The 56,707-nt window shown below is 64.3% G+C and carries 51 protein-coding genes (2 of these 51 cut by a window edge); 31 read left to right on the forward strand and 20 right to left on the reverse strand.

Annotated elements, in window-relative coordinates; genetic code table 11:
- Positions 1-380: the final stretch of an aminoacyl-histidine dipeptidase gene (locus AC5WNI_RS01315; RefSeq protein WP_487886081.1), read on the forward strand. The gene continues 1,087 nt to the left of window position 1, outside the view; only the last 380 of its 1,467 coding nucleotides appear in the window; its start codon lies off the left edge, out of view; it ends in the stop codon at positions 378-380.
- Between the two features lie 122 nt (positions 381-502).
- Here AC5WNI_RS01315 and AC5WNI_RS01320 read toward each other — a convergent pair whose 3' ends face one another.
- Together AC5WNI_RS01320 and AC5WNI_RS01325 are read right to left on the reverse strand one after the other, a co-directional pair.
- On the reverse strand, positions 503-928 hold the full coding sequence (locus AC5WNI_RS01320) for a hypothetical protein (protein WP_487886082.1): 426 nt from the start codon (positions 926-928) through the stop codon (positions 503-505).
- 405 nt (positions 929-1,333) lie between these two features.
- Positions 1,334-1,921, reverse strand: a complete 588-nt coding sequence (locus tag AC5WNI_RS01325) for a type 1 glutamine amidotransferase domain-containing protein (protein ID WP_487886083.1) — start codon at positions 1,919-1,921, stop codon at positions 1,334-1,336.
- Positions 1,922-2,136: 215 nt separating this feature from the next.
- Between AC5WNI_RS01325 and AC5WNI_RS01330 the strand changes: the two genes are divergently transcribed.
- The 5 genes from AC5WNI_RS01330 (at position 2,137) to AC5WNI_RS01350 (ending at position 7,050) form a co-directional block, all read left to right on the forward strand.
- Positions 2,137-4,014: a DNA recombination protein RmuC gene (locus AC5WNI_RS01330; protein WP_487886084.1), complete on the forward strand. Its 1,878-nt coding sequence runs from the start codon at positions 2,137-2,139 to the stop codon at positions 4,012-4,014.
- Between the two features lie 323 nt (positions 4,015-4,337).
- Positions 4,338-4,634 carry a BufA1 family periplasmic bufferin-type metallophore gene (locus AC5WNI_RS01335; RefSeq protein ID WP_175090049.1) on the forward strand — a complete coding sequence of 99 codons (297 nt, stop codon included), beginning with the start codon at positions 4,338-4,340 and terminating at the stop codon, positions 4,632-4,634.
- 104 nt (positions 4,635-4,738) lie between these two features.
- On the forward strand, positions 4,739-5,665 hold the full coding sequence (gene bufB, locus AC5WNI_RS01340; RefSeq protein ID WP_487886085.1) for an MNIO family bufferin maturase: 927 nt from the start codon (positions 4,739-4,741) through the stop codon (positions 5,663-5,665).
- Positions 5,662-6,468: an HvfC/BufC N-terminal domain-containing protein gene (locus AC5WNI_RS01345; RefSeq protein WP_175090048.1), complete on the forward strand. Its 807-nt coding sequence runs from the start codon at positions 5,662-5,664 to the stop codon at positions 6,466-6,468. The genes bufB (AC5WNI_RS01340) and AC5WNI_RS01345 overlap by 4 nt, the downstream gene beginning before the upstream one ends.
- 108 nt (positions 6,469-6,576) lie before the next feature.
- Positions 6,577-7,050 (forward strand): DoxX family protein, encoded by a 474-nt coding sequence (locus tag AC5WNI_RS01350; protein ID WP_285460577.1) that lies wholly within the window; start codon positions 6,577-6,579, stop codon positions 7,048-7,050.
- A gap of 122 nt (positions 7,051-7,172) precedes the next feature.
- Here the strand turns inward: AC5WNI_RS01350 and AC5WNI_RS01355 are convergent, their stop codons facing one another.
- The 3 genes from AC5WNI_RS01355 to AC5WNI_RS01365 form a co-directional block, all read right to left on the reverse strand.
- Positions 7,173-8,285, reverse strand: a complete 1,113-nt coding sequence (locus AC5WNI_RS01355) for an App1 family protein phosphatidate phosphatase (protein ID WP_487886086.1) — start codon at positions 8,283-8,285, stop codon at positions 7,173-7,175.
- 199 nt (positions 8,286-8,484) lie between these two features.
- Entirely contained in the window at positions 8,485-8,964 is a 480-nt protein-coding gene (locus AC5WNI_RS01360) for a Dps family protein (RefSeq protein WP_166019656.1), read from the reverse strand.
- A 364-nt stretch (positions 8,965-9,328) separates the two neighbouring features.
- Positions 9,329-11,326: a BCCT family transporter gene (locus AC5WNI_RS01365; protein WP_285460576.1), complete on the reverse strand. Its 1,998-nt coding sequence runs from the start codon at positions 11,324-11,326 to the stop codon at positions 9,329-9,331.
- Positions 11,327-11,813: 487 nt separating this feature from the next.
- On the opposite strand from AC5WNI_RS01365, the gene AC5WNI_RS01370 reads away from it, so the two are divergent.
- The 6 genes from AC5WNI_RS01370 to AC5WNI_RS01395 all read left to right on the forward strand — a co-directional run bounded on the left by AC5WNI_RS01370 (position 11,814) and on the right by AC5WNI_RS01395 (position 18,657).
- A complete protein-coding gene (locus AC5WNI_RS01370; RefSeq protein WP_495928572.1) occupies positions 11,814-12,362 on the forward strand; it encodes a hypothetical protein in 549 nt (182 codons plus the stop codon).
- A 5-nt stretch (positions 12,363-12,367) separates the two neighbouring features.
- Entirely contained in the window at positions 12,368-12,799 is a 432-nt protein-coding gene (locus tag AC5WNI_RS01375) for a hypothetical protein (protein WP_487886087.1), read from the forward strand.
- Between the two features lie 124 nt (positions 12,800-12,923).
- Positions 12,924-14,975 (forward strand): sensor histidine kinase, encoded by a 2,052-nt coding sequence (locus AC5WNI_RS01380; RefSeq protein WP_285460574.1) that lies wholly within the window; start codon positions 12,924-12,926, stop codon positions 14,973-14,975.
- A 16-nt stretch (positions 14,976-14,991) separates the two neighbouring features.
- Positions 14,992-16,521 carry a sigma-54-dependent transcriptional regulator gene (locus AC5WNI_RS01385; protein WP_175090041.1) on the forward strand — a complete coding sequence of 510 codons (1,530 nt, stop codon included), beginning with the start codon at positions 14,992-14,994 and terminating at the stop codon, positions 16,519-16,521.
- Between the two features lie 122 nt (positions 16,522-16,643).
- A complete protein-coding gene (locus AC5WNI_RS01390; RefSeq protein WP_487886088.1) occupies positions 16,644-17,405 on the forward strand; it encodes a DUF1007 family protein in 762 nt (253 codons plus the stop codon).
- Positions 17,395-18,657, forward strand: a complete 1,263-nt coding sequence (locus tag AC5WNI_RS01395; RefSeq protein ID WP_487886089.1) for a nickel/cobalt transporter — start codon at positions 17,395-17,397, stop codon at positions 18,655-18,657. The genes AC5WNI_RS01390 and AC5WNI_RS01395 overlap by 11 nt, the downstream gene beginning before the upstream one ends.
- 149 nt (positions 18,658-18,806) lie before the next feature.
- Here AC5WNI_RS01395 and AC5WNI_RS01400 read toward each other — a convergent pair whose 3' ends face one another.
- Positions 18,807-19,235 (reverse strand): HIT domain-containing protein, encoded by a 429-nt coding sequence (locus AC5WNI_RS01400; RefSeq protein WP_175090038.1) that lies wholly within the window; start codon positions 19,233-19,235, stop codon positions 18,807-18,809.
- Between the two features lie 404 nt (positions 19,236-19,639).
- Between AC5WNI_RS01400 and AC5WNI_RS01405 the strand changes: the two genes are divergently transcribed.
- The 8 genes from AC5WNI_RS01405 (at position 19,640) to AC5WNI_RS01440 (ending at position 26,956) form a co-directional block, all read left to right on the forward strand.
- Positions 19,640-20,647: a TAXI family TRAP transporter solute-binding subunit gene (locus AC5WNI_RS01405; protein ID WP_175090037.1), complete on the forward strand. Its 1,008-nt coding sequence runs from the start codon at positions 19,640-19,642 to the stop codon at positions 20,645-20,647.
- Positions 20,648-21,010: 363 nt separating this feature from the next.
- On the forward strand, positions 21,011-23,083 hold the full coding sequence (locus AC5WNI_RS01410; protein ID WP_254627132.1) for a TRAP transporter permease: 2,073 nt from the start codon (positions 21,011-21,013) through the stop codon (positions 23,081-23,083).
- 204 nt (positions 23,084-23,287) lie between these two features.
- Positions 23,288-24,067 carry a sulfite exporter TauE/SafE family protein gene (locus AC5WNI_RS01415; protein ID WP_254627115.1) on the forward strand — a complete coding sequence of 260 codons (780 nt, stop codon included), beginning with the start codon at positions 23,288-23,290 and terminating at the stop codon, positions 24,065-24,067.
- 179 nt (positions 24,068-24,246) lie between these two features.
- Entirely contained in the window at positions 24,247-25,242 is a 996-nt protein-coding gene (locus tag AC5WNI_RS01420) for a zinc-dependent alcohol dehydrogenase family protein (RefSeq protein WP_487885853.1), read from the forward strand.
- Positions 25,243-25,307: 65 nt separating this feature from the next.
- Positions 25,308-25,439, forward strand: coding sequence for an entericidin A/B family lipoprotein (locus AC5WNI_RS01425; RefSeq protein WP_084589348.1), 132 nt, complete (start codon positions 25,308-25,310; stop codon positions 25,437-25,439).
- Positions 25,440-25,462: 23 nt separating this feature from the next.
- Positions 25,463-25,594, forward strand: a complete 132-nt coding sequence (locus tag AC5WNI_RS01430; protein ID WP_107335644.1) for an entericidin A/B family lipoprotein — start codon at positions 25,463-25,465, stop codon at positions 25,592-25,594.
- A gap of 151 nt (positions 25,595-25,745) precedes the next feature.
- Positions 25,746-25,877 (forward strand): entericidin A/B family lipoprotein, encoded by a 132-nt coding sequence (locus AC5WNI_RS01435; RefSeq protein WP_043333217.1) that lies wholly within the window; start codon positions 25,746-25,748, stop codon positions 25,875-25,877.
- 191 nt (positions 25,878-26,068) lie between these two features.
- A complete protein-coding gene (locus AC5WNI_RS01440; protein WP_285460570.1) occupies positions 26,069-26,956 on the forward strand; it encodes a LysR family transcriptional regulator in 888 nt (295 codons plus the stop codon).
- Positions 26,957-27,067: 111 nt separating this feature from the next.
- Here the strand turns inward: AC5WNI_RS01440 and trhO are convergent, their stop codons facing one another.
- Positions 27,068-28,180, reverse strand: coding sequence for an oxygen-dependent tRNA uridine(34) hydroxylase TrhO (gene trhO, locus AC5WNI_RS01445; protein WP_285460569.1), 1,113 nt, complete (start codon positions 28,178-28,180; stop codon positions 27,068-27,070).
- A 336-nt stretch (positions 28,181-28,516) separates the two neighbouring features.
- Between trhO and AC5WNI_RS01450 the strand changes: the two genes are divergently transcribed.
- From AC5WNI_RS01450 to AC5WNI_RS01465, 4 genes are all read left to right on the forward strand, one after another.
- Positions 28,517-29,308 carry a formate dehydrogenase accessory sulfurtransferase FdhD gene (locus AC5WNI_RS01450; protein WP_175090033.1) on the forward strand — a complete coding sequence of 264 codons (792 nt, stop codon included), beginning with the start codon at positions 28,517-28,519 and terminating at the stop codon, positions 29,306-29,308.
- A 31-nt stretch (positions 29,309-29,339) separates the two neighbouring features.
- Positions 29,340-31,733: an FdhF/YdeP family oxidoreductase gene (locus tag AC5WNI_RS01455; protein WP_487885854.1), complete on the forward strand. Its 2,394-nt coding sequence runs from the start codon at positions 29,340-29,342 to the stop codon at positions 31,731-31,733.
- A gap of 171 nt (positions 31,734-31,904) precedes the next feature.
- Positions 31,905-32,345, forward strand: coding sequence for a VOC family protein (locus AC5WNI_RS01460; RefSeq protein ID WP_175090031.1), 441 nt, complete (start codon positions 31,905-31,907; stop codon positions 32,343-32,345).
- A 285-nt stretch (positions 32,346-32,630) separates the two neighbouring features.
- Positions 32,631-33,857, forward strand: coding sequence for a GGDEF domain-containing protein (locus AC5WNI_RS01465; protein WP_487885855.1), 1,227 nt, complete (start codon positions 32,631-32,633; stop codon positions 33,855-33,857).
- A 52-nt stretch (positions 33,858-33,909) separates the two neighbouring features.
- Here the strand turns inward: AC5WNI_RS01465 and AC5WNI_RS01470 are convergent, their stop codons facing one another.
- Positions 33,910-34,656: a phosphatase PAP2 family protein gene (locus tag AC5WNI_RS01470; RefSeq protein ID WP_487885856.1), complete on the reverse strand. Its 747-nt coding sequence runs from the start codon at positions 34,654-34,656 to the stop codon at positions 33,910-33,912.
- A 460-nt stretch (positions 34,657-35,116) separates the two neighbouring features.
- On the opposite strand from AC5WNI_RS01470, the gene AC5WNI_RS01475 reads away from it, so the two are divergent.
- The gene (locus AC5WNI_RS01475) at positions 35,117-35,617 is read left to right on the forward strand and encodes an META domain-containing protein (RefSeq protein WP_487885857.1); all 501 of its coding nucleotides are present in this window, start codon (positions 35,117-35,119) and stop codon (positions 35,615-35,617) included.
- A 110-nt stretch (positions 35,618-35,727) separates the two neighbouring features.
- On the opposite strand, the gene AC5WNI_RS01480 is transcribed toward AC5WNI_RS01475, so the two are convergent.
- A complete protein-coding gene (locus AC5WNI_RS01480) occupies positions 35,728-38,571 on the reverse strand; it encodes a valine--tRNA ligase (protein WP_175090028.1) in 2,844 nt (947 codons plus the stop codon).
- 263 nt (positions 38,572-38,834) lie between these two features.
- Here AC5WNI_RS01480 and AC5WNI_RS01485 point away from each other — a divergent pair, with 263 nt between their 5' ends.
- Positions 38,835-41,789 (forward strand): cache domain-containing sensor histidine kinase, encoded by a 2,955-nt coding sequence (locus AC5WNI_RS01485; RefSeq protein ID WP_487885859.1) that lies wholly within the window; start codon positions 38,835-38,837, stop codon positions 41,787-41,789.
- Between the two features lie 15 nt (positions 41,790-41,804).
- Here the strand turns inward: AC5WNI_RS01485 and AC5WNI_RS01490 are convergent, their stop codons facing one another.
- The 3 genes from AC5WNI_RS01490 to AC5WNI_RS01500 form a co-directional block, all read right to left on the reverse strand.
- Positions 41,805-42,275 (reverse strand): DNA polymerase III subunit chi, encoded by a 471-nt coding sequence (locus AC5WNI_RS01490; protein WP_175090026.1) that lies wholly within the window; start codon positions 42,273-42,275, stop codon positions 41,805-41,807.
- A 206-nt stretch (positions 42,276-42,481) separates the two neighbouring features.
- Positions 42,482-43,576: a branched-chain amino acid aminotransferase gene (locus AC5WNI_RS01495; RefSeq protein ID WP_175090025.1), complete on the reverse strand. Its 1,095-nt coding sequence runs from the start codon at positions 43,574-43,576 to the stop codon at positions 42,482-42,484.
- Between the two features lie 145 nt (positions 43,577-43,721).
- Positions 43,722-45,242, reverse strand: coding sequence for a leucyl aminopeptidase (locus AC5WNI_RS01500; RefSeq protein WP_175090024.1), 1,521 nt, complete (start codon positions 45,240-45,242; stop codon positions 43,722-43,724).
- Positions 45,243-45,653: 411 nt separating this feature from the next.
- Between AC5WNI_RS01500 and lptF the strand changes: the two genes are divergently transcribed.
- The 3 genes from lptF to AC5WNI_RS01515 are packed head-to-tail and all read left to right on the forward strand — an operon-like array spanning position 45,654 to position 48,287.
- Positions 45,654-46,748: an LPS export ABC transporter permease LptF gene (gene lptF, locus AC5WNI_RS01505; RefSeq protein ID WP_175090023.1), complete on the forward strand. Its 1,095-nt coding sequence runs from the start codon at positions 45,654-45,656 to the stop codon at positions 46,746-46,748.
- Complete coding sequence (gene lptG, locus AC5WNI_RS01510; protein WP_175090022.1) at positions 46,748-47,830, forward strand: LPS export ABC transporter permease LptG; 1,083 nt, start codon at positions 46,748-46,750, stop codon at positions 47,828-47,830. Before lptF ends, lptG begins: the two co-directional genes overlap by 1 nt.
- Complete coding sequence (locus tag AC5WNI_RS01515) at positions 47,823-48,287, forward strand: RDD family protein (RefSeq protein ID WP_282627884.1); 465 nt, start codon at positions 47,823-47,825, stop codon at positions 48,285-48,287. The genes lptG and AC5WNI_RS01515 overlap by 8 nt, the downstream gene beginning before the upstream one ends.
- 146 nt (positions 48,288-48,433) lie before the next feature.
- Here AC5WNI_RS01515 and AC5WNI_RS01520 read toward each other — a convergent pair whose 3' ends face one another.
- Positions 48,434-49,258, reverse strand: a complete 825-nt coding sequence (locus AC5WNI_RS01520) for a hypothetical protein (RefSeq protein ID WP_175090021.1) — start codon at positions 49,256-49,258, stop codon at positions 48,434-48,436.
- A gap of 617 nt (positions 49,259-49,875) precedes the next feature.
- Between AC5WNI_RS01520 and AC5WNI_RS01525 the strand changes: the two genes are divergently transcribed.
- Together AC5WNI_RS01525 and bfr are read left to right on the forward strand one after the other, a co-directional pair.
- Positions 49,876-50,079, forward strand: coding sequence for a bacterioferritin-associated ferredoxin (locus AC5WNI_RS01525; protein WP_043333196.1), 204 nt, complete (start codon positions 49,876-49,878; stop codon positions 50,077-50,079).
- Between the two features lie 350 nt (positions 50,080-50,429).
- Positions 50,430-50,909 (forward strand): bacterioferritin, encoded by a 480-nt coding sequence (gene bfr / locus AC5WNI_RS01530; RefSeq protein ID WP_131431198.1) that lies wholly within the window; start codon positions 50,430-50,432, stop codon positions 50,907-50,909.
- A gap of 93 nt (positions 50,910-51,002) precedes the next feature.
- Here bfr and AC5WNI_RS01535 read toward each other — a convergent pair whose 3' ends face one another.
- The 7 genes from AC5WNI_RS01535 to bufB (AC5WNI_RS01565) all read right to left on the reverse strand — a co-directional run.
- Positions 51,003-52,124, reverse strand: coding sequence for a 5-(carboxyamino)imidazole ribonucleotide synthase (locus tag AC5WNI_RS01535; protein ID WP_368447991.1), 1,122 nt, complete (start codon positions 52,122-52,124; stop codon positions 51,003-51,005).
- Between the two features lie 3 nt (positions 52,125-52,127).
- Complete coding sequence (purE, locus tag AC5WNI_RS01540; RefSeq protein ID WP_487885861.1) at positions 52,128-52,646, reverse strand: 5-(carboxyamino)imidazole ribonucleotide mutase; 519 nt, start codon at positions 52,644-52,646, stop codon at positions 52,128-52,130.
- A 216-nt stretch (positions 52,647-52,862) separates the two neighbouring features.
- Positions 52,863-53,120 (reverse strand): DUF1653 domain-containing protein, encoded by a 258-nt coding sequence (locus AC5WNI_RS01545; protein WP_225996526.1) that lies wholly within the window; start codon positions 53,118-53,120, stop codon positions 52,863-52,865.
- A 66-nt stretch (positions 53,121-53,186) separates the two neighbouring features.
- Positions 53,187-54,080, reverse strand: a complete 894-nt coding sequence (gene tcdA, locus AC5WNI_RS01550) for a tRNA cyclic N6-threonylcarbamoyladenosine(37) synthase TcdA (protein WP_175090077.1) — start codon at positions 54,078-54,080, stop codon at positions 53,187-53,189.
- A gap of 230 nt (positions 54,081-54,310) precedes the next feature.
- Positions 54,311-55,240 (reverse strand): pseudouridine synthase, encoded by a 930-nt coding sequence (locus tag AC5WNI_RS01555; RefSeq protein ID WP_254627114.1) that lies wholly within the window; start codon positions 55,238-55,240, stop codon positions 54,311-54,313.
- Between the two features lie 120 nt (positions 55,241-55,360).
- Positions 55,361-56,197, reverse strand: a complete 837-nt coding sequence (locus tag AC5WNI_RS01560) for an HvfC/BufC N-terminal domain-containing protein (RefSeq protein ID WP_175090017.1) — start codon at positions 56,195-56,197, stop codon at positions 55,361-55,363.
- Positions 56,194-56,707: the 3' portion of an MNIO family bufferin maturase gene (bufB, locus tag AC5WNI_RS01565; protein ID WP_487885862.1), read on the reverse strand. The gene runs 446 nt beyond the window's last position; 514 of the gene's 960 nt are visible here — the last part of the coding sequence; the start codon falls outside the window, past its right edge; it ends in the stop codon at positions 56,194-56,196. The genes AC5WNI_RS01560 and bufB (AC5WNI_RS01565) overlap by 4 nt, the downstream gene beginning before the upstream one ends.

Below are 56,707 nucleotides of genomic sequence, written 5' to 3' on the forward strand. Positions count from 1 at the left end.
TGCGCTCGCTGCGCGATGATGCCGTGACCATGATGGAGCAACGCATTCGTGGGCTCTTTGCGCTGATCGGCGCGACCACCGTGGCCGAGAATGCCTATCCAGGCTGGCAGCCGGCGCCGGATGCGCAGCTGCTGGCGCGCTTCTGCAGCCTGCACGAGAGCGTCACTGGCCGCGCGCCGGAGATCAAGGTCATCCATGCCGGGCTCGAGTGCGGCATCCTCGGGGCCAAGTATCCCCAGCTCGAGATGATCTCCTTCGGGCCGCTGATCCGCGGTGCTCACTCGCCCAGCGAGCGGGTCGAGGTCGAGTCGGTCGGTGAATTCTGGCAGGTGCTCAAGGGACTGATCACGGAACTGGCCGAGCCTGCCAGGGCCGCTTGAGCAATTCTCAGGCAAGACGCATCACGTAGACGAACGACGCCCCCGCAGGCCAGCCTGCTGGGGCGTCGTCATGTCTGGGCATCAGGCGCTGGCCTGGCCTGGCCTGATGAGAGTGCGCGGCTTCAGTTGATATTGATGCGGATCGCCGGAATGCCGATGCTCACGCCGTTATGGTAGCGGCGGATAGCATGCCGACCTGAGTCATGGTTCCGGTAGTCGTAAGGGCGGTAGCGGTCGTGCTCATGGCGGCCATGCTGATAGTAGCGGCGCTTGGGAACATGGCGGCGGATATCTTGACGAAAGTGCTGCCGGGAATGCTGGCGCGAGTGATGGCGCTCCACGCGCGGCTCGTCGAACATCCTGAGGTGGCGGCGCTTGATCGCCTCGTGGCGACTCTGCGGCGTGCTGTGGCGCTCGCCGTGTTGGCCCTGTGCGCGATGGCGATCATCCGCGGCGACCAGCGTCGGCGTGGCGAACATCAGCGTCAGTCCCAGCAGCAGGGAGGGCAGCAGAGAGGCAAGGGCTGTGGTCAATGCCGAGATATGCATGGGGCGGTCTCCCGTATGGTCGGTCAGTCACCCAAGAGGATCCTTGTCGTCAGAATATCGTGTCGCAGCGCCTTTTACGAAAGGCGTTCGCTAATGTCTCCGTGCGTCGCTCGGTGTGTAGTCGTGGTACTGAGTTGTCCAGATTGCGTTGCCTGTAGCGTAAGTGATTGCTCGCAATAGGGTTCTGAGATGCACGGCTGCACAATGGCCAACGAACCTTGGAGATGAGTGGTTCAGCCAGTGCTGCGAGGACACTTCACTTCTGCCACCAAGGCACCGGATTGCGCCCTTGAGACAACGAAAACGCCCCTGCCGAAGTGGCAGGGGCGTCTGTCGGTTCAAGCTTCAGAGCGTGCGGCTCTCTGGCTTGCGGATCTCTGGCTTGCGGATCTCTGACTTGCGACCTCAGGCGTGCTGATGCTGGTGCTTGCCTTCGGCCAGTTCCTCGAGCAGCTTGGCGTTGAACGCATCAAGATCTGCAGGCTTGCGGCTGGTGACCAGCGCGCTGTCACACACCACTTCGCTGTCCTGCCACTCGGCACCGGCGTTCTTCAGGTCCTGTGCGACGGAGGGGAAGGAGGTCATCTGACGGCCTTCGACGACACCGGCATCGATCAGGATCCACGGCGCGTGACAGATGGCGGCGACCGGCTTGTGGGCCTGGAAGAAGCTGCGCACGAAGCTCAGTGCGCTCTCGTCCTGACGCAGGGTATCCGGATTGAACAGGCCGCCCGGCAGCACCAGGCCGTGATAGTCGTGTTCGCTGGCATCGCTGAGTGGGGTGTCGACCTGATACTTCTCGCCCCAGTCGGCTTCGGCCCAGGCGCGAATGCCGTCTTTCTCCGGCGAGACGATGTCTACCTCGACACCTGCCTCCTGCAGTGCGGCGCGCGGCACCGCGAGCTCGGATTCCTCGAAGCCATGGGTCGCGAGAATGGCCACGCGCTTACCTTGCAGTTGTTGACGTGTCTGCTGATCGGTCTGCTGTGTCATGCGAATCTCCTTTCCGTGCTTCGGCTCTTGCGAGCGTGCTGGGCAGAGAAGGGGAGAATTCTGCTCTCGGCGTGCGCCACTCATCGCAGTGGGCGCCGCTCGATGATGGCAGGCAATCCCCGTCCTTTCGTGCCCTGACACTCAAGACATGGATGCGCGATACTGACTTTCAAGGGGGTGACCCCGCTGCGTTTTCACAGGCCATGGAGTGCCCGATGTCGCTGCTTTCTGAATCATCCGCCGTGATGTGGTTGCTGGTCGGCGTGCTGTTGATGCTGTCGTTGATCCTGGGGCTGGGCTGGCGGCGAACCCGCGAGCAGCTCCGTGCGCTGCAGGAGAGCAGTGAGGAGGAGCAGCAATCGATGCAGCAGACGTGGCAGGCCTCGCTGGAGGAGTCGCGTGAGCGTCAGCAACAGGCCGAGCAGCGGGCGGCCCTGGTCGAGCAGCGTGCCGCGCTGGATGGGCAGCAGGCGGAGCAACAGCAACGCTATCTGAGCCAGTCGCTGGAGGAGGCGCGCCAGGCACGCGATGCCCTGACGGAGCAACTCGCCACGCTGCGCGAATCGCTGCAGGGGCGCCTGGATGAACAGTCACGCGCCTTGAGTGAGCAGCAGACGCTGGCACGCAGCCTGACCCGCCAGCAGGAAGTGCTGGAGGCGCAGCTGCTGGAGCGCGAAGAGCGTCTCGAGACACTGACCGAGCGCTACGCCGAGCTGCGCGAGACCCATGCCTCGCTGGTGACGCGTCAGCGTCAGGAGGCCAGCCATCACGAGCAGCAGCTGGCGTTGCTCAATGAGTCGCGCGAGCGCCTGAGTCAGGAGTTCGAGCAGCTGGCGGGCAAGGTATTCGAGGAGCGCCAGCAGCGCTTCACCGCCGCCAGTGGCGCCCAGCTCGAGCAGTTGCTCAAGCCGTTTCGTGAGCAGGTCGGCGACTTCCGTCAGCGCCTCGAGCAGCTGCATGGCGAGGAGGTGCGTGAGCGCACCAGCCTCAAGAGTCAGCTCGACCAGCTGGCGGGGCTCAACCGCCAGATCACCGAGGAAGCGGCCAACCTGTCGCGGGCGCTCAAGGGCGACAGCAAGATGCAGGGCAACTGGGGCGAGATGATTCTTGAGACCGTGCTGGAGCGCTCCGGCCTGCGTGATGGCATCGAGTTCAAGCGCGAGGTGTCATTCACCGGCGAGGGCGGTCGCCAGCGTCCGGATGCCATCGTCTACCTGCCGGACAACAAGCATCTGATCATCGATGCCAAGGTCTCCTTGACCGCCTACACCGAGTACGTCAACGCCGAGGATGACGTGACGCGAGCACGCGCACTGCGCGCGCATCTGTCCTCGGTGCGCGGCCATGTCACCGGGCTTGCGCGGCGCAATTATCCCGCCATCGAGGGGCTGGGATCGCCGGACTTCGTGTTCCTGTTCCTGCCGATGGAGCCGGCCTTCGCGCTGGCCTTCGAACACGATGACAGCCTGTTCCAGGACGCCTTCACCCAGGGGGTGGTGATGGTGACGCCGACCACCTTGCTGGCCAGCCTGCGCACCGTGGCGAGTCTGTGGAGTCTGGAGCGCCAGAACGACAATGCGCGTGTGATCGGCGAGCGCGCCGGAGCACTGCTCGACAAGTTCCGTGGCCTCGCCGAATCCCTCGAGGAACTCGGCACACAGCTGGGGCGCACGCGTGAGGCGCATGATACCGCCATGAAGCGGCTGGCCAGCGGGCGCGGCAACCTGATCAACCGTGCCGAGGAGCTGCTGGAGCTCGGCGCGCGCATGAAGAAGCCGCTACCGGAGTCGCTGGTGCGCCAGTCGCGTGACACCTTGCATCAACCCGAGCAGTCACTGGATCAGCCATCGACATCCGCGCCGCCGGCGCTAGATCGCCAGCCCGCGCCCGAGCCCGAACCGCCTGCCAGCGAAGAAGCGGCAGCCAGTGAAGGCCGGGGTGTCACCGGAGCGCCGGACGACGGGTTGTCGGACGCTGAGTCGCCGGACGCCGGGTCGCCGGGTGCCGAAGCACTGGATGCCGAGGCAGGCCAGGCGTCTGCGTCGCTCTCGCGCTGGGAGCTCATGGAGCGCAAGTGGCAGGGCGGTAGCTGATCGCCTTCATCGGCGACAGCTCGGCAGACAGCCGTTGTGTCAGCCCCTCAGACAGCAGATGACAGTCAACGCCAGCGGCCCCTGCATGGGGCCGCTGGCGTTTTTGCATGGCGAGGTCAACGCAAGCGCGGAGTATCGTCTCCGCATGCGGTGAGGGAGTGTGGTCTGCGCGATATTGTCGAGTCGCGACAATAATTTCGATCTTTTCTGCATCCATCTTCCCAAGCCCCCCGTAAGTTGGATTGAGCCCGCAGCGCAGGGGCGAAAGTGATAGATAAATAACGTTTGGCTCATTAAAGAGCATTTTCTCAGGAGATGTGCCCATGTCTACCAAGACAAACAAGTCCGCCAAGACCGTTTTTGCCCTGGCTTCCGCGCTCGGAACCGCTGTCGCTCTGTCTACTGCTGTCGTCTCCCTCCCGGCCCACGCGGCGGGCATGGAAAAGTGCTACGGCGTGTCGCTGGCCGGTGAGAATGACTGCGCCGCTGGCCCGGGCACTTCGTGTGCCGGGACTTCGACCGTCGATTATCAGGGCAATGCCTGGAAGCTGGTTCCGGAAGGCACCTGCACCTCCATCGAGACGCCCAATGGCACCGGCAGCCTGGAAGAGATCAAGTAAGCATCACGCGTCGGGCTGGCTCGGTTTTCCCCGAGTACCCCCGAACTTGACGTCCGGTGGCCTGGCATCACGCCACCGGATGTCCACTGCCTCGAGAGGTCTTCATGCACCAGCCATTCCCTCCCTCCGGCAGTCCGGATCTCGGTGCGGCCTGTCCCTCACTCGACGAGATGGCCGTCGGCATCAGTCTCAAGGCGCAGCATGTGCGTGAGCTGATGTCGTCGCGACCGGCACTGGGGTTTCTCGAGATTCATGCCGAGAACTACATGGGCGCCGGCGGGGCCCCCCATGCCCGGCTGGATGCGCTGCAGGAGTATCCTCTCTCGATTCATGGTGTCGGCCTGTCGCTGGCATCGGAGCGCCCGCTGGATGCCACGCATCTGGCGCGCCTCAGGACGCTCTGCGAGCGTCACCCGCCCACCAGCGTGTCAGAACATCTGGCCTGGGCCGGCCATAGCGGCCACTTCTACAACGACCTGCTGCCGGTACCGCTGACGGACGCGATGCTGGCACGGGTCAGCGATAACCTGATGCAGTTGCAGGACACCCTGGGCCGTCAGGTATTGATCGAGAATCCCGCCCACTATCTGCGTTTCGATGCGCGCGAGCTGGGATCGGAACTGATTCCCGAGACGCATTTCCTCACTCGCCTGGTCGAGCGCAGTGGCTGCGGTCTGTTGATCGACGTCAACAATGTCTTCGTCTCGGCGCACAACATCGGTATCGATCCCGCGGCCTGGCTGGAGTCCATTCCGGCCCGCGCCGTCGGGGAGATCCATCTGGCGGGGCATGGCGAGGACACGCGTGAGGGCCTGCTGATCGACAATCATGGCGCACCGGTCTGTGATGAGGTCTGGGAGCTGTATGCCGACTTCATCAATCGCATCGGGCCGCGTCCGACCCTGATTGAGTGGGATACCCAGGTGCCGGCGCTGGAGGTCTTGCTGGGGCAGACCACGCGCGCTCAGGCGTTGCTGCACAGCACACGGGCGCAGCAGCTGACGCGCTCCGGCATGGAGGGCGCCCGATGAGCTCTCTCGAGCGGCATGCCAGCGCTGAGCGCCAGCCCGACTGGCAGCGCGCCTTCATCGAGGCACTCACCAAGCCCGATGCCGCGCTGCCCGGTATCGAGGCAGGCCATCAGCAGCGCCTCGATGTCTATCGCAACAATGTCTGGGCCAGCCTGATCAGTGCGTTGGAAGAGGCCTACCCGGTGACCCGACAGGTGGTGGGCGAGCGCTTCTTTGCGGCCCTGGCCCATGATCATTCTCGCCAGCATCTGCCACGCTCACCGCTGATGATGGAGTACGGGGCCGGGCTTGCCGAAACCCTGCACGCGACCCTGACCACATTGGTCGACGCGCGTCAGGTATCAGCTGCTCAGCTGCCGTTCTATGCGGTGGACCTGGCACGCTTCGAGGCCGCTCGTCTGGTGGCCTATCACGCGGCGGACGCCGAGGCCCTGGTGCCGACACAGCTGGCGGGGTTGCCGCCTGAGGCAGTGATGGAACTCAGGTTCTCGGCGCACCCCGCAGCATGCCTGCTGCGCCTGGAACATGCGGTGCTCGAGATCTGGCAGCGCCATCAGCATGCCGGCGCGACGCTTGAAGGGCTGGATATCGCACGACCGGAGCAGGTGTTGATCACGCGCCCGGCGCTGGAGGTGCAGGTCGCGGTGCTGTGTGAGGCCGCTGCCTTGCTGCTCGAGCTGCTGCTGGCGGGGGAGACGCTGGCGGACGCGGCAGCGCGGCTCGCGGACGCGCACCCCGAGCAGGAACTGGGGCCGCTGCTGGCCCCCCTGCTGGCAAGTGGTGCCTTTCGCGCGCCGACCTGATTCTGCTCGGTAGCTTCCTGCTCTGTTCCATCCTGCACGGTTCTATCCTGCACGGTTCTTTTCCGCTCGACCCTTCGCGCCCTTGCGCACTCTTGAGGAGTTCTCATCATGAGCCTTGAATCATCAACGACGCCTGCGGTTCGGACCGGTGTGGCGGGGCAGGCCCTGAAAGTGTTCGTCTGGCTGGAAAACCTGCGCATGGATGCGGTACTGATCCTGATGCGTATCGTGGTCGGTGCCGTGTTCTTCATGTCGGCGCAGACCAAGGTCGACGGTTTCTCGATCAAGGACAGCACCTTCTTCCTGTTCGAGCACGAATACGCCTTGCCGCTGGTCTCGCCGATACTGGCCGCGTGGCTTGCGACCATCGCCGAGCACCTCTTCCCGCTGATGCTGTGGCTGGGGCTGGGGACGCGCTTCGCGGCGCTGGGGCTGGCCCTCATGACGCTGACCATCCAGCTGTTCGTCTATCCCCATGCCTGGGTGACCCACGGTCTGTGGCTCTCCAGCCTGCTGGTGCTGGTGCTGCAAGGCCCGGGGCGCCTGTCGCTCGATCGGCTGATTCGCTCACGCATCGTCTGAGGCCGTCCTTCGGCTGTGCCGTCCGGTGAGCCATATGTCAGTCACACAAACGCAAGACGGAGACCTCGGGGTCTCCGTCTTGCGTTGTGTTGCCGCTACCTGTCCGCTGGCGTTCGAAGCGCTCAGGCCGGTTCGTCGGCGAGCTGGTGCTCGATCTCGGCACGCACCATCTCGACGCTGGCGGCATCGATGTAGCCGTTGGCATGCGCGTGGTGCGCCATGTCGAGGCTATTGGTGCTCAACAGCATCACGCAGCCGAGAGCGGCCAGCTCCTCGCCAAGCTGGTTCAGTTCGGCCTTGCGCGAGTCCGAATCGCCTATCTGGCGGATGTAGATCGCGCAGATGCGACCGGGATAGCGGCGCACGACTTCGGCGTAGACCTCCGGGTCATGCTGGCCGCTGTCGCCGATGAGCAGAAACTGCATCTCGTCATACAGGCCGAGCATCTTCTCGATCAGCGCCTGCTTGTGGTCTTCGGAGCGTCTGGGCAGCGGGCGTTGCAGGGTCAGCCCCCACTCGCGCAGGAACAGGATCGGCCCGACCGGGATGCGATTGTGCTGGAAGAAGACTTCCAGCATCTCGTAGATGCTCCACGGACCACGCGACACATAGAGCAGCGGGCGCTGCTGCTGGCCGTCATCACCCTCATGGAGCGCCTGATAGAGCGCGGCCACGCCGGGGAAGGCGGTGCGGCGTTCGGCAGACTCGATGAACAGGCGATAAAGCATCTTGAGCTTGTTGGCGACACCGGTGTACATCACGGTGTCGTCGATATCGCTGATCACCCCGAGGCGCGTACTGATGGGGGGGAGATAGACCTGTGCCTCGCCCTCCACCGGGGGCTGCTTTGGCGGACACGCCGTGATGCGGGCGGTATGCCATTGGCCCTGGTGCTCCAGTGGCGCATCGAGCGGCAGATGCACACTGAAGTAGCCATCGCGGTCGGTAATGGCGGTGGTGCGGTTGTCCCCCAGCGCGACCTCTACCTCGACGCCGCTCTTGCCCCAGCGCAGCATGCGGCGGCCGACATCCATCAGGTCGCGCCCGGCACCGGGGGCCAGCTGGCTGCGTGAGCCTGGCTGGCGGAAGATGCGCCCCATCAGAAAGGCTTCGCTGTGCGAGCCGTAGCCACGATAGGCGTGAATGACATAGCCATCCTTGCCCTGGGCGTGGCGCATGGGCTTGGCAGCCACATGCAGCAGCTTGCGTAGCAGACGTGTCAGCGGCAGTGACATGCAACCCTCCTGGTCGGTATTTGGCGGGCCTTCATGGCCACATGACAACGCCGCCTTCCGAGTCCCGCGTGTGCAGGGTCGAAAGGCGGCGTTCACACTGCGCGAATGCCTCGCGGCCCAGTGTCAGTCAAATACAGCGTCAGGCAGCAGTATCAGAGATCCGCGCTGCCATGTCCTGGCGCTGCATTGGCTTGAGCGCTTACTCGCCCAGGTAGGCGGACAGCATCCACACGGTCTTTTCCTGCTCGCGGATGTAGTCACCGACCAGTGAGGCGGTGCCTTCATCATCGGCGTCAGACGCGACGGACATGATCTCGCGCTGCAGTTCGATCAGAGACTTGTAACCGGTCAGCAGGCCCTTGATGCAAGCCGTGCCGTCGCTGACATGGGTGTCTTCCTTGATGGTGGCGACACGTGCGTAGTCACTGTAGGCGTGCAGCGGCTCGTGACCCAGGGTCAGGATACGCTCGGCGATCTCGTCGACCTTGGTCAGCAGGTCGGTGTAGGTTTCCTCGAACTTCACGTGCAGCTCGAAGAACTGGTTGCCCTTCACGTTCCAGTGGTAGCCACGGGCATTCATGTAGAAGGTCTGGTAGTTGGCCAGCAGGATGTTGAGGTGCTCGGCCAGCTGAGTGGCGCTGGCAGTGTGCAGGCCGATGGCATTGGTATCGTTGGACATGAAGACTCTCCTGAAAAATGTGAAGTGAACGGCATTGTGGGGAAAGTGGAGATGCAGGTGGCGAGCCGTGCTGCCAGTATGCCACCAGTGTAGAGGCTGGTCGGGATGCAGGGTAACGAATTCACTGTATCGCCCTCATCGGCCGCCCCTATCGTCGCCGGCGCACCACCCTCAAGCCGTAGATGAATGCTTGGAAAGAGATGTGGTGCGCGCACGCGGTTTTCAAGGTCGCACACGGATATTGCAGCCAATGTCGTCGGCTCGGACATTCTGATTTCGGCCAAATACGCAAAGGCCCCGCACGGGGCGGGGCCTTTGCGACAGCCATGTCATCAGCTGTCATCACTTCTGCAACGCTCAGGCGTCAGTTGCGCGCCATGTGCAGGAAGTGCATGTGCTTCTCGTACTGGTCCAGCACGTCGCCGATCACCTGCTCCTTGGTGTAACCCATGACGTCATAGGTCTGGCCACCTTCACGCAGGAAGACCTCGGCGCGGTAATGACGTTCCACGTCGCTGGTGCCCTTGCGCTTGACGTTGCGCAGCGCGAAGGCCGGTGCTGCGTATTCGCGCACCCGCACACCGTAGACGAAGTCGACTTCCTCGCCGTGGCTGACCTGCAGATAGCTGCGGTCTTCCTCGTCATTGACGCGAGTATCCAGGCCCTGGGCCTCGAATTCCTTCGCGACATCCGCCAGTGCCGGCGTGACGGTGTTGATCAGGTATTGCTCGACGTTCTTCTGACGCGGCGTCTCGACCAGGGTCTGGACGCGCTTCTGCCAGCTGCGTGCGCCACCGGCGGTGTGCCCCGGCGTGTTGCTCAGGTGCTGCATGGAGCGTTGCTTGACGCCCTCGAGACGCAGTGCCTTGAGCAGGCCATAGCAGACGAACATCAGTATGATCGCGAACGGCAGGGCAGAGGCCAGTGAGGCGGTCTGCAGTGCACCCAGGCCACCTGCCATCAGCAGCGCCACGGCGACGAAACCTTCGGAGAAGGCCCAGAAGACACGCTGCCAGACAGGAGATTCGTCACCTTCCTTGGAGGTCAGCATGTCGATGACCAGCGAGCCGGAATCCGAGGAGGTGACGAAGAAGGTCACTACCAGCAGGGTGGCCAGCATGGAGGTGATGCTGCCGAACGGGAAGAGCTCCAGGAACTTGAACAGCGCCACGGAAGCATCGGCGGAGACCGCTTCCGCCAGGTTGCCTGCGGTATCGGTGAGCAGCATGTGCAGGGCGCTGTCGCCGAAGAAGGTCAGCCACAGGAAGGTGAAGCCCATCGGCACGAACAGCACGCCGTAGACGAACTCACGGATGGTGCGGCCACGCGAGACGCGCGCGATGAACATGCCCACGAACGGGGACCACGCGATCCACCAGCCCCAGTAGAAGAGGGTCCAGCCACCCAGCCACTTGGACGGGCCATCTTCCGGGATATAGGCGAACATGTTGAAGGTCTTGTCGACCACTTCGCTGAGATAGCCACCGATGTTCTGGATCAGCGTCTGCAGCAGGAAGATGGTCGGACCAACGCACAGCACGAACAGCATCAGCGCCAGTGCCAGGCCAAGGTTCAGCTCGGAGAGACGACGGATGCCGCCGTCCAGGCCCATGACCACGGAAACGGTCGCCAGACAGGTGATGATGGCGATCAGGATGATCTGGGTGGTCAGGTCATTGTCGATATCGAACAGGTAATGCAGACCGGAGCTGACCTGCAGCACGCCCAGGCCCAGCGAGGTCGCGACCCCGAACATGGTGCCGAAGACGGCGAAGATATCGACGGCATGGCCGATCGGGCCATGGATGCGCTTGCCGATCAGCGGATACAGCGCAGAGCTGATGCGCAGCGGCAGGTTATGGCGGAAGCTGAAGTAGGCCAGTGCCAGCGCCACCACGGCATAGACGCCCCAGGCGTGGATGCCCCAGTGGAAGAAGGTGGTCTTCATGGCCTCACGGGCGGCCTCGACGGTGCCGGCATCGCCGACCGGAGGCGCAGTGAAGTGGAAGACAGGCTCGGCAACGCCATAGAACATCAAGCCGATGCCCATGCCCGCGGAGAACAGCATCGCGAACCAGGAGCCGTAGCTGAAGTCCGGCTCGGAATGGTCTGGCCCCAGCTTGATGTCGCCATAGCTCGAGAAGGCGAGACCCAGCGTGAAGATCACGAACAGGCCCATGGCCAGCAGGTAGAACCAGCCGACGGTGTCGATGATCCAGGTCTGGACATGACCGAAGGCGGTCTGCGCGGTATCCGGCATGGCGACCGTAAAGATCACGAACGCCAAAATCACGGCGGCGGAGCCGAAGAAGACTGGCGGATTGATCTTGGCGACCGTGGGCTGGTCGGCATTTTCTGACATAAATTTCTCTCCCTGATTGCCTATTCGTCGATAATGGTAACTTATTGAACCTGTAGCGTCGTGAGTTGTCCGCGCGATATCGTTTCCATATGTAACCAGTGTTGCGCGCGATGACCGGCGGTTTGCGCACCGAGCGAGTGGCACTGGTAGTACTGGCGTTGCGTGATCGTCGTGTGAAATGGCAATGCCAGTGCGGCCTTGTCACGGATTGTCGGGTGCTGGATACGGTAGGCGCTGGCATGGCTGGAGGCTAAGATGAGGTTTCCTGCATCCAGGGTATCCCGCTGTCTTGATACCATAATTATGCAGAAACCCTACAAGACTTATGTGTCAGTCTAGTGCCTCTGGTGTGTCTCATGGTGTGAAAATCATGATGTCGCGTCGACTCAAATGGCTGACCGGAGACGTTCGCATGCTCCATCGACTTTCCGAATTTCCCGCGCGGCCGGATCTGGCTGACACGTCAGCACGCTCGCGACTGCCGCGCATGACATTGCTCGCAGTGGGGCTGGTGCTGCTGAGCGGTTGCTCGGCCCTTTCCGGCAAGGACCCGCTGGCCGCGAATGACAGCGCTGGCCTGCCCGAGGCCTGCATCTTCCCGCGTCAGGGCGATGCCAATCAGTGGTTGCGTGCCGCGGCGCAGGTCGTGGAAGCCCGTGGTTACAAGATCCGCGAGAGTGAACAGGCGCTGGGCGTGGTGACGGGTGAGCGCAAGGTGGACCAGCCGGGCCTGGGTGCGATCGACGGGCCCTTCGGCTCGCGCATCGGCTTCTCGGTGGGCTATGGCGTCGCGGCAGGCAACGATTTCGGCGTGGGCGTCGGCCATGACACCTTCCGTGATGACCCGATCAGCTTCGAGCGCATTTCGCTGGTCGCGCCGGACGAGCGCGTGCGCGTGATCCGCGATGAGCAGGTCATCAATCAGGGTGGCTACGTCATCGATGCCCGTCCTCACAATGACAGCGACAGCTGCCGCCAGATCGAGCGTCAGCTGCAGGCCGCGCTGGCGGGTCGTGATCCACGGGAGGTTCGCTGATGGTCATGTGCAAGGTATCTCCACGCTCTCTGTGGCAACGTCTGGGGCTCGCGACGCTGTTCGCCGGTCTGCTGGTACTGGGTGGCTGCATGAATCAGCCGACCCATGCGCCGGACTCACGCACCGCGGTGATCGCCCCCAACAGTGGCACCCTGAGCTCCCGGCAGGTCTTCGTCACCCTGCTGACGACGCTGGCGGAGCGTGGCTTCATCATCGAGCGGGCAGACCCGGACCTCGAGCGTCTCGATGCCAGCTACGCTGCCCGGCCGCCGCTGGCGCTGGAAGCCTGGGTGAGCGAGGTCAACGGCCAGATTCGTCTCAGCGTGAGCGGTGACAGCAATGGCGCCGATATCGCGCCGGGCCGCCTCGACAACCTGCTGGTGGAGGTCGCCGTGACCCTGAATGCGCGCACCGTGCCGGTGATCGGCGCGCCGTGACTGCTCCGCACATGACAACTCCACGAGGTGGCCCCCAGCGTCGCCTCACTGGCCTTGTGCAGCACCTTGCAGGCAGGCAGAGCCGGAGCCCGGGCGAGCCCGCGCTCGCGCGGTGTGACTGCCCATGACGCTGAGTGCGCTGCGCCGTCGGCGTCTGGCCTGGCTGGCGCTCTCGGCCAGCCTGCTGGTCGGGCTGATGGCCTTGTTTGCTCTCTGGCACTGGGAGTTGGCGCGCAGCGAGCGTGATGCCCGCCAGCACGCCGCGACTCGTCTGAATTTCTACGCCAGCACCCTGAATGCCGAGTTGTCGCGCTTCCAGTGGCTGCCGGAATTGCTGGCACGCCAGGCCCGTGTGCGCATCGCCCTCGGCGAGCAGGGCGTTCCACCTGCGGCAACGGCGCCTGTGATCCCCTCAGATCAGCCCGATGCCGCCAGCGCCGTCGCTTCCCTAGGTTCGAGCAGTGACCTCAACCAGCATCTGCGGCGTGTCGCGCGCGCCTCCGGCGCGGCGGCCATCTTCCTGACCGACCGCGACGGCATGACCGTGGCCGCGAGCAACTTCGATCAGCCAGACAGTTTCGTCGGCTATCGCTACGACTATCGCCCCTATTTCATCGATGCCCTGGCGCGCGGGCGCGGTGAATTCTTCGCCGTCGGCAATACCACCGGGCGTCCCGGCTATTTCGTCTCGGCGCCGGTGCTGGCGGCCGAGGGCCAGCCGCTGGGCGTCATGGTGGTCAAGGTCTCGCTGGAAGCGCTGGAGGATACCTGGCGCCAGGCGGGAGAGACGGTGCTGCTCGCCGATGCCAATCGCATCGTGCTGCTGGCCTCGCGGCGTAACTGGAAATATCGCGCGCTGGAGGCGATCGAGCCGCAGGCGCTGGACAGCATTCGGGCGCAGCAGCAGTTCCGCGGAGCGCCGCTGACACCGCTGTCGCGGGAGTTGGAGGACGGTAGCCTGGTGCTGGGTGACAACCACGAGCTGGCGGCGTCGAAGATCGTGCCGCTGCCGACGGCGGCGATGGGCCAACGCTATCTGGATGAGTCGCTGGCCAGCGGGCCGCTGGGCTGGCAGCTGCATTTTCTGATGCCGCTGCGGCCACTTTATATTCAGGCGCGCAATGTGGTGCTGGTCGGGCTCGCCGTGATTCTGGGGCTGGCGATGATGGCACTGTGGATGCGCGAGCGTCAGGCGCGCCTGGGGCTGATTCGGCGTGAAGCGGTGATGATGCGCGAGATCAACGAGCGCCTCGAGGAGCGGGTCGCCCAGCGCTCGCGCGAACTCGAGGCCACGCGTGATGAGCTGGTGCAGGCCGGCAAGCTGGCCGCACTGGGCACCATGGCGGCCGGTATCGCCCATGAGCTCAATCAGCCGCTGGTCGGCATTCGCACCTACGCTGCCAGCGGCGGCAAACTGCTGGCGCGGGGCATCGCCTCCGCCGCAACGCGCCCCGAGTTGACCGCACGTGCCGCCGAATCCGCCGCCAGCAACTTCACGCGCATCAGTGAGCTGTCCGAGCGCCTGGCGGACATGATTCGCCAGTTGCGGGTCTTCGTGCGTCCGGCCAGTCAGCAGGCACCCGTTGCCCTGGCGCTGGCGCCACGCATCGACTTCGCACTGGAATTGCTCGCCGAGCGAGTCACCGCCCTCGATCTGACGGTGGAGCGGGAGGCGCTGCCCCGGGACGTCATCGTGATGGGCGAACAGGTGCGTCTCGAGCAGTTGCTGACCAACCTGATCCGCAATGCGCTCGATGCGCTGGAAGGGGAGCAGAAAGCGCAGCAGGCCGGTCAGCAGAGCGACGAGCCTGACGATGGCCGCGCGGCCCCGAGATTGCGCCTCAGTTGGCAGGCCTGGCCGTCAGTGGCCAGTCTTGAGGGGCAGCCGGGCGGATGTCTGCGTATCGAGGACAATGGCCCCGGCATCGACCCTGCGCTGCGTGCCACGCTGTTCGATCCCTTCACCACCACACGTGAGGTCGGTGAAGGCATGGGGATGGGGCTGTTTCTGAGTTATGGCCTGGCGCGCGACCTCGGTGGCCAGCTGCGTCTGGCCGATGGCTCTGCGCTGGGCGGCGCCTGCTTCGAATTGTGGCTACGCACGCCGGCGTCCGAAGCGGAGCACGCCACTGACGACACTCCACGGCAAGGCAGCGGGCAGCAATCCGTGACATGACGGGGTATTCGCACGAATGACAGGCTATACGCACGACAGCGCTGGCTTCGAGGGCGCAGAGGAGTTTGCCGCCACGGGCCTGGACCCGGCAGAGCTGCGCCTGCAGCAGGACAGCGATCTGACCCGCGAGGCCCCGATATGGCTGGTGGATGACGACCCGGCGGTGCGTGAATCCCTCACCCAGTGGCTGGAACTCGCCGAGATCCACCTGCGCTGCTTCTCGCGCGCCGAGGCGCTGCTGGAAGCCTTGGCTGCCGCCGAGCCGGTCAGCGTGGTGATCAGTGATATTCGCATGCCGGGCATGGATGGCCTGACGCTGTTGGCGCGGCTTGCGCTGCAGGCACCGGAGCTGCCGGTGCTGATGATGACCGGCCACGGCGATGTCGCCACGGCCGTTGCCGCGATGCAGGCCGGCGCGCGCGATTTCATCGAGAAGCCGTTTGACCCCGAAGCACTGGAGCTCAAGCTGCGTCAGGCGCTGGCGGGGCGGCGTCTGAGTGATGAAAACCAACGCCTGCGCCGCCGCTTGAGCGTGCGCGGCCTCAGTGGTCTGCTGCGTGGCGAGAGTCGTCAGATTCGCCAGCTGCGTGAGCGATTGCTTGAATTGCGCGGACATCCGGCGCGTGTCTGGATCAGCGGCGAGACGGGCAGCGGGCGCAGCACTCTGGCGCTGGCGCTGGCCGAGCATGCGCCGCCTGCTGAGGCATCGCTCTCATCTACCGCCATGCCGACGGCGGCGACGGCCTTGCTGGCGCGAGTGGAATGCGCCCCCCTGTCGCAAGCCAGGGCAGAGGGCGCGGAGGCACTGGCGAGCGCGATCGAGGATGCACTCGCGGCATGTCCTGCAGCCAATACCTTGCTGCTGCATGAGGTGGACCAACTGAGTGGCGCGCAATGGCAGTGGCTGGACGGCTGGATCGCCACTCGTGAGGACGGCGCCCGCCAGGCGCCGCGGCTGGTGTGCAGCGCGCTGTGCAGCGTGGGTGACTTGATGGCAAGCGGGCCTCTGACTCGCACCCTGGGGCATGCGCTGGCCGAGATCGAACTGACGACACCCGCCCTGCGCGAGCGGCGCGAGGATATCCCGTTGCTGATGGCGCACTTCAGCCGTCAGGCCGCCGAGGTGCACGAGGTGGAGGCGCAACCCTTCGCCAGCGGTGAGCTGGCTGCATTGATGGCGGCGGACTGGCCGGGCAATCTCTGGCAGCTGCGCCAGGCCGCCAGTCGCCGTGTGGTGCTGGGGGAATTGTCCACGACGCGACAGCCATCCGCGCCGGGCAATGCCTCAGCAAAGGAGAATGCAGACGAGGCCGGCAATGGTGGGAGCGACGAGGCGCTGGCGAGCAGCGAGGACCAGGGGCTGGCGGCACAGGTGGCGATGTTCGAGTCGACCTTGATTCGCGCCGCCCTGACCCGCGCACGCGGCAACATCGCTCAGGTGCTGGAGGAGCTGGCACTGCCGCGGCGCACGCTCAATCTCAAGATGCACAAGTACGGACTGCGCCGTGAAGACTTTCGTCATGGTCATGAGGATCCGGCGAACTGACCATCACCACTGCTTGTCGAAGGTGTCCTCGGGCTGCGTCGGGGTGCCGCCCGTCTGGTCATGAAGTAACATCCTGCCAAATCTTTCCTGTCGTCCCCGTGACGTTCTGCCGGAGTTTCTCGATGTCTGTTGCTGTTCATCGCCTGGTGGCGGCGCTGTCGTCCGCGCTGGCGCGTTTCCTATCTCGTCATGGCCTGCGCCCCGTAGCCTGGCTGACGCCGTTGCTGATGCTGGGCACCCTGGTCGTCAGTCAGCCTGCCGCCGCCCACCCGCACGGCTGGGTCGACCTGCGAGTGACGTTGCGTCTCGATGACCAGGGGCGGGCCGTCGCGATGCGCCAGTATTGGCTGCTCGACCCCTTCTACAGCCTGACGCTGCGTCAGGAGCTGTCCGCACTTGAGGACGATACCAGCATGGAGCAGCGTCTCGATGTGCTGGGCAGCGAGATTCTGGCCAATCTGTCGCAGTTCGATTACTACACCCATGTCACCCTGGACGGCGAGCCCGTGGCGCTTGGCAAGGCGACGCGCCAGACCACTTGGCTCAAGGGCGAGCGTGTCGCCTTCCAGATGGAGCTGCCGCTGGCCGAGCCGGTCGCGATGGCTGGCCACACCCTCAGTTATCGCATCTACGATCCCACCTATTACATCGAGATACTGCATGACCCGGACGCCATCGCCGTGCAGCAAGGACTGGTGGTGAGCGGGCTGGAAGGGCAGGGCTCGGCGCTGAGCTGCACGCCGGGAATCTCGCCGGCCGACCCGGACCCGTCCAAGGTCGCCGAGGCCTCGATGCTGGATATCAACGCCACTGCTCCGATGGATCTCGGCCAGTACTTCGCCGAAGTCGGCAGTGTCAGCTGTGAGGTGGCTGATGAGCAGTGAGCCGAAGGACACCAGCGGGCTTGGCGATATCAAGAGCCTCAAGGGCATGCGCGATGGCCTGCTGAAGCCGGCCTCGTCGCGAGGGCGGCGCCTGGCCGGTTGGCTGGCGGTCGGCTGCGGGCTGCTCGTGCTGGGCATGGCGCTCTGGCCAGGCCTGGTGCAGGGCTGGGGCGAGGCGCTGGGGTGGGTCTTCGCCGAGCAATCACGTTTCCAGCGCTCGCTGGGGCGAGCGATGAGCGAGCTTGCCGCGCATCCGGGCACCCCCTGGGCGCTGATCGGGCTGTCCTTCGCCTATGGCGTGCTGCATGCCGCGGGCCCCGGGCATGGCAAGGTCGTCATCAGTACGCTGCTGGTCAGTCAGCCCATCGTTCGGCGCCGCGCGCTGTGGCTGTCACTGCTGGCGGCCTTGCTGCAGGGCGTCAGTGCACTGGTGCTGGTCGGCCTCGGGGCGGGGCTGCTCGACTGGGCGGGGCGCGATGTGCTCGGGCAGGTCGAGAAGGTCACCTTGCTCAGTCATCTCGGGGTGCTGGTACTGGGGGGGCTGTTGCTGTGGCGCGCCGCGCGTTCCTTGTGGCGCGCGCTCAGCGCCCGGGCTGTCTCAAGCCCGGTTTCAGGCACGACCAAGCCAGAGGCGTCAGCGATGCAGGGGCTGGCGTTCGAGCCGTCGCCTGGCCACGACCACTCACATTCTCACTCTCACTCTCACTCTCACTCTCACGGCCATGTTCATTCACATGGACATGACTGCGGTTGCGGTCATGCGCATGGCGTGACGGCGGAGCAGGCCAGTGGCGACTGGCGCACCATGGGCATGGCGGTGCTGGCGATCGGCCTGCGGCCGTGTTCCGGCGCGATTCTGGTCTTGCTGGCCGCGCTGGCGCTGAACATGGTCGGCAGCGGGGTACTGGCGGTGCTGGCGATGTCATTGGGCACCGCGCTGACGGTGGGTAGCGTGGCGATGGCCACCTTGATCATGAAGGCCAGCGGACGTCTGGCGGCGGCCGGCGCGCGCCTGGGTGGGCCGCACTCGGACGGCCGCGCGCGTCGTCAGTGGCCGTGGGCGGCGCTGGTCGGTCTGCTCGGCGGCATCATCATCACTGTCTTCGGCGCCTTGCTGGTCGCCAGCAGTCTCAAGGCGCTGGACTCTTCCACCGGTCGTGGTGCTTCGCCGTTCGATCGCTCGGCGCCGGGCACCTCCCTCCAGAGCCCTCTGGGCCCGAGATCCTCAGGACAGACCTCAGGCGACGAGTGAGATCAGCGCCAGCAAGGCTGGTATCCCACTGACTACCTGTCGCTTGCTACCTGCCACACACTACCTGCGAGTTACGACAACGGGGCCCATCGGGCCCCGTTGTCGTAGATGTGAAAGCGTAGATGTCAGTGACAGCGCCGGTGACGCTGTCAGTAGGAATAGCTCGGCAGCTCGGCGATCTTCATGCGCAGGGTGTCGATCAGTATCGTCAGCGCCTCGTTGTCGTGGGGCTCGGCCGTGCCGACGCCCCACACCGGCCCCGGCCAGGCTGCATCATCGCTGCGGCGGGCGATCACGTGCATGTGCAGCTGCGGCACCATGTTGCCCAGTGCGCCGATATTGAGCTTCTCGCTGCCGCTCACCGTCATCAGCAGCTCGCCCAGTTGGGTGGTTTCCTGCCACAGCTGCTGCTGGGCGCTGCTGTCCAGCTCATAGATCTCGCGGATGGCATCGCGGCGCGGAATCAGTATCAGCCACGGATAGCGCGCATCGTTCATCAGGCGCACGGTGCACAGCGGCAGATCGGCCACGAAGTGAGTGTCGGCATCCAGCTGCGGGTGAAGGCTGAAGGGGGGCATCGTCTCTCCTTGATCGGATGGAGCAGGGCGGGCGTGAGTCGAGGGCAAAGGGTAACCCGAATCGTGGCGGACGCCTTGGCTTGAACACCCGCGAATGCCCTCAGTGTGACCAGATCGGCAGAATCCTGCCACTTTGCGGATTGCCCGTGCGCGCTCTGGAGGCTGCGCAATGCCCCCATCGCCAAATACCGCGTCGCGCGGACAGTTGCTAACCTTCTTCCTACGCTGAAGCAGAGGCTCGCAACGAACGCCCCACGCAAAAGAGGGCTACCTTGCGCATTGTCGGTCGCGACATGGCCAGCACCGCCCAGGGCCAGAGCCTGCTCAGCCGCTATGTCCGTCTGCTTACCCACATTACAAGAACGCTCAACCTGCGCCCGGCAGGTTCGCCAAGGAGTCACTCCATGCAAAAGCGCCAGATCCTCAAGGCCGGTCTCGGTCTCGCCATCGCAGCCTCTCTTGGTCTCAGTGCCGTGGCTCAGGCGGAAGGCAAGTACATCATGGGTACCGCCACCACCGGTGGCACCTTCTACCCGGTCGGCGTGGCACTCTCCACGCTGATCAAGGTCAAGCTCGAGCCGACCGCCGGCATCTCCGTGTCCGCGATCTCCTCTGCCGGTTCCGGCGAGAACCTCAAGCTGATGGAAGAGGACCAGGCCCAGTTCGGCATCATCCAGGGCCTCTACGGCGCCTGGGCATGGAATGGCACCCCGCCGGTCAACAAGGCGCACAAGAACCTGCGCAGCATCTCGATGCTGTGGCAGAACGTCGAGCACTTCGTGGCCCGCAACGATGAGGTCAAGACCGGCACCATCGAGGACATGACCAACTTCTACGGCAAGAGCTTCTCCATCGGCAAGAAGAATTCCGGCACCGAAGGCTCGGGTCGCTTCATCCTCGAGCAGCTGGGTATCGATGCCGACAAGATGGATCTGGCCTACATGGGCTATGGCCCGAGCGCCGACGCGATGCAGAACGGCAACATCGACGGCATGAACATTCCGGCCGGTGCACCGGCCTCCGCCGTGACCCGCGCCTACGCCAACCTGGGCGGTGAGATCACCACGCTGGACTTCACCGAAGAGCAGCTGGCTAAGGTCAACTCCCAGTTCGAGCTGTGGACCCCGTATGAAATTGCCGCTGGCACCTACCCGGGCCAGGACGAGGCGATCAACACCATCGCCCAGCCGAACATCCTGGTGGTGCGTGACGATGTCTCCGAAGAAGACGTCTATCAGATCACCAAGACCATGTACGAGAACCTGCCGTTCCTGAACAACATCCACCCGGCCACCAAGGCCATGGCCCTCGACAAGGCCATCGCGGGCCTGCCGCTGCCGCTGCATCCGGGTGCCGCACGTTACTTCAAGGAGCAGGGCATCGAGATTCCGGCGCGCCTGATCGCCGAGTGATCCACACCTGATGTTCCCGCTGCCCTCATCGCTCGCCTCTGGCGGCGGTGAGGGCAGCGCAGTTTCCCAGACCAATAAACCACCGCCGGTCCGGCGCCATGTCACTGCCCCGCGCGGACAAGGTGAGGCGCAGGACCAGAGCAGTGCCCACGAATGATTGTTGTAGAAGCCCGTATTCTCCTCGCAAGCCCGGGCGCATGGTGACGCAAGTCGCCGCTGCGCCATCGCTGTCTGATCCCGTCTTGAGGCAACGCCATGCATGATTCCCGCTCGCCAGAGCCCTCTCGTCCCACTGATAGCGAAGCGCAGGAGCCGGATCTCTCCGGTGTGCGCGACGAATCCGCCGAAGCTGCGCCGTGGCGCATGGAGCTGCCCTGGCTGGGGCGTGCCGTCTTCGTGATCTCCATCGTCATCTGTCTGGCGCACCTGTACTTCAACACCGTCTCGACCCTGTCGGAGCTGTGGGTGAGCGCCTTGCACTACGGCCTGTTCGGTCTGCTGTGTGCGCTGACCATTCCGATGCTGACCCCGGCCAGTGATGGTGCCAAGCGCTGGGTGCTGGGCGTGGATGTCCTGCTGGGGCTGGCGGCACTGGGTTGCGGCCTCTACCTGATCGGCTTCGAGGATGCGCTCTATGACCGTGGCGTGGTGTTCTCCACCGCGGACTGGGTGGTCTCCATCGTCGCGGTCGGTCTGATCCTCGAGTTCGCGCGTCGCACCACTGGCTGGTTCATCCCGGTGTTGTGTCTGATCGCGCTGACCTACGTGGCCTGGTGGGGCAAGTATGTGGGCGGCGTATTCAACTTCCCGGGCCTGACCTGGGAGACGGTGCTGTTCAGAAGCTTCATCGGTGGCGAAGGGATGCTGGGCTCCATCGCGCGCATCTCCTGGTCCTACGTGTTCATGTTCATCCTGTTCGGGGCCTTCCTGGTCAAGTCCGGCGCGGGTGACTTCATCATCGATCTGGCGCGCTGCGCGGCGGGTCGCTTCAAGGGTGGTCCGGGCTTCGTGGCCGTGTTCGCCTCCGGCCTGATGGGCTCGGTGTCAGGCTCGAGTGTCGCCAACACCGTCTCCACTGGCGTGATCACGATTCCGCTGATGCGCCGTGCCGGCTTCCCGGCGCGCTTCGCGGCAGGCGTCGAGGCAGCCGCCTCGACCGGTGGTCAGCTGATGCCGCCGGTGATGGGTGCAGGCGCCTTCATCATGGCGTCCTACACCCAGGTGCCGTACCTGACCATCGTCGGCGTGGCCGCCTTGCCGGCGCTGCTCTACTTCCTGTCGGTGGCAATGTTCGTGCGCATCGAGGCCAAGCGCTCCGATGCCACGGCGCTGGACGACCCGCAGGGTCCGCGTCTCAAGGACGTGCTCAAGGATGGCTGGCACTATCTGGCACCGCTGTTCGTGCTGGTCGGCGCGCTGATCTATGGCTTCACGCCGACCTACGCCGCCGGCATCGCGATCCTGTCCGTCATCGCGGCTTCTTGGCTGTCGAAGAATCCGATGAAGCTCGGCGACATCATCGAGGCGATGCTGGCCGGGGTGCGCAACATGACCACCACCGCGATCCTGCTGATCACCGTCGGCCTGATCGTCAACGTCGTCTCCACCACCGGTATCGGCAACACCTTCTCGCTGATGATCACCGACTGGGCGGGTGGCAGCCTGCTGATCACCATCATCCTGATCGCGTTGGCGTCATTGATTCTGGGCATGGGCCTACCGGTGACGGCGTCCTATATCGTGCTGGGCACGCTGTCCGCCCCGGCGCTCTACAACCTGATCGCCCATTCCCAGCTGGTGGATCTGCTGGCGGCGGGCAACCTGCCGGAGCAGGCCAAGGCCATCTTCATGCTGGCCGCACCGGACAAGCTGGATCTGCTGGGCGCGCCGATGAGCATGGACGCCGCCCGCGAACTGCTGGCGCTGGTGCCGGATACCTTCCAGAGCCAGCTGTATGAGCAGGCGCTGTCGCCGCACGTGCTGACCATGGCGCTGGTGAGTGCGCACATGATCATCTTCTGGCTGTCCCAGGATTCCAACGTCACGCCGCCTGTCTGCCTGACCGCCTTCGCGGCAGCCGCGATCGCCCGCACGCCGCCAATGAAGACCGGCCTGATGGCCTGGAAGATCGCCAAGGGCCTCTACATCGTGCCGCTGCTGTTCGCCTGGAGCCCGCTGATCTCCGGCGACATCGGCGAGATGCTGACGGTGTTCGTGTTCGCGCTGTTCGGGATCTACGCCATCGTCGCGGGCCTGGAAGGCTATCTGGAGCACGAGCTGCCCTGGTGGCTGCGTCTGGCGATGTTCCCGCTGGGTGCGCTGATGCTGTGGCCGCATGGTCAGCTGACCTACGACCTCGCGGGTCTGGTCATCTTCCTGGGCGTGCTGGCCTACAGCGTGCGCCAGAGTGGCCGCCAGCAAGCGCTGGCGCACTGAGCCAGGCGTGTCGGATGAGCGCCAGACGCGTCAGCCGATATGGCTGAAGCAGGCGTGACGCGACGCGATATGCTATGAACGATGCCCGGCATCACTTTCCCCCGCTCAGTCACGCGAGGGTGGTGTGTCGGGCATCGCGCGCTCTGGGGCATGTCTGCCGCAGGCGTCTTCACTCAACGGAATAGTGGGACAAGGAATGTCGGCATGATGTCGGATGTTGCAGGGCTGACAAGCGGCCTTGATCTGATCAGCGTAGTGGCGCTGATTGCACTGGGAGGCGTGGCCGGTTTCATCAATGTGCTGTCGGCGGGTGGCTCGATGCTGACGCTACCATTGCTGATGTTTCTCGGTCTGCCGCCTGCCCAGGCCAATGCCACCAATCGCGTGGCGATCGCGCTGCAGAGTGCGACCGCGACCAGCACCTTCCTCAAGGCGGGTGCACACAACATGGGGGTGGCCTGGCGGCTGGCCGTGCCTGCCGTGGCAGGCGCCATGCTGGGGGCCTGGCTGGCGACCCGCATCAGTGCCGAGGCCTTCGAGAGTGTCCTGATCGTGGTGATGGTGGTGTGTTCGATCATGATGCTGCTGCCGACGCCGCGCATCGACACCCGTGAACTGACGCCGGAGCGCGTCACGCCCGTGGTGGTGCTGGCGATGTTCGGCATCGGCATTTATGGTGGCTTCATCCAGGTCGGTGTCGGCGTGCTGTTCATCGTGGTGCTCTACCGGCTGCTCAAGATCGACCTGACCCAGGTCAACGTCTTCAAGGTCTTCATCGTGTTGATGTATACCCTGCCGGCGCTGGCGGTGTTCGTGTTCGATGGTCAGGTGCGCTGGGCCTATGGTCTGGTGCTGGCGATCGGCAACATGAGCGGTGCCTTTCTCGGCGCGCGGGTCAACATGAGTCCCGCGGGGGCGCGGTGGGTCAAGTGGCTGACGGTCGCGGTCATCTTCATCATCGTGCTCAAGCTGGCGCTGACCTGATGCTGAGTCGATGCTGACCTGATGCTGACCTTATGTTAGATACGGAGTAAGCTCGCGGTAATCTGAACGGAATGCCTGCCTGTCCTGTCGACACACCGGCATGCCGCTCACCCCCTATTCATGATGGCGCCGAGCCCGGCTATGGCGTCTCTTCCTTCATCGTTCAGGAGTCTTTCCTCATGCAAGCCATGGTCATCGAGCAGTACGGCGGTCCCGAAGTGTTCGCCGAGCGCGAACTGGAGACCCCGACACCGGCGCGGGGGCAGGTGCGTATCAAGGTGACGGCTTCCAGCATCAATCCCATCGAGACCAAGCTGCGCAGCGGGCTGGTCAAGTCGCACCCGGAATTCCCGGCCATTCTCAATGGCGATGTCTCCGGGGTGATCGATGCCGTCGGCGAAGGCGTGACGGACTTCTCCGTCGGGGATGAAGTGCTGGGCTGTGCCGGTGGCGTCAAGGGCTGGCAGGGCGCTCTGGCGGACTACATGATCGCCGACACCCGGGTGATCGTGAAGCGCCCGAGCCTGGCGGCGCTGACGCTGGAAGAGTGCGCGGCCTTGCCGCTGGTGTTCCTGACGGCCTGGACAGCGCTGGTCTCGCGCGGTCAGGTCAAGGAAGGCGAGCACGTGCTGATCCACGCCGGCACCGGCGGCGTCGGCCATGTCGCGGTACAGATCGCCAAGTATCTCGGCGCGCATGTCACCACCACCGTGTCCAGCGAAGCCAAGGCGGATCTGGCGCGCCAGCTGGGCGCCGACGAGATCATCAACTACCGCGAGGAAGCGGTCGCGGACTACGTGACTCGCCTGACCTCCGGGCGTGGCTTCGATCTAGTCTTCGACACCGTCGGTGGGGATAACCTGGATCGCTCCATCGAGGCCACCGCGACCTCCGGCCGTCTGTGCTCCATCAATACCCGCTCGACCCACGATCTGACCCAGCTGCACGCCAAGAACCTGTCGCTGCACGTCATCTTCCGCTCGGTGCCGCTGCTGACCGGTATCGGCATGGACGACCAGCCGGAGCTGCTCAATGCCTTGAGCGAGATGCTGGAGGCCGGTGCGGTTCGTCCGCTGCTCGACGAGCACCAGTTCAGTTTCCGTGACGTGGCCAAGGCGCACGAGCTGCTGGAATCCGGCGAGGCGCTGGGCAAGATTCTGCTGGTAAATCGTTGAGTGTTGGCACCTTCGGCCAGTGAGGGTGTCTCACCTTCGTTGGCCGTTGATCAGGAAGGGAAGTGATGAGAATGACGCGTTTGATGGTGGCTGCCCTGTTGGTGGCCAGTGTGAGTCTGGCCGGCTGCAATACCGTGGCCGGTTTCGGCAAGGACCTGGAGCATCTGGGCGGTTCGATCGACAACGCCGCCAGCTGATTGCCCGAGAGAGAGGAATGCCCATGCGACGATTCATGATGATGACTGGCACCGCGCTGCTGTTCGGCCTGCTGTTGGGTGGCTGCAATACCGTGGAAGGTTTCGGGGAAGATCTCGAACACCTTGGGGGTTCCATCGAGGAATCGGCCAGTTGATGGCACTGTCCATGACATGGGCGGTGAGTGAACAAAACATGAATCTCACCCCTTGAAAGCCCATGGGGCGGCCCAAGGTATGAGGGGAGAGGCGCAGGAACTGGCGTCTTCATGAGATTTCTCGATATTCACTACCGCAAGGAGCATGACCATGTCCCGCACCATTGCACTCATCTTCGCCTCTTTCTTCACTCTGGCAGCGCTTTCCGGCTGCAACACCGTTGACGGTGCTGGCCAGGATGTCGAGCACGCTGGCGAAGCTGTCCAGGACGCCGCTCAATAGGCGACGCCCCGGATAGTGGTGATATCCAACGCCCGGCCATCGCGCCGGGCGTTTTCGTGTCTGATCGCCAGACATGCAGACATGCAGACATGCAGGCGTGCTGACTGACGGGCCGCCTTGCGTCATCATACCGCTGACGGCATGCGTCCCCGGCGTGCGTCACTCCCTCCACCGCGAGCCAAGGGCCCGACATGGATCATCGACAGTTGAGTTTTCTGGTCGCGCTGGCCAGTGAGCGCCATTTCGGTCGCGCAGCGCGAGTCTGCCATGTCACCCAGCCGACGTTGTCGGCACGCCTCAAGCAGCTCGAGGAGGAGCTGGGCACGGCGCTGATAATACGCGGTCACCGCTTCGAGGGCTTCACACCGGAAGGGGAGCGCGTGCTGACCCACGCACGGCGCATTCTTGCCGAACTGGATGAACTGAAGGGAGACCTGTCGCCGGACGCGGTGCTGACCGGCCGCCTGTCACTGGGCGTGGTGCCGTCGGCGCTGGCGGCGGTCGGCGAGTTTCTGCCGCGGCTGCGCGAGGCCTTTCCACAGCTCTCGCTGCGCCTGCGCGAGCTGTCGACGTCATCGCTGGCCCAGGGACTCGAGGATGGCGAGCTGGATCTCGCGGTCGGCTACCCCGCGGCGCCGGCCATGAGCGGCTTCGCCTGTCGACCGCTCTATCAGGAACATTCGGCCCTGATCGCCAGTCAGGCGCATTTCCGCCTGCCCGACGCGCCGCAGTGGGAGTGTCTGCGTGACTATCCGCTGGTGTTGTTGACGCCGGAGATGCAGCAGCGGCGACGCCTCAATCAGCAGTTCGAGCTGCTGGGGCTGCAGCCTTCGCCCTTGTTGGAGGCCAATTCGATTTCCGGCCTCGGCGTGATGCTGGAGGCTGGTCTGGGGGTCAGCGTGCTGGCGGAGAACCTGGCCGATTCGCGGCTTGGTGAAAAGCTGATCGCGCGCCGACTGCCCGGGGAGGGCGAGACGGTCGGGCTGTTGTGGCGCAGTGGTCAGCAGCGTAGCCGACGGCTGGAGGCCGTGCTTGAGCTGCTGCGTTCGTTACCTCAGCCATCGGGTGTGGCCGGTTGAGCGAGCCTGCAACGCAGAACACCCCGTCGAGACGGGGTGTTCGGATAGCGAAAGCGGCGTTGGCTGCTATCAGCGCTTCCTGCCGGCTTGCTTGCAGATCTATTGGCAGATCTACTTGCCGGACTTCTCGCTGGCCTTCTTGCTGGCTTCCAGCGCGGCACGGCGGGCGGCTTCACGCTGCTGCTGCTTGGCATCCCGGCGTGCCTGCATCTGGGCGACGGCGTCCATGCCCAGATGAGCTTCGCCACGCTCTCTGGCGAGACGAATCTGGTTCTCGCGCTCAGCGAAGCGCGCCTTCTGGGCATCGCTCAGTTTGTCGTAGCAGCGCGGGCAGCTGACGCCTTTCTGGTAGCGCTCGCTCTGCTTGTCTTCCTCGGTGATCGGCAGACGGCAGGCATGGCACTGGTCGTACTGGCCAGGGCGCAGCTGGTGGTCGACGGTGACGCGTTCATCGAACACGAAGCACTCGCCCTGCCACAGGGTCTCTTCCTCGGGCACCTCTTCCAGATACTTCAGGATACCGCCCTTGAGGTGATAGACCTCATCGAAGCCCTGCTCCTTGAGATAGGCCGTGGACTTTTCGCAGCGGATGCCGCCGGTGCAGAACATCGCCACCTTGCGGTGCTGTTTCGGGTCCAGCTCACGCGAGACGTAGTCCGGGAAATCACGGAAGGCTGTGGTGTTCGGGTTGACGGCTCCGGCGAAGGTCCCCACTTCCACTTCATAGTCATTGCGCGTGTCGATCAGCAGCACCTCAGGATCGGAGATCAGCGCATTCCAGTCCTTCGGCTCCACATAGGTCCCGACGGTGTGACGCGGATCGATGCCCTCGACGCCCATGGTGACGATCTCGCGCTTGAGCTTGACCTTGGCACGCAGGAAGGGTGCCTGCTCGGCCAGTGACTGCTTGGTGTCGAGCTCGGCCAGGCGCGGGTCGCTGGTCAGCCAGGCGAGCAGCGCATCGATGCCGGCGCGTGAGCCGGACACGGTGCCGTTGATGCCTTCGCGGGCCAGCAGCAGGGTGCCGCGGATGGCGTGCTCGTGCATCACCGCCAGCAGCGGGTCGCGCAGCGCCTCGAAGTCCTCGAGGGTGACGAACTTGTAGAGCGCGCAGACCACATGCTGTGGCGCCAGCGGGCTGGGGCGGGCGGAGGCAGTCGTGCTGGTCAGCTGCGGGGTGCTGGCCTGATCAGGCGTGGCAGTCAGGTCGGGAGTGTCGGTCATGCGAAGGTCCTCATGCGGGCCGGAACGTAAATCCGGAGCAGGATGATCGAGAGATGAGAGCGGCCGGCGAGCGGGTGATATCGCGTCAGCAGGAGCACCCTCAAGGGTCGGCGACGCATTTTACGCGACTCGCGTGCGAATTTCTCGCCCACCGCGATGGCCCGCGTGCCTGTCACCGGCATGACGCCATCTTCATTGGCGGTTTCTATCAATTGGCGGCTCGGTTCAATTGGTCGCCCTCACGGCATGACGGTAGGATGTTCCCATATTGCGCAGAGGTAGGGTGAGGGTTGCGCGCACCATTCTCGCCACGCCTCTGCGCCACGGAGAGCCGTAATGAAAGATTCGCTCTATCAACAAGCGCCAGGCGCTGCAGGCTACGCGGACGCCCGCGAGGTGCCGCTGCGCGAGCTGGATGGCCCATCGGAGCTGCCGGTGAGTCTGGCGCTCAATGACACCGCGATGGGCACCTTGCTGGCCAGCCCAGAGGCCCTTGAGCCACTGGCGCTGGGGCATGCCTTCACGGCGGGCTGGATCACGCAGCGTGACGAGGTCTTGGCGATCCATCTCTCGCGGCTGCGTCATGGGCTGGCGGTGCGTCTTGAGGTCAGTGACTCGCTGGCGCGCAAGGCCGAGCGGCATCAGCGACGTGAGAGCAGTGTCTCGAGCTGCGGCGCCTGTGGCGTGCAGGACGAAGCGGAGCTGATGGCGGGACTCATGCGTCTGCCGCCACGGGCAGCGCTGGCGCCCTATGCACTGATGCGCGGGCTGGAACGTCTGGAGCGCGCCACGCGCCGCGGCATGCATCTGGCGCTGGGGCTGGACGCCGAAGGGGGTCTGATCTCGCAGGGCGCCGATATCGGTCGCCACAATGCGCTGGACCGCGTGATCGGCATGAGTCTCGACAGCGGTGTGTGGCCCGAGGCGTTGCTGGTGTCGAGCCGCTGCAGCCTGGAGCTGGTGCAGAAGACAATCCGTGCGCGCATTCCGACCCTGATCACCCTCGCGGTGCCCTCGCGCCTCGCCGTCGAGACCGCCCGCGCCTGCGACCTAAATCTGGTCTGTGCCCACCGCGGGCGTCGACTCGAACTGCTCAGCGGTCACGCTGATCGCCCCTGTTTATCCTAGCTCCTGTTCCTTCTAGCCACTGGACCCTGACATGACCGAGTCTGCAGCCCCCGAGATCGAGACGCCCGAGCCGGCGTCTGCCAGCCTGCCCCGTGAGGATGCGCAACAGACGCGTCATCCGCGCATTGCCGCCTATTCCGGGCCGGCGGGTGGCTGGGGCGCGCTCAAGAGCGTCGGTCAGCATGTCAGTCACTCCAGGGCGCCGTGGAAGAGCGTGCGCTCCCTGCTCAAGGCCAATCAGGACAAGGGCTTCGACTGCCCGGGTTGTGCCTGGGGGGACCCGGAACACGGCTCCTCCTTCGAATTCTGCGAGAACGGTGCCAAGGCGGTGGCCTGGGAAGTGACCGCCAAGCGTGTCACACCGCGCTTCTTTGCTCAGCATACCGTCACGGAGCTGCTGGGCTGGGACGACTTCATGCTCGAGGATCAGGGCCGCCTGACCGAGCCGATGCGCTACGACGCGGCCAGTGATCGCTATATTCCGATCAGCTGGGACGCGGCCTTCGCGCTTGTCGCTGAGCATCTCAGCGCGCTGTCGTCGCCGGATGAGGCGCTGTTCTATACCTCGGGGCGTGCCAGCAACGAGGCGGCCTATCTCTACCAGCTATTCGTGCGTCTGTTCGGCACCAACAACTTCCCCGACTGCTCCAACATGTGCCACGAGGCCAGCGGCGTCGGCATGAAGGCGAGCCTCGGCGTCGGCAAGGGCACGGTGCTGCTGGAGGACTTCGAGCATGCCGATGCCATCTTCGTGTTCGGTCAGAACCCCGGCACCAATCACCCGCGCATGCTGGGCGATCTGCGGCGTGCCTCACGGCGTGGCGCGCGCATCGTCAGCTTCAATCCGCTGCGTGAGCGGGGGCTGGAGCGCTTTGCCGACCCGCAGTCGCCGCTGGAGATGATGACCCTCTCCAGCCAGCCCATCAGCCATCGCTATTACCAGCCGCGCATGGGCGGCGACATGGCGGCGGTGCGTGGCATGGCCAAGGCGCTGTTCGCGATGGAGGCGCGGGGCGAATTCACGCGCGCCGCCAGCTTCATCGAGGCGCATACCCGGGGCGTCGAGGACTGGCAGGCGCTGGTCGAGTCGACCGAGTGGGCAACCCTCGAGGACCAGTCCGGCCTGACGCGCGCTCAGCTCGAGGAGGCGGCAGCCATCTTCGCTGGCGCCGACAACGTCATCTGCACCTGGGCAATGGGCATCACCCAGCATCTGCATGCCGTCCAGAGTGTGCGGGAGATCGTCAATCTGCTGTTGCTCGGGGGGCACTTCGGTCGCCCCGGTGCCGGGGCCTGTCCGGTACGTGGTCATTCCAACGTCCAGGGCGATCGCACCATGGGCATCGACGAGAAGGCGCCCACCTGGCTGATCGATGCGCTGGAAGCGCGCTACGGCGTCAGCATGCCGCGTACGCCGGGCTACAACACCGTGGAGAGCCTGGCGGCGCTGGAGCAGGGCAAGGCGAAGACCTTCATCGCGCTGGGCGGCAACTTCACGCGTGCCACGCCGGACAGCGAGCGAACCGAGGCCGCGATGCGCAACCTCGAGCTCAACGTCCAGATCAGCACCAAGCTCAATCGCAGTCATCTGGTGATGGGCAAGCAGACCGATGCGCTGATTCTGCCGTGTCTCGGTCGCAGTGAGATCGATCGTTCCTCACAGGTGGCTTCCCAGCACATCAGCGTCGAGGACTCGATGTCGATGGTGCACTCCAGCGTCGGTATCAAGGCGCCGGCCAGCCCTGAATTGCGCTCCGAGCCCGGCATCATCGCGGCGATCGCGCGTGCCACCCTGGCGCGCGTACTGCCGGCGCGAGGTGTCCGTGATCCGGTCGATTGGCAGGCCTTGAGCGAGAACTATGATCTGATCCGTGACGAGATCGCGGCGGTCATCCCCGGCTTCGCGGACTTCAATGCACGACTGGCACACAAGCGCGGCTTCCACCTTGCCAATCCGGTGCGCGAGCTTGCCTTCCGGACCTCCAGCGGCCTGGCCGAGTTCTCGCACATGCCGCTGCCAGAGTCGGTGATACATCAACAGCTGGCGCAGCGTGACGGCTGGCTGACGCTGCAGACCATGCGCAGTCACGATCAGTACAACACCACCGTCTACGGCTACAACGACCGCTATCGTGGCGTATCCGGTCAGCGGCGGGTGATCTTCATCAATGGCGAAGACCTGGCGCGACTGGGGCTGGCCGATGGTGATTGGGTCGACATGCTCGGTGAGCCGCGTCCGGACGGCAGCGAACGGCGTGCGCCGCAGTTCCGTCTGGTCGAGTACGACATCCCGGCCGGTTGCATCGGGGCCTACTATCCCGAAACCAACGTACTGGTCGCGTTGGAAAGTCACGGCGCTGATACTGGCACGCCATCCTCCAAGGCGGTGCCCGTACGCCTGGAGCGCAGTTCACGCATCGCCTGATGGCGCGAGACGCCAGCAGCAGGGTGCATGCATCGCCACACTGCCGTGCCGCGAGGAGACTCGTCGCGCGGCAGTCGCGTGTCTAGAATATCCCTGCGCCGAGCCCGCTACGCTCGGCCACGCCTTTTCCATCTTCAGTGTTGCCTCAGCCACCGTTCAAGAGAGTGATCCATGCAATATCTGCACACCATGCTGCGTATCCGTGATGTCGACGCTTCACTGCATTTCTTCTGTGACCTGCTCGGCATGGTCGAGATCTCGCGCAAGGATTCCGAGAAGGGCCGCTTCACGCTGATCTTCCTGGCAGCCGCGCAGGATGCCGAACGAGCCCGTGAGATGAAGGCGCCGATGCTGGAGCTGACCCATAACTGGGACCCGGAGGAATACGAAGGTGGGCGCAACTTCGGCCATCTGGCCTATCGCGTCGAGGATATCTACGCTACCTGTCAGCATCTGATGGACAACGGCGTGACCATCAACCGCCCGCCGCGTGACGGCCACATGGCGTTCGTGAAAAGCCCGGATGGGATTTCGCTGGAGCTGCTGCAGGCCGGTGACGCCCTTGAGCCGCAGGAACCCTGGGCCTCCATGAGCAATACTGGCAGCTGGTAAGCAAGCAAGGTCGCATATTGACGTGCGCGTAAGCGTCGCATCCAGGCAACGCAATAGCCGAATTACGACTGGTGCATCGCCCAGCAGGGCTTATGATGTAATGAAGTTCATAAGCCCCGTAGCATGATGTGTGACATATCGTGCTCGGCCTTAGTGGAGTGTCATCGCGGCAGGCAGGTATACCTTCTTCCTTTTTCCTGCTGCCCGCCTGCCGCGATGTTGCACCTTCTGCACTCGCGTGAGGGACTGCCACGCGGACACTGCCTAGCTGGCAAGGACTGCCTGATGCCAAGAGTCACAAGTGCCTGGCTACGTCATGAACCACGATTGCTCGCCGTGGAGCATCGTCGTTTCTACCATGCCTATCTTTGGGTCTATCTGATGCTGATGGGCCTCTTCGTGATGTGGGTTCCCTTCTTCACTCTCTTCAACGAGCCGCGGCTGGCATTCGTCAGCGGCATCATGGCACTCGTGTCCGTGCTGGGCGTGATGATGCATCGGGCGCATCAGCTGACGCTGGGCCTGGCCCTGATGATGAGCGCCTTGACGCTGATGGCCTGGCTCTCGGTTTTCTGCTTCGGGCTCTCGGCGGGCTATGAGTACTATTTCTTCATCGTGATGGCCGGTATTCATCTGGCACCGCTGGCGCCGCGCATTCGTGTGGTGACGACGCTGATGCTGTTCATGGCGGCTGTCTCGGCATTGATGGTCTCGCCGGTACTGTATGAGGGAGAACTCTTGCGGGCCTGGATGCTGCAGTCTGCCAACCTGTTCGCGGTCTTCCTGATGATGGTCACCTTCCTGTGGCGCATGCTGGCGCTTACCGAACACTTCGAGCGCCAGTATCTGAAGGATGCCAGTCGTGATGAGTTGACCGAATTGCTCAATCGCCGCCAGATATTGCGCCATGCCGAGGACTGGTGGGGTGACGGAGTGCCCTGTGCGGTCTTGATGCTGGATGCCGACAACTTCAAGCGCGTCAATGACCTGCATGGTCATGCCGTCGGTGATGAAGTACTGCGCCATCTGGGCCGCCTGCTGACGGCCACACTACGTCAGGGCGATCGCGCCGGACGTGTCGGGGGAGAGGAGTTCCTGGTGCTGCTGCCGCGCATCGGGCGTACCGAAGCCATCTCCGTGGCGGGACGCATGCGCTCCCTGCTGGCCAAATCCCCTCCGGTCTTCGCCGGCACGCCGGTACCGATCACGGTTTCCATCGGCGTTTCCATCAGTCATGAAGTCGATTCGTTGGATGAGCTGATGCAGCTGGCCGACAGGCGGCTGTATCACGCCAAGCACAATGGGCGTGATCAGGTGGTGGCCGGTGGGGAACATGAGATGACAGGCTTTGCCACGGCCGATGTCAGCCCTCCACCTCCCGGCAATGACGGCGGCGGACTTGGCAAGGCAGAGGCCATGGAGGAGGGCGCTCGCGACAAGGAGGATGACCGCCAGGAAAAGCGGCACCACAAGGACTCCAGCCCTTTCTCGCGGACACCCCTCGTTGGCTGACATGCGCTCGTTTCCGCTTTTCCCCCTGCCATTTCACGAGTGCTGCTCTTGATCAGGAGCGCTGCTTCAATCGGGCCAGCGCGTTCTCCATGCCACGGGCAATGGTGGTCGCTAGTGGTGTGCACAGCACCCAGGGCAACGCGATCAGTGCAATGCTGAGCGAGCCCAGATAGACATCGCTGACCCAGTGAGCGCCAACCATGATCCGTGGAGCGCTCAGCAGTACCACGAACGCCAGGCTGCACAGGGCGATGCGGCGCGGTGCGAAGGCCAGCATGAAACTCGCGAATACCATCAGCATCAGGCCGTGATCCCCCGGGAAGCTGTTCGACGCCGAGTCCTTGGTCTTGAAGGACACCAGTTCGGATAGATGCTGTGCGTGGCTGAAGAATCGCGTCGGGCTGGCATGGCCATAGCTGATGGCGCGCAGCACGAACAGCGAGAGCAGGCCCGCCGTCAGCAGCATGGTGATGCCGATGCTGGTCCAGCGGCGGTAGCGGGCAGGCTGTTGATCATTGAGCATCGCCCAGCAGAACAATACTCCCATCATGGCGAAGGCCACGGCGTCGAAGGCGCGCGTGTTCAGAATGCCGAGCAGCGTGTCCCAGCGTGGATTGAGCGGTGTGATGAACTGGTTGAAGCCCCAGAAGACATCGCTGTCGAGAGTGGGCCAGAAATCCAGCGCCGGTATCCACCAGCACGCCAGCAGCGCCACTCCCAGCGCATTCAGGAGCACCAGCCGTCGCAGGTTGAATCCCGTCTGCGTCCTGAGCGGGCGGGGCGGGGGCGAGGGTTGCACGTGCGGGGCCTGCTGCGAACCACTGACTCGCTGTAAAGGCGCAGTATCAGCGGCGTGCAAGGAAGGGGTATCGGGGGCAGCGGGAGTCATGTCGTGTCAGCTCTGCGGGGCTCATGTCGGGACAGGCTCACTCAGGTCCGTAGCTCGGTGGTCAGAGGACTCGGGGCAGGCGACGCTGAGTGGTGATCTGGTCGAAATTCTAGAGCAGGCACCGCTTTGAAAACACTGTTTTCAAAGTTGACGAGGTGGACAGATGGTTGCGTCCATCGCGCTTGTGGCAAGCTGGCGCAGTCCGGAAGGTGACACTCAAGCGCATGTCGTGAGGGCCTTTCGTTCATGACAGCCGTGCGCATGATCGCTACTCTTGCTGCCATGTCCGTTCCTTACCCATCGTTCTTTCCGTCTGTCGGGTGACTGCCGTTGCCGGCAGTGCCACCGACGGGCGCCACAGGAGTCATCCATGTCTGTTACCGTGCGTCGTCTATCGCGTTATACCTCCGTGGGGTTCGCTATCTCCTTGCTGGCTGGCTGCGCGGCCATGACACAGCATCCGCAGGGCGGTGCATCATCGGATGCCCCTGCCCTGGTGGGCACCCAATGGAGTTTCTCCGCCACGGATACCGGTGAAGAGGCCGCCAACTTCCTGCTACAGCCCCCCAGCCAGCAGCAGCTGGCAGACGAGGAGGATGATCGTCTGCGCCTGGTCGGCAGCAATGGTTGCAACCGCCTGATGGGGCCGGTGGTGCTGGATGAGTCGCGTCAGACGCTGGATATCGGTCCGCTGGCCTCGACCATGAAGATGTGCCCCAACCCCGAGCAGTCCAACGCCTTCAATCGCATGCTCGAGGAAGTGGCCAGTTATCAGATCATCGGCAGTGGTGAGAGCGCTCGGCTGCGGGTGATGGATGACACCGGCTATCTGCTGGCGACCTTCATGCCGTTGGAGGGTGCCGCCGAGTAATTGCTCGGCGCGTTCGGGATGGCGACTCGCGAGCGGGCTGCCAGAAACGAGAAAGCCCCCTGCACCGTTCGGTGCAGGGGGCTTTTGCTTGCGTGAAGCGCGAGCGTGACTTACAGCGCTTCGATCTTGACGCGCTGGCTTTCCAGCAGCGCAAGTTCCGCCTGGGCATCGGCCAGCTTGGCGCGCTCCTTCTCGACCACATCAGCCGGTGCACGACCGACGAACTTCTCGTTGCCGAGCTTGTTCTCGAGGCCGGTGATGACCTTCTGCTGCTTCTCGTGCTCCTTGTCGATGCGCTTGAGCTCGGCTTCCTTGTCGATCAGGCCTGCCATCGGCACCAGCACTTCCAGCTCACCGACGCGCTGGATGGCGGACATCGGGGCTTCGTCGCCTGCCGCCAGGAAGGTGATGCTTTCCAGACGTGCCAGCTTGGAGAGGAACAGGCGGTTGGCTTCCAGGCGCTCGGCATCACCAGCTGCGCCGTTCTGCAGGAAGACTTCCAGCGGCTTGGCAGGTGACAGGTTGAGCTCGCCGCGCACGTTGCGGATGGCGATGATGATGCCTTTCAGCCACTCGATATCGCGGATGGCCTGCTCATCGATCCGGTCGGCTTCGGCCTGCGGCCACGCCTGGCTCATGATGCTCTCGCCTTCCACCGGCTTGCCGGCGTGCGGTGCGATACGCTGCCAGATCTCCTCGGAGATGAACGGCATCATCGGATGGATCAGACGCAGGATGGTCTCGAGGGCGCGCACCAGGGTGCGACGTGTGCCGCGCTTGGCTTCGATGCTGGCGTTGTCGTCCCACAGAACCGGCTTGGACAGCTCCAGATACCAGTCGCAGTACTCGTTCCAGATGAACTCGTAGAGCGCCTGGGAGGCGTGGTCGAAGCGGAACTCTTCCAGCGCGCGGGTGACCTGCTGCTCGGTCTGCTGCAGGCGCGCGATGATCCAGCGATCGGCGAGCGACAGCTCGACGGCTTCGCCGTTGACGCCGCAATCCTGGTCCTCGGCATTCATCAGCACGTAACGTGCCGCATTCCACAGCTTGTTGCAGAAGTTGCGATAGCCATCGAGACGGCCCATGTCGAACTTCACGTCACGCCCGGTGGAGGCCAGTGACAGCAGGGTGTAGCGCAGCGCATCGGTGCCGTGAGGTTCGATGCCCTCCGGGAACTCGTTGCGTGTGGCCTTGGCGATCGCCTTGGCCTTCTTGGGCTGCATCATGTTGCCGGTACGCTTCTCGACCAGCTCATCCAGACCGATGCCGTCGATCAGGTCGATGGGGTCGAGGACGTTGCCCTTGGACTTGGACATCTTCTGACCGAGGCTGTCGCGCACCAGACCATGCACATAGACCTTGCGGAACGGCACTTCACCCTTGAACTTCAGGGTGAACATGATCATGCGCGCCACCCAGAAGAAGATGATGTCGAAGCCGGTGACCAGCACGTCGGTGGAGTGGAAGGTCTTGAGTTCTTCCGTATCCGCCGGCCAGCCGAGGGTGCCGAAGGTCCACAGCGCGGAGCTGAACCAGGTGTCGAGGACGTCTTCGTCCTGACGTAGTTCGACGTCGGCACCCAGGTGGTTCTCGGCGCGGACTTCTTCTTCATTGCGGCCGACATAGACGTTGCCGTCGTTGTCATACCAGGCCGGAATGCGGTGGCCCCACCACAGCTGGCGCGAGATGCACCAGTCCTGCAGGTCACGCATCCACGCGAAGTACATGTTCTCGTAGTTCTTGGGCACGAACTCGATGTCGCCGTTCTCGACCGCTTCGATGGCCGGGCGTGCCAGCTCCTCGACGGCCACGAACCACTGGTCCGTCAGCAGCGGCTCGATGACATCGCCGGAGCGGTCACCGTGCGGCAGAGTGTTGTTGACGGCCTCGACCTGCTCCAGCAGGCCCAGCGCGTCCATGTCGGCGACCAGCTTCTCGCGGGCGACGAAGCGATCCAGGCCGGCGTAGGCCCCCGGCAGGCTGGCGTCTTCCTGGGGCTGCGGACGGCCCTGGAGGTCATAGATCTCGGCGCGCTCCAGGATGGTGGCATCCTGGCTCATCACGTTGATCAGCAGATGGCCCTGACGCTTGCCGACTTCGTAGTCATTGAAGTCGTGGGCCGGGGTGATCTTGACGCAACCGGAGCCCTTTTCCATGTCGGCGTGTTCATCGGCGACGATGGGGATGCGGCGACCGACCAGCGGCAGTTCGATGAACTTGCCGACCAGGCTCGCGTAGCGCTCATCCTTGGGATTGACGGCCACGCCGGTGTCACCCAGCAGGGTTTCCGGGCGCGTGGTGGCGACGATGACGTAGTCCTTGCCATCGGCGGTCTTGACGCCATCGGCCAGCGGGTAGCGGAAGTGCCAGAAGCTGCCTTGCTGCTCGCGGTTCTCGACCTCGAGATCGGAAATCGCGGTGTGCAGGGTCGGGTCCCAGTTGACCAGACGCTTGCCACGGTAGATCAGGTCTTCCTTGTGCAGGCGCACGAAGACTTCCTGCACCGCCTTGTAGAAGCCGTCATCCATGGTGAAGCGTTCGCGGCTCCAGTCGATGCTGGTGCCCATGCGACGCAGCTGGCGGGTGATGTTGCCGCCGGACTCTTCCTTCCACTCCCAGATCTTGTCGGTGAAGGCTTCACGGCCGAGATCATGGCGGGTCTTGCCTTCTTCGGCGGCGACCTTGCGCTCGACCAGCATCTGGGTGGCGATACCGGCGTGGTCGGTGCCTACCTGCCACAGGGTGTTGCGACCCTGCATGCGGCGCCAGCGGACCAGGGTGTCCATGATGGAATCCTGGAAGGCATGGCCCATGTGCAGGGAGCCGGTAACGTTGGGCGGCGGGATGACCAATGAGAAGCTCTCGCCCTGGCCTGATGGCGCAAAGCGGTTGTCGGATTCCCAGCGCTCGTACCAGCGCGTCTCGATGGCGTTCGGTTGGTAGGTCTTGTCCATGGGTCTGCATTGATCCGGTTGGGCGGGGCGTCCCGCGCCGGCTCAAGGAGCGGTCAGCGCAGGCAGAAAATGGGCTCGATTATAGCGCCGCTGATGTCGGGCGTCATTCGGTCTTGGCGGGCAGGCCCTCGTGGCGTCCGGCAGACGCAGTTTTCATAAAGCAGGCAACATCCACGCACTGATGCCGTATCCTGTTGCGACCTCATCAGGCCGAGGCTTGCCGCCTCGCACACTTCCCATTTTCTCACGCTCGCGGAGCCGCAATGTCCAAGCCTCGCCCCACGGACGGTGCCCCTCGTCCGACTCGTCGTTGGGTCTGGCATGAGCTGCTGCGTCATGCGCTGGTGCCATTGCTGGTGCTCGAGGTGGCGCTGCTGGGCTGCTATCTGGTGCTGCACTGGCTGGTCTCCGGGCAGCAGGACTCCACGCGCAGTGAGCGGGTGAATACCCAGCTCGAGCAGCTGACCCATTACGAGGCAGAGCATATCAGCCTGCTGGCGGACGACTGGCGCAGCGATGCCCGCCAGCTGGCGCGCAGTGCTCTGCGTCACATGGATACCCCCGTGACGGCCCGCCAGCGCGAGCAGGAGCTGAAGCGCCACATGAGCGCGGGCGACGGCACCCTGTACGTCGCCAGGAATGATGGTGGCGCCGGCTCCTACTACTCCTCGCTGGTGCCCAGCTATCTGCAGGACCACGACAAGGTGGTGCGCCTCTCGGCAATGGACGCTCAGGTGTCGGACATGCTCGCCACGCAACCCGAGCTGCGCCAGATCTGGTTCTCCGGCTACGATGGCTATTTCCGCATGTTGCCGTGGACCGATACCCGCAACATCTTCACGCCCGGCGTCGACCTCACCAGCTACGGCTTCTACTACCTGGCGGATGACCGCAACAACCCGAGTCGTGGCGCCGTCATCACGCCGCCCTACCAGGACCCGGTCGGCAGCGGCTGGCTGGTCTCGACGCTGATGCCGGTCCATCGCGGCGACTTCCTCGAAGGCGTGGTCGGGATCGATGTCACCCTCGATTCTCTGGTCGAGCGGCTCGAAAATGCCGAGCTGCCCTGGGGCGCCTATCTGATTCTGGTGAGTGACGATGTCGTCATGGCCATGCCGCATGTCGGCGAGCAGGATTTCGGCCCCCAGCCCGATCCCGAAGTGGTGCCGATGCCGCTGCTGCACGATCGCTTCCTCGATACGGCGCATGATGTCGAGAACTCCCCGGCCATGGCGCATCTGCTGCGCAGCATCTCGGATGAGGCGCAGGGCGTGCGCAGCGTTTCCTTGCTCGCCGGTGAGCGGCTGGTCGGCTGGCAATCGGTGCCGGGCACCGAATGGCGGTTGCTGGCGGTGGTGGATGCGCAGCAGGTGAACAGCGGCATCGATATCTGGAATGAGCGTTTCAACCAGCTGGGCTACGTGATGCTGGTGGGACTGATCCTGTTCTTCTTCGCCCTGCTGGTGGTGATGCGTTGGCGGGCCGAGACCATGGCGGCCACCCTGTCCGAATCACTGGCACGCCTCAGCGACATGGCACTGCGCATCGGTCGCGGCCAGCCCGTAATTCGCGAGCGCTTCCAGCTGCAGGAGCTGGACCAGGCCGGCGAGGCATTGCGCGAAGCGGCCCAGCGGCGCGATCAGATCGAGCTTGAACGCGCCGAAGGTGCGCGGCACGTCGAGATGGTGATGGCGGCCTCCGGCGATGCCACCTGGCGCTATGACTTCGAACAGGACGATCTCTACCTGCACGAGAATTTCTTCCTGATGCTGGGACTGCCGGTCCGCGCCAGCATGCATCTGGCGGACCTTGACGCCATGACGCACCCGGAAGACCTCGTCGGTCTGCTCGAGGCGCGCTGGCGAGTCATGCACGGTGAGAGCTGGGCCGAGGCACGTGACGTCCGCTATCGGCATGCGCGTGGTCACTGGGTCTGGGTGCAGATTCGCGGCCAGATCACCCGGCGTGATCATGAGGGCCGGCCACAGCGCGCTACCGGGCTTGCGCTGGACATCCAGCGCCACAAGCAGTCGCTCAAGCTGCTGGAGGCGGCCCGCGACAGTGCCACCGAGGCCAGCCAGTCCAAGTCGCGTTTCTTTTCGAGTTTCAGTCACGAGATTCGCACCCCGCTCAATGCCATCATGGGCTTCACGGACCTGCTCTGTGAGGAAGCCGACCTGACCCGCGAGCAGCGCCGCTACGTGGATGAGGCCAGTCATGCGGCGGCACAGCTGTCGGCGCTGATCGAGGACGTGCTGCAGATGTCGAGTCTGGAGGCTGGTGACCTGCCGCTGGATTGCCAACCCCTCTCGGTGGGCCAGAAGCTGATACGGCTGGCGGGGCAATATCAGCCGCGCCTGGAGAGTGCCAATCTGACGCTATCGCTGGCACTGGAAGGCGAGTCACTGTGGCTGAATGCCGACCAGCGTCGACTGGATCAGATTCTCGGCAACCTGATGGGCAACGCCATCAAGTACAATCGCGAGGGAGGGTGGATTCGCCTGGCCATCGGCCAGGAGCGCAATGCCAGCGGGGTGGAGATGGGCTGGGTGGAAATCACCGATGGCGGTTTCGGCTTTGATTCCGCGCAGGCGGTCCAGCTGTTCCAGCCGTTCTCGCGTCTGGGGCGTGAAGATTCAGGCATCGAGGGTACCGGGCTCGGGCTTGCGCTGTCGCGGGAGCTTGCCCGCCGCATGGGCGGTGATATCACGGCGCGGGGCGAACTGGGCGAGGGCGCCAGCTTCCGGGTCTGGTTGCCACTGGCGGATGTCAGCGCCCATGAGCGCGTCGTCCAGGCGGCGTGGTCGGCGGAGAAGGTATTGCCGGTGCCCTGTCGCTGGCTGGTGATCAGCACACGGGCGCAGGACCGCCTGCGCCTCGAGGTGATCGGCAGTCACGTCGCCAATCTGGAGATCATCATCGCCAACAGTGCAGCCCAGGCGTTGCGCCTGGTGCGAGATATCAGCCCGTGTCTGGTCATCTTCGGCGATGTGCCTGACATGAACGTTGCAGCGCTGTTCGCCGAGATCCAGCGCATGCCGCGCGAACTGCCGTTGTGGGCCGTGCGTATCGGGGAGCGTGACGCCAGCGAAGCCGCAGGCGGCCTGCCCGAGGCCTTCTTCGACAGCGGTGAAAGTCCACCGGGCATGGCCGATATCGAACGCTGGATGACGCATCTGATGGACAACTACCAGCGTGCCTGCAATACGGACCGCTGACGCATGGCGTGTCGCTCAGCCGACGCCCTTGAGCTGATGCGAGCGCACGGCATAACCGCGCGACTTGTAGGTGCGCCAGCATTCGCGCTTGGTTACCAGCACATCCTGATGCTGATTGATAATCTCGGCGACGCGCTCGAAGCGTGAGAACCACTCGGGAATCTCGGGGTGCAGGTTGAGCAGCGCCTCGATACCCGGCGCCGGGGCGTCCTGCCAGCCGATGGTGACCGGCGGGCGCGGCACGTCATCGGCGTGTTCGGCCTCGCGGGCGGCCATGTCGAGATCGATATCCAACGCATGGGGCACGAAGCTTTCCGGGCGGAATTGCCACAGATGTTCATCGAACTGACGTGCCATCGCCTCGTCCTCGACATGCACATGCAGGCGAAAGCCCTTGGAGTGAATGGTCTCGGCCAGCCGGCAGGCGAATTCCAGCCGGGCTTCCAGCGTGGTGTCGGGCAGGATGTAGAAGTCGATCTGGGTCATGGGCACCGCTCGGGCAAGGAATTCTCGAGCGCTCAGGATACCGCACTCGCCGCGCGGCTTCGATGCAGCCTGCCTCCCCTGACGTCTTTCCGTAGTCAGATATCCGTGCGCCAGAAACCCCAAGGCCCGCCTCTTTCGAGGCGGGCCTTGGGGTTTTGGTCATCCTTCAAGCCACAGGGGCAGGCTCGAGGGCTTGTTCCTCGCACTTAAGCCAGGCGCGTCATCCAGCCACGCGTGTCTTCAGCGCGACCGTATTGCAGGTCCAGCAGCTGGCTGCGCAGACGCATGGCGACATCACCGGCGTTGGCGGTCAGGTCGAGGCGACCTTCTTCACTGACCAGCTTGCCCACCGGGGTGATGACGGCGGCGGTGCCGCAGGCGAACACCTCGGTGATCTCGCCGGAGGCGATGCCTTCACGCCACTCGTCGATGCTGATCGGGCGCTCTTCCGGCGTCAGGCCCAGGTCGGTCGCCATGGTCAGGATGGAGTCACGGGTGACACCTTCCAGAATGGTGCCGGTCAGGCGCGGCGTGACCAGACGGCCGTCCTTGAAGACGAAGAACAGGTTCATGCCGCCCAGTTCCTCGACCCACTTGTTCTCGGCGGCGTCCAGGAACACGACCTGGTCACAGCCATTGGCGGAGGCTTCGCTCTGCGCGGCCAGTGAACCCGCGTAGTTGCCGCCGCACTTGGCGAAACCGGTACCGCCGGCGGCCGCACGGTTGTAGTGCGAGGACAGCCAGATGGAGACCGGCTTGATGCCGCCCTTGAAGTAGGCCGCTACCGGTGAGGCGATCACGTAGTAATCGACTTCACGCGACGGACGCACGCCGAGGAAGGCTTCGCTGGCGATCATGAACGGACGCAGATAGAGGCTGCATTCGTCACTGACACTGGCCGGGGTCGGTACCCAGGCGCTGTCCTGCGCGAGCAGGGCCTTGAGCGAGCCGACGAAGTCCTCGTCGGACAGCTCCGGCAGTGCCAGGCGGCGGGCGGAGTTGCGGAAACGTGCGGCGTTCTTCTCGGGGCGGAAGGTCCACACCGAGCCGTCTTCATGACGGTAGGCCTTGATACCTTCGAAGATTTCCTGGGCGTAGTGCAGTACCGAGGCGGCGGGGTCGAGGCTCAGCGGGCCGTAGGGGCGGACTTCATGGCCGTGCCAGCCGCCGTCGGTGGTCCAGCGTACATGGGCCATGTGATCGCTGAAGTGACGGCCGAAACCGGGATTGGCCAGAATGGTGTCACGAACGGCAGCATCCGCCGGTTGCGTGGACGCGCGGACGTCGAAGCCTTTGGTCACGTGGGTGTCTCCGTAGCAGCGAGACCCCCGACGCGGAACGCCGGGGGTCGAGTCATTTTTATAGGACCTCTCGGGTCAGCGGTGCCGAGTGGCGTCGCGACCCGCGTGTCTCAACGCTAGCACGCTATCGAGAGCATGCGAAGCCTCAGACGGTCTCTTCCTGCGGGGCGCTGAGTTCCGCTTCGCGATCCAGCAGGTACTGGGTCAGAAGGCCTACCGGGCGGCCGCTGGCGCCTTTCTGCTTGCCGGACATCCAGGCGGTGCCGGCGATATCCAGATGCGCCCACGGGAAGGTGTCCGCGAAGCGGGACAGGAAGCAACCTGCGGTGATCATGCCGGCTTCGCGACCGCCGATGTTGGCGATGTCGGCGAAGTTGGAATCCAGCTGCGTCTGATACTCGTCCCACAGCGGCATGTGCCAGGCGCGGTCCCAGGCTTCTTCGCCGGCGTCAAGCAGGTCGAGTGCCAGGTCATCATCATTGGAGATCAGACCGGTGGCGTGGTTGCCCAGAGCGATGACGCAGGCACCGGTCAGGGTGGCGATGTCGACGACGCTGGCCGGCTCGAAGCGCTCGGCGTAGGTCAGCGCATCGCACAGCACCAGACGACCTTCGGCGTCGGTGTTGAGGACTTCGACGGTCAGACCCTTCAGGGTCTTGATGATGTCGCCCGGCTTGGTGGCGCGGCCGTCCGGCATGTTCTCGGCGCTGGCCACGATGGCTACCACGTTGAGCTTGGGCTTGAGTTCCAGCACGGTGCGCATGGTGCCGAACACGCTGGCCGCGCCGCCCATGTCGTACTTCATCTCGTCCATGCCGGCGCCCGGCTTGAGCGAGATGCCGCCGGTATCGAAGGTGATGCCCTTGCCGACCAGCACGTGCGGGGCTTCGTTCTCGTCTTCCGCGCCGCGGTATTCCATCACGATCAGGCGGCTCGGCTCTTCACTGCCGCGGCCGACCGACAGCAGGGACAGGGCGCCGAGCTCCTCGAGCTCTTCTTCACCGAGCACGGTCACTTTCAGGGCGCCATCCGAGGCGGCACCCAGTTGCTCGGCACGCTCGCCCAGGTAGCGCGGCGTGCAGATGTTGCCCGGCAGGTTGCCCAGCGTGCGCGCTTCATTGACGCCCATGCCGATGGCGGCACCGACACGCAGGCCGGCTTCCAGTACGGCCTGACGCTGCTTGTCGGCACTAACCACGCTCAGGCGGGTCAGAGAGACTGGCTCGCCCGGCTTGCTCTTCATCTCGGTGAAGCGATAGGCAGTGCGCAGTGCGCTCTCGGCGATCATGCGCGCCATCCAGTCAGCCTCACGCAGCTCGAGATTCAGCTCGAGGCCAGCGAAGGCCGCGTCTTCGACGGGCAGCTTGAGCAGGGCAGTCATGGCGGCGTCGAGGCCACGCTTGTAACGGCTTTCGTCGAGCTTTTCCTCGCTGCCGAAACCGGCCAGCAGCAGGCGCTGAGCGCCGAGGCCCGGAGCGAAGGGCACCAGCAGGGTATTGCCGAGCTCGGGCTTGAAGTCGCCGCGCTCGATCAGCTGGGAAATCAGCTTCTCGCTGGCATCGTCGAGTCGTGCCGCAGCACCGGTGAGGTCGCCCTCAATGACAGGTACCACGATGCAGGCGGTTTCAAGCTGGGCCGGATTGGCAGTGACTACAGGAAATTCCATGGCAACTCCACGCGCGCGAGTGAGGGTACGAAGATGAACAGTACAAGAATGAAGGATGTCGCCAGGCCAGGCGTGCCCGGCTCGCGGCGACATCGGGGTCATGGTCTGGATGGGGGCGCAGACCGCTCATGACAAGCTGAGCTGGCACGCACGAGTGAGGGCAGTCCATCATGTCAGGCTGTCCACGGCAATGCCTGGAGCCGCGACAAGGCAGCATCCTTTCTGGATAATGCTGCTGCATGAGGGGGAGCCGCTCCCGTCCAGTCTTCAGACCCGTGCCGCCAGTGTACGCAAAGGCTGCGCACCATGCATGAGGGGGATGATGCCTTCATGTGATCATGACCATTCCTCCACCGGCTATCATCGATCTGGTCAACACGCTCGCTTGCGAGCGGGAAACAGGAGTTCCACTTGATCATCTTCCGCTACCTGACACGCGAGATACTCACCACCATGGCCGCCGTGGCCGGGGTGCTGATGCTTGTCATCATGGGCAGCCGATTCATCCGCTATTTCAGTGATGCGGCGGAGGGGGATTTCCCGGCGTCGATTCTCGGCAGCCTGATGCTCTATCACCTGCCGGGTTTCTTTGAGCTGCTGCTGCCGCTGTCCTTCTTCCTTGCCGTGTTGCTGGCCTTCGGGCAGCTGTACATGAACAGCGAGATCACCGTGCTGGTCGCCTGTGGCGTCGGCCCTGAGCGCCTGCTGCGTGTCACCCTGCTGCCGGCGCTGTTGATCACGGCGCTGGTCGCGGCCTGCAGCCTCTATCTGACGCCTGCTGGCGCGCTCAAGAATGAGCTGTTGCTCGAGCAGCAGAAGCAGAAGACCGACTTCTCGATTCTCGGCGCGGGACGCTTCCAGGAGATCGGCAATCGCACCGTCTATGCCGAGAGCATGAGCGATGACAACAGCGAGCTGGAAAACGTCTTCATCGCCGAGGCAGGTGACAGCAATGCCGCCAGCACGCCCGACAGCGATCCCAGCCAATCGGTGGTGCGCGCCGAGCGTGCCTTCCAGGAAGTCAGCCCCGAGACCGGCAGCCGCTATCTGGTGTTGAGCGACGGCACGCGCTACGGGGTGGAACCGGGCAAGGCGATCGCCCAGCGACTGGGCTTTGATCGCTACGGCGTGCGCATCACCGAGGGCCAGGATGCCGCGACTCTCAAGGAAGACATCGAGCTTGCGACCACGGCGCAGCTCTTGGCTTCCGATCTTCCGGAGGCCAGGGCCCAGCTGCAGTGGCGCATCTCGCTGCCGTTGATGGTGCCGATCCTGATGCTGATCGGTCTGCCGCTGGCGCGCGTCAATCCGCGTCAGGGGCGTTTCGCGCGTCTGTTGCCGGCCATCTTCGTGCACATTACCTATCTCAGTCTGTTGATCGCGGCGCAGAATGCCGTCGCATCCGAGAAGTACCCGGCCGCCATTGGTCTGTGGCCCATTCACGGCGTCTATCTGGCGCTCGGCATCTGGCTGAGCTGGCGCGACAACCGCGGAGGTGGCCGCTGATGCTGCTTGATCGTCTCGACCGTTACATCGCCCGCAATGTGCTGGTGGCCATGCTGGTGGTACAGGTACTGATTCTCGGGCTCGACCTGATGATCACCTACATCAATGATCTGGGGGACGTGAAAGGCGACTATGGCGCCTTTGAAGTGCTCCTCTATCTGCTGATGCGTCTGCCCTCGCGCTTCTACGAATTCGTGCCGGTCGGCGTACTGCTGGGCGCCCTGATCGGGCTGGGCAGCATGGCCTCGAGCAATGAACTGACCATCATGCGTGCCGCCGGTCGTTCACTGACGCGCATTCTATGGGGCGTGATGAAGCCGCTGGGGCTGGTCATCGCCATCACCATGGCGGTCGGTGAATACGTCGCCCCCGTCACCGAACTGCAGGCCGACGCCTGGCGCGCCGAGAAGCAGCAGGGTGCAGGTGCCGTCTACGCGGAAGGTGGCGGCTGGCAGCGCGAGGGCAACGACTACTACCGATTCGGCTCGATTCGCAGCGATGATGTGGTGCTCAACGTCACCCGCTATCGCTTCGATGACGAGCGCCATCTGACCCAGGCGCTCTACGCCAGGCGCGCCGTCTGGCAGGACGATGGCTGGACGCTGGAGGCAGTGCAGACCACCACCTTCGAGTCCCGGGATGGCGAGCCGAGCGCCACCACGGTGGCTCAGCAGGAGACCTGCGAGTGGGATACCCAGCTGACGCCGGACCTGCTCAAGCTGGTCATCAGCGACCCCAAGCAGCAGTCAGCCTCGGATCTATGGCGCTATTCCCGCTACCTGCAGGACCAGGGGCTGTCGGCCAATCAGCCGCTGCTCTACTTCTGGCAGAAGATTCTGCAGCCGCTGACACTGGCGGCGCTGGTGCTAGTGGCCGCCTCCTTCGTGTTCGGACCCTTGCGCACGGTGGCGGCGGGGACACGGGTCTTCTACGGCATCGTGGTTGGCCTGCTGTTCAAGTATCTGCAGGACCTGCTCGCCCCGGCCTCGGTGGTGTTCGGCTTCGCGCCCATCTGGGCGGTGCTGGCGCCGATGCTGGCCTGTTACGTGATCGGCCTGCTGCTGATCCGGCGCAGTGGCTAGGGGCGCCCCGCACTCTCGCCGCCGTCTCGACCCGCAGGGAGCGCGCCCTGCGGGCCTGATGCGGCGTCTGGGCGGCGTGGTCTATGACGCCTTCCTCGTGATGGCGCTGCTGATCGTGCTGGGCTTCATCGGGGTCGCCGTCAATGGCGGTGAGGCCAATCAGTCGCCGCTGTTCCGCAGTCTGCTGCTGGTGGCGATGTTCGCCTTCTTCGGCGGCTGCTGGAGCCGCAGTGGCATGACGCTGGGCATGCAGGCCTGGCGGCTGCGCATCGAGACGCCACAGGGCCATGCCCCGACGCTGCAGCAGTGCCTGATACGCTTCGTGGTTGCCGGGCTGTCACTGGGCACCTGCGGACTGGGGTATGTCTGGCAGCTGTGGGACCCTGAGCAGCGCAGCTGGCAGGACATCGCCTCTGGTACTCGCGTGGTGGTGGTGCCCAAGCCGCGGCGCGAGTGAAGCGCCTCTGGCGCGTGCGCCGTGCAGGAAAGCAGTGAGCTCATCCAGAAGTGACCTCAGCCAAAAGTGGTCTCAGTCAGACAAGACAACGCCCCGCCAGTCATCGACTGGCGGGGCGTTGTCTTTTTCGCGAGTGCAGGGCGTGATCAGACGCCCAGCAGGCCATCCAGGCGCGTGATGATGCGCTCCACGCTGGCGCGTGACACCACCAGGCTGTCTTCCTGTGCCGCTGCCTCGGGCAGTTCGCGCGGCAGGTCGATCACCGCGGTACCCATGCCTTCCAGGCGCACGCCCTCACGGTAGCGCACGAAGGACAGCTGTCCGATCGGACGCTGGCCACCGTGGTCGAGGCGCGCCAGACGCGTGAAGGCGCTGACGGTATCGAGCACCGGCGCGCTGGTCAGCGGCAGGTGTGTCAGGCGCCATGCCAGCCAGCCATCGATGTCGACGGCTTCATCGCGCAGGGTGGCGAACCAGTGGCGCGCCTGATCCAGGCGGTAGCGAGCACGGCCCTGCTTGTCGAGCCACAGCACGTCGGCGCTGGCCTGACGTGGGCTTTCCAGCTCGCCCGGCAGGTACAGCCAGGATTCGGTCAGGCGCTGCAGGGCACCCGGCAGCGGCTCATCCAGGGTACGCTCGTTCAGGGAGTCCAGCGCCGCGCTCAGGTCGCCCTGTTCCGTGCTCTCGCCGGTGTTGGAGTAACCGACGTTGTAGCGCCAGACACGGTCGGATATTTCCTGGGTGACCACATGGTCATGGGGCAGAGCGATATGACTCATCAGCTCACGCGCGTTGCAATGCTCATCCACCAGGCCTTCACGGCGGGCTTCACGATAGAGATTGCGCAGCAGCGGGGTCAGCGGCAGGCGGTGGTGGTCACCGAAGCAGCTGCCGGCGTCGCGGACGGCGTCCAGATCAAGTGGCAGGTGGGACGTGGCGTGATGATCAGCGGTGGCGAGTTGTACTGACATGAAATCGGGCTCCTTGCGGATTGGCGTTCGGAAATCGGCAGATAGGGCAACAGCAGACGGATTCAGGCCGGTCACGGCTTCAGCATGGCGCCCATCATCGGCATGCCGATGCGGGTCATGGCCATGAGGAGGTGAAGCGACGGAATCTCTTGCGGTGTCCTGTTCATGTTCTTTCCTGATTGCCTGGCGGGGCGTGGCAGTCATTTGCCTTCATCGTGACGCGGCGCTTCCGGTGAGCGAGGAGCTGGGCTGCGTTCGAGTGACCCGCCTGAGTGATCGGCTAGCGATGACTCATTATGTTTTGGTGCGATTGTTTTTCGAATTGCATAAAAAATCGTTATACATACTAGCGGCCTCGTGTGAAATCGCAACCCTACCTTTCTGTCATCCACGGGCCATCATTCTTTATACGGCGCTGGCTTTGCCCACGGCAATCGCTTTGTGAGCCTGATGTGGCCTGCTTGAGAGATCGTGTGTTCCGCAACCGCAAACCGGCCCGAAACCGCCTCGCCAAGTATTTGATATATCGTGGGAATGAGAATTTTTTGCAGTCAGGTGTTGCGCATGTTTCTGCGAATCATTTACATTTGTCTCACTTGGAGTGAGCGAGGTGAGCCATGTATGTCTGTCTGTGCAAAGGTGTGTCAGACCACAAGATCCGCGAAGTCGTGGAACAGGGAGCGCGCAGCTTCCGCGAAGTCCGTGAGCAGACCGGATGCGCGACCCAGTGCGGCAAATGTGCCTGCATGGCCAAGACCATCACTCGCGAAGCGGTCGCGCGTGAAATGATGCCGGCAGAGGATCTCGCCTACGCGGTGTGACGCAGGTCTCGTCGAGTCCCGGCAAGGACTCGCGCCCATGCGAAAACGCCCGCCACCTGGTCTCAAGACCGGGTGGCGGGCGTTTTCGCATGGGCGCCAGGCAAGTCGATGTCGGCCGCTACATGACAACGCGGATACCAATCTTTCCCATTTGCGCCTAAAAGTCGATAACTTGTTGCTATGTCTCGAAAAAATCATGTTTTTGCGCCATACTTGCCGCACCTGACCGATAGGGCGCGCCTGACGTGCCCGCGCTGCGGCTGATGCATGCCGTCATCAGGCGCAGTAGAGAACCTGACGCAAGCAGCAACCCTGACAGGAAGCAACCCTGACAAGAGAGGAATGGCGACATGAAAGGCGATCCCAAGATCATCGAGCATCTCAACACCATACTGGCCAACGAACTGGTCGCCATCAATCAGTACTTCCTGCATGCGCGCATGTACAAGGACTGGGGCCTCAAGCGCCTGGCCAAGTGGGAATACGACGAGTCCATCGAAGAGATGCGTCACGCCGATACCCTGATCGAGCGCATCCTGTTCCTGGAAGGTCTGCCCAACCTGCAGGACCTCGGCAAGCTGCGCATCGGCGAGAACACCAAGGAAATGCTCGAGTGCGATCTGGCGCTGGAGCACCAGGCACATGGCGATCTGAAGGAAGCGATCGCCTACGCCGAACAGATTCGCGATTACACCTCGCGTGATCTGTTCCGCAAGATCCTCGACGACGAGGAAGAGCATATCGATCATCTGGAGACCGAGCTGGGCCTAATCGAGAAGGTCGGCATCGAGCTCTACCTGCAGAAGCAGATCCACCACGAGATCGACTGATCCCTTGGTGGCGCGCTGAGTCGTGCCGAAACGAAAACGCCCCCGCTGCCGATGGCAGTGGGGGCGTTTTGTCTTCAGTGGCGCAGAACCGGCTTACTTGCCCAGTTCATTGACCAGCAGCGCTTCAACAGCCGCGATGCGTGCGTCGAGGCTCTCCTTGTCGCCAGCCAGCACCGTGATGTGGCCGATCTTGCGGCCCGCGCGCGGCGCCTTGCCGTAGTCGTGCAGGCGCGCGCCAGGAATGGCGAGCACGGCGTCACGTTCCGGCATGCGGCCGATGATGTTGAGCATCGCGCAGGGCGTGAGCATTGCGGTCTCGCCCAGCGGCATGCCGGCGACGGCACGCAGGTGATTCTCGAACTGGCTGGTGACGGCGCCTTCGATGCTCCAGTGCCCCGAGTTGTGCACACGCGGGGCGATCTCGTTGGCCAGCAGGCGCTCGCTGCCATCGGCGTTCTTGACGACGAAGAATTCGAAGGCCATCACGCCGACATAGTCGAGCTCGTGCATCACCTTGAAAGCCGCCGCCTCGGCTTCGGCCTGCAGGCCGTGGGAGTCGAGCGGGGTGGAGCAGTGCAGGATGCCGCTGCGATGTTCATTGCGCGACAGCGGCCAGGCGCGTGTCTCGCCATCGCGACCGCGTACCGCGATCACCGAGACTTCGTGATCGAAGGCGATGAAGCCTTCCAGGATCAGCGGCACACTGCCAAGTTCAGCGAAGGTGTCGGCGACGTCTGCCATCTCGCGCAGCACCTTCTGGCCCTTGCCGTCATAGCCCAGCGTGCGTGTCTTGAGCACGGCGGGCAGACCGATGGTCGCGACGCCCGCTTCAAGATCCGCCTGGCTGTCGACCAGCGCCAGCGGCGGCACCTCGATGCCAAGACGCATGAACAGCGATTTCTCGCTCCAGCGGTCACGCGCGGTATCCAGGGCACCAGCCGGCGGGAAGGTCGGGCGCTCGGCCGCCAGATGCGCGACGGCGTCCGCCGGCACGTTCTCGAACTCGAAGGTGATGGCGTCAGACGCTGCCACCAGCTGCGTCAGGGCCGCATCATCCTGCCAATCGGCGCAGAGGTGATGGCCGTGGACGCGACCGCAGGGCGAATCCGAAGGATCAAGGAAGGTGAAGCGGGCATTCAGGGCGGCGCCGGCCTGAGCCAACATGCGGCCCAGCTGACCGCCGCCGACGATACCGAAGCGGAACGGCTGGCTCATGGCTTACTCGCCTCCGTGGGACAGGCTGGGTGTGTCGGGGCGCGGGTCCGGATTGTCGAGCACACGGTCGGTCTGCTCGGCACGGAAGTTGATCAGCGCGGTGCGGATGGCCGGGTACTTGTTGGCCAGCTGGCTGGCGGCCAGCAGCGCGGCATTCACGGCACCGGCGCGGCCGATGGCCAGCGTGCCGGTGGGGATGCCGGCGGGCATCTGCACGATGGAGAGCAGGGAATCGACACCTGACAGCATGCTGGACTGCACCGGCACGCCCAGCACCGGCAGCCAGGTCTTGGCGGCACACATGCCCGGCAGGTGCGCCGCGCCGCCGGCACCGGCGATGATGACCTCAAGGCCACGCTCGGCAGCGGTATCGGCATAGTCGAACAGCAGGTCGGGCGTGCGATGGGCAGAGACGACCTTGACTTCGTGTTCGATCCCCAGCGCTTCCAGGGTTTCGACCGTATGGCACATGGTCGCCCAATCCGATTTTGATCCCATGATGACACCAACCAGTGCGCTCATGCTTCCTCCGCTCTTGACGTGGTATGAACCAGCTCACAGTGCCTGCCAGACGTGCCGGGCAATGCGCTGTGTGGGCGTGGCCGAGCCGCGCGGGCAGATCATGCCCGCAAGCGGCTCAATGCGTATGTCTGGAAAAACAAGCGGCGCAGTATAGCACCGCGACCGACAGGCGGCATGTACCTGTCTGGACGGTCAGGATGTGGGTGCGCCCGTGGATCAGCAGGACCACGCCGAGACCAGCGCGAAGCGTGGCACCGGCTCGCCCTGGATCTCGACGTTCTCCATGAACATGCTCAGCGGGCGCACCCACAGCCCGCATTCACCATACAAGGCACGATAGACCACCAGCAGTTCTTCGGTCTCGCTGTGGCGACTGGTGCCGATCACTTCGTACTGCGCGCCCTTGTAGTGGCGGTAGAGGCCCGGCACGGGACGATTTTCCGGCAGCGGCGGCATGGCAGGCAGGTCAGTCATGGCGATTTCCTTGAGGGTGAAGCGAGAAGCAAGAAGCATTGAAGCCAACAGCGAGAAGCAGGCGTATCAGTCGGCAGCATTCGGCGCCTGGGCGTCATCAGCCACAGAGGTGTCATCGGCGGCAGGCGTGGCCTTGGCACCGCGGCGTGCGATGCGCGCCAGCGCACGGGCAGCGGCGGTGAAGCCGAAGCTGCCGGTGACGAAGGTGGCCGCACCGAAGCCGCCAGCGCAATCCAGGCGCGTGGCGCTGTCGCCGGGCTTGGTGGCACACACCTCGCCGTCGGCGCCGGGGTAGGTCAGCTGCTCGTCGGAATAGACGCACTCGACATCGAATCGGCGCTTCAGGTTGCGACTGAAATTGTAGTCGCGACGCAGCAGTGAGCGAACGCGCGCCAGCAGCGGGTCCTGCTCGGTGCGGGCAAGATCACCGATCTGGATGCGTGTCGGATCGAGCTGGCCGCCGGCGCCGCCCGTCACGGTCAGGCCCAGCTTGCGCCGCTTGCACCAGGCGATCAGCGCCGTCTTGGCGGGCACGCTGTCGATGGCGTCGATGACGTGATCGAGGTCGTCGTGGATCAGCTCAGCGAGGTTGTCCGGCGTGACGAAGGCCGAGATGGCGTGGATCTTCATCTGCGGCGCAATCAGCTGGCAGCGCTCGGCCAGCACCTCGACCTTGGGTCGGCCGATCTGGCCATCCAGCGCATGCAGCTGACGATTGACGTTGGACACGCAGACATCATCGAGATCGATCAGCGTCATCTCGCCGATGCCGGAGCGAGCCAGTGCCTCGGCGCTCCAGCTGCCGACGCCGCCGACACCGATCACCGCGACATGCGCGTGGCGGAAGTGGGCGAAGGCGCTGGCACCGTAGAGGCGACGGATGCCGCCGAAGCGGAAGTCGTAGTCGTCTTCTGCAGGGGCCTGGCTGGCAGCGCCGGCCGCAAAGAAGCTTTCCAGCATCCGTTCGCTGGCGGAGGGCGTGCTGTCGTGGGTCGACGGCTCGCCTGCGGGCTTGCGGTCAGGGCTCTGTTCTTCAGAGCTTTGGCTTTCAGAACTTTTGTTTTCAGAGCTTTTATTTTCAGAGCTCTGCTGTTCTGGGCTCATGTCGGTCGAGCCCGGGGTGTCGGAAGAGGTGGTCATGCGCAGCTCGCGAATCTCGGGGGAACGGGTGGCAATCGGCAGGGGCACGCTCAGTCAGCCAGGTCGCCGGCGGTCGCATCGAGCCAATGTCTGCTCGGGCGCTCTGCCAGATGTTCAGCGTAGCGTTCGGGCAGATGGCCCAGCCAGCCGAAGCGCTCCATCACTGCCGCGTAGGCCCCTTCTGGCGGGCATGACAGGCTCAGCCAGCCGCCCTCGGGATGGGGAAGCTCGAGCCCGACAGCCGCCAACAGCAGGCGGGGGCATTCCAGTGTCGTGGCGAAGTAGCGATTGTAGTTGCCCTTGCCATGCTTGGCGTCGCCGATGATCGGGTAGCCACGGCGTGACAGGTGACGGCGAATCTGATGGCGGCGGCCGGTCAACGGACGGGCCTCGACCAGCGAGAAGCGCGACTGCGGGTAGCGGTCGATGGCGATGGGCAGCTCGACCTGTGCCAGGCGGCGCGTGTCGGTGATGGCTTCCTGCTCCGGCATCTCGGCCTTGGGCAGCTTGCCATCTTCCTTGCGCAGACCGTAATCGAGGCGTTGTTGCTCGGGCGCGACGCCGCGCACTATCGCCAGATAGCGCTTGCTGACCTGCTGCTCCTCGAAGGCGGTGCTCAGCTTGCGCGCCGCCTGGGGCGAGAGGCCGAACACCATCAGCCCTGATGTGGGGCGATCGAGGCGATGCACGGGGAAGACATGCTGACCTATCTGGTCGCGCAGGCGCTGAAGCAGAAACTCGGTCTCGTGCTTGTCGATGGGGCTGCGGTGTACCAGCAAGCCCGATGGCTTGTGAACCACCACCAGCACCTCATCCTGGAACAGGATGTCGAGTGGCTCGGCGGGTTCAGTCAGCTCAACAGGCTCGGTTATCTCAGCAGACTCGGCCTCGAGAGGCGTGGGCGTGGCGTCCGCCATCGTCGCAGGTGTCTGAGGCGCCGTCGGCGCGTCGGAGTGCGGAGCATAAGGAGAAGAGGGCATGGGCATCACGGCAGCAGGAAGACGAAAGCCGACCATCGCAATGAGGGTCGGCGTGTATTGTCCGGCTTTCGCCGCTGGCTGTCATGTCCGGCGTGGCGTCGGGCACACGGATGTCTGGCGTCAGGGCCTGATCAGCAGACCGGCGGCGAGCCACTGCACCAGCAGGTTGATCGCCACGCCCGGGGCTTGCTCTGCCCCCACCTGCGGCGTCAGCAGCTCACCGAGCCGGCCGAAGCTCAGGCCCTTGTCTCCGGCCGCGAGGATGGCGCCGAGAGCCAGGTCTTCCAGTGCATCGAGAGAGCGATAGTGCACCTCGGGCGCGCCAGCGGTGGGCTGGCGCCAGACGATCCAGGGCGTGGGCGTGTCGGACTCGACCGGCGCGCGTGGCGGCTCATCGTTGTCGATGGCCTTCCAGATGGCCGGCGTATCGAAGTGGAACGAGAAATGCTTGAGGGAAGGATGCGCCGCCAGGGCCAGCTCTGGCCACTCCTCGGGGGCCAGTGTCTGCAGGGTCTCGACACTCAGCGGGGTGCTGTCCACCACATCCAGCGCCAGCCCCAATGCCCACTCGAAGGCGGCCATCTCGGTCACCAGGGAACGCTCGGGTTCGCGCGCCTCGACGAAGGCCGGGAAATGCTGGCCTGCCCAGCGAATCGAATAATGACTCGGCGGGTGGGCCGCGAGGTAGTCACGACACAGCAGCCCGAAGGCGTCATCGCCGATCAGGGTGTGCACGGCCTCGAAATCCCCGCCGAAGACCTCGAAGAGCCGCAGCCGATAGGCCATCGCGTAGATGCCGAGGCGCTCCTCGGCGCTGGCAAGCTGATCACTGATGACGGACTCGGCCGCCGCGTTGCGGGTGCCAGGGCCAGGTGTCGCGAGGTAGGCGCCCGTGGTCTCCTGCAGCTGCGCCAAGGCGCTGCGATCAGCACCGCCTGCGGGGCTCGCTTGCGTCATGCGCGCAGCCCTCCGTGGTCTGCCGTCTGGCCCGTGCGCGCGGCATCCGCCAGCGGACGACCACTGCGTCGGCGCAGCTCGGCATACTCCTGCATCAATTCTGACCACGGCGGGAAGTTGTCGTCGCGCTCGATCATGGTGGCGACATCGCCGAAGCGCTCCCGCGCGGCATCATATAGTGTCCATACGGCGTCCGGGACGGGCTGGTCATGGGTGTCGATGCACAGCTCGCCGCCGGAGACTTCCTGCCGGACATGCCCGGCCAGATGGTGCTGCCAGACGCGCTCTGCCGGCATGGCGTCCAGATAGGTCAGCGGATCGAAGCCATGATTGTGGCTCGAGACGATGATGTTGTTCAGGTCGAGCAGGATCAGGCAGTCGGCACGGCGGCTGACCTCGGCCAGGAACTCCCACTCGCTCATCTCGTCAGGGCGCCAGGTCAGGTAGCTGGAGACATTTTCCAGCAATAACTGACGGCCGAGCGCGTTCTGGACCTGATCGATGCGCTCG

The organism is Cobetia sp. PDI-12MA, assembly GCF_059507695.1.

Bases quoted from the DNA above. Each gene is read 5' to 3' on its own strand.
- AC5WNI_RS01415 (WP_254627115.1), top strand. From the start codon at position 23,288: ATGATGTCGGATGTTGCAGGGCTGACAAGCGGCCTTGATCTGATCAGC.
- AC5WNI_RS01355 (WP_487886086.1), bottom strand. From the start codon at position 8,285: ATGTCACTGCCGCTGACACGTCTGCTACGCAAGCTGCTGCATGTGGCT.
- bufB (WP_487886085.1), top strand. From the start codon at position 4,739: ATGCACCAGCCATTCCCTCCCTCCGGCAGTCCGGATCTCGGTGCGGCC.
- AC5WNI_RS01430 (WP_107335644.1), top strand. From the start codon at position 25,463: ATGCGACGATTCATGATGATGACTGGCACCGCGCTGCTGTTCGGCCTG.
- AC5WNI_RS01410 (WP_254627132.1), top strand. From the start codon at position 21,011: ATGGAGCTGCCCTGGCTGGGGCGTGCCGTCTTCGTGATCTCCATCGTC.
- AC5WNI_RS01370 (WP_495928572.1), top strand. From the start codon at position 11,814: ATGACATTGCTCGCAGTGGGGCTGGTGCTGCTGAGCGGTTGCTCGGCC.
- AC5WNI_RS01485 (WP_487885859.1), top strand. From the start codon at position 38,835: ATGTCCAAGCCTCGCCCCACGGACGGTGCCCCTCGTCCGACTCGTCGT.
- AC5WNI_RS01440 (WP_285460570.1), top strand. From the start codon at position 26,069: ATGGATCATCGACAGTTGAGTTTTCTGGTCGCGCTGGCCAGTGAGCGC.
- AC5WNI_RS01535 (WP_368447991.1), bottom strand. From the start codon at position 52,124: ATGAGCCAGCCGTTCCGCTTCGGTATCGTCGGCGGCGGTCAGCTGGGC.
- AC5WNI_RS01545 (WP_225996526.1), bottom strand. From the start codon at position 53,120: ATGACTGACCTGCCTGCCATGCCGCCGCTGCCGGAAAATCGTCCCGTG.
- AC5WNI_RS01520 (WP_175090021.1), bottom strand. From the start codon at position 49,258: ATGTCAGTACAACTCGCCACCGCTGATCATCACGCCACGTCCCACCTG.
- AC5WNI_RS01320 (WP_487886082.1), bottom strand. From the start codon at position 928: ATGCATATCTCGGCATTGACCACAGCCCTTGCCTCTCTGCTGCCCTCC.
- AC5WNI_RS01460 (WP_175090031.1), top strand. From the start codon at position 31,905: ATGCAATATCTGCACACCATGCTGCGTATCCGTGATGTCGACGCTTCA.
- tcdA (WP_175090077.1), bottom strand. From the start codon at position 54,080: ATGCTGGAAAGCTTCTTTGCGGCCGGCGCTGCCAGCCAGGCCCCTGCA.
- purE (WP_487885861.1), bottom strand. From the start codon at position 52,646: ATGAGCGCACTGGTTGGTGTCATCATGGGATCAAAATCGGATTGGGCG.
- AC5WNI_RS01555 (WP_254627114.1), bottom strand. From the start codon at position 55,240: ATGCCCTCTTCTCCTTATGCTCCGCACTCCGACGCGCCGACGGCGCCT.
- AC5WNI_RS01435 (WP_043333217.1), top strand. From the start codon at position 25,746: ATGTCCCGCACCATTGCACTCATCTTCGCCTCTTTCTTCACTCTGGCA.
- AC5WNI_RS01475 (WP_487885857.1), top strand. From the start codon at position 35,117: ATGTCTGTTACCGTGCGTCGTCTATCGCGTTATACCTCCGTGGGGTTC.
- lptG (WP_175090022.1), top strand. From the start codon at position 46,748: ATGCTGCTTGATCGTCTCGACCGTTACATCGCCCGCAATGTGCTGGTG.
- AC5WNI_RS01560 (WP_175090017.1), bottom strand. From the start codon at position 56,197: ATGACGCAAGCGAGCCCCGCAGGCGGTGCTGATCGCAGCGCCTTGGCG.
- AC5WNI_RS01420 (WP_487885853.1), top strand. From the start codon at position 24,247: ATGCAAGCCATGGTCATCGAGCAGTACGGCGGTCCCGAAGTGTTCGCC.
- AC5WNI_RS01330 (WP_487886084.1), top strand. From the start codon at position 2,137: ATGTCGCTGCTTTCTGAATCATCCGCCGTGATGTGGTTGCTGGTCGGC.
- AC5WNI_RS01455 (WP_487885854.1), top strand. From the start codon at position 29,340: ATGACCGAGTCTGCAGCCCCCGAGATCGAGACGCCCGAGCCGGCGTCT.
- AC5WNI_RS01480 (WP_175090028.1), bottom strand. From the start codon at position 38,571: ATGGACAAGACCTACCAACCGAACGCCATCGAGACGCGCTGGTACGAG.
- AC5WNI_RS01490 (WP_175090026.1), bottom strand. From the start codon at position 42,275: ATGACCCAGATCGACTTCTACATCCTGCCCGACACCACGCTGGAAGCC.
- AC5WNI_RS01335 (WP_175090049.1), top strand. From the start codon at position 4,338: ATGTCTACCAAGACAAACAAGTCCGCCAAGACCGTTTTTGCCCTGGCT.
- AC5WNI_RS01350 (WP_285460577.1), top strand. From the start codon at position 6,577: ATGAGCCTTGAATCATCAACGACGCCTGCGGTTCGGACCGGTGTGGCG.
- AC5WNI_RS01365 (WP_285460576.1), bottom strand. From the start codon at position 11,326: ATGTCAGAAAATGCCGACCAGCCCACGGTCGCCAAGATCAATCCGCCA.
- AC5WNI_RS01405 (WP_175090037.1), top strand. From the start codon at position 19,640: ATGCAAAAGCGCCAGATCCTCAAGGCCGGTCTCGGTCTCGCCATCGCA.
- AC5WNI_RS01450 (WP_175090033.1), top strand. From the start codon at position 28,517: ATGAAAGATTCGCTCTATCAACAAGCGCCAGGCGCTGCAGGCTACGCG.
- AC5WNI_RS01385 (WP_175090041.1), top strand. From the start codon at position 14,992: ATGACAGGCTATACGCACGACAGCGCTGGCTTCGAGGGCGCAGAGGAG.
- AC5WNI_RS01325 (WP_487886083.1), bottom strand. From the start codon at position 1,921: ATGACACAGCAGACCGATCAGCAGACACGTCAACAACTGCAAGGTAAG.
- AC5WNI_RS01525 (WP_043333196.1), top strand. From the start codon at position 49,876: ATGTATGTCTGTCTGTGCAAAGGTGTGTCAGACCACAAGATCCGCGAA.
- AC5WNI_RS01390 (WP_487886088.1), top strand. From the start codon at position 16,644: ATGTCTGTTGCTGTTCATCGCCTGGTGGCGGCGCTGTCGTCCGCGCTG.
- AC5WNI_RS01500 (WP_175090024.1), bottom strand. From the start codon at position 45,242: ATGGAATTTCCTGTAGTCACTGCCAATCCGGCCCAGCTTGAAACCGCC.
- trhO (WP_285460569.1), bottom strand. From the start codon at position 28,180: ATGACCGACACTCCCGACCTGACTGCCACGCCTGATCAGGCCAGCACC.
- AC5WNI_RS01345 (WP_175090048.1), top strand. From the start codon at position 5,662: ATGAGCTCTCTCGAGCGGCATGCCAGCGCTGAGCGCCAGCCCGACTGG.
- AC5WNI_RS01400 (WP_175090038.1), bottom strand. From the start codon at position 19,235: ATGCCCCCCTTCAGCCTTCACCCGCAGCTGGATGCCGACACTCACTTC.
- AC5WNI_RS01425 (WP_084589348.1), top strand. From the start codon at position 25,308: ATGAGAATGACGCGTTTGATGGTGGCTGCCCTGTTGGTGGCCAGTGTG.
- AC5WNI_RS01380 (WP_285460574.1), top strand. From the start codon at position 12,924: ATGACGCTGAGTGCGCTGCGCCGTCGGCGTCTGGCCTGGCTGGCGCTC.
- AC5WNI_RS01360 (WP_166019656.1), bottom strand. From the start codon at position 8,964: ATGTCCAACGATACCAATGCCATCGGCCTGCACACTGCCAGCGCCACT.
- AC5WNI_RS01375 (WP_487886087.1), top strand. From the start codon at position 12,368: ATGTGCAAGGTATCTCCACGCTCTCTGTGGCAACGTCTGGGGCTCGCG.
- AC5WNI_RS01465 (WP_487885855.1), top strand. From the start codon at position 32,631: ATGCCAAGAGTCACAAGTGCCTGGCTACGTCATGAACCACGATTGCTC.
- AC5WNI_RS01395 (WP_487886089.1), top strand. From the start codon at position 17,395: ATGAGCAGTGAGCCGAAGGACACCAGCGGGCTTGGCGATATCAAGAGC.
- bfr (WP_131431198.1), top strand. From the start codon at position 50,430: ATGAAAGGCGATCCCAAGATCATCGAGCATCTCAACACCATACTGGCC.